Source organism: Methylophaga sp. (assembly GCF_048266885.1).
In the GTDB taxonomy this organism is placed as follows: Bacteria; Pseudomonadota; Gammaproteobacteria; order Nitrosococcales; family Methylophagaceae; genus Methylophaga.
The window spans coordinates 57,672-115,342 of record NZ_JBLWYR010000006.1 but is presented as its reverse complement, the minus strand read 5'-3'; the positions used below and the strand labels follow the sequence as shown (position 1 = coordinate 115,342).

Annotated in this window: 53 protein-coding genes (2 of these 53 cut by a window edge); 36 read left to right on the top strand and 17 right to left on the bottom strand. The window is 43.9% G+C overall.

The window, feature by feature from the left end; translation table 11 throughout:
* The 8 genes from ACN0V2_RS04545 to ACN0V2_RS04510 all read left to right on the top strand — a co-directional run.
* A protein-coding gene (locus ACN0V2_RS04545) for a carbon-nitrogen hydrolase family protein (protein ID WP_417549607.1) crosses the window boundary here: on the top strand, positions 1-259 show its end. 626 nt of this gene lie to the left of the window's left edge; only the last 259 of its 885 coding nucleotides appear in the window; its start codon lies beyond the left edge, outside the window; it ends in the stop codon at positions 257-259.
* A 138-nt stretch (positions 260-397) separates the two neighbouring features.
* Complete coding sequence (apbC, locus tag ACN0V2_RS04540) at positions 398-1,480, top strand: iron-sulfur cluster carrier protein ApbC (RefSeq protein WP_417549606.1); 1,083 nt, start codon at positions 398-400, stop codon at positions 1,478-1,480.
* A gap of 41 nt (positions 1,481-1,521) precedes the next feature.
* The gene (gene dcd, locus ACN0V2_RS04535) at positions 1,522-2,088 is read left to right on the top strand and encodes a dCTP deaminase (protein WP_417549605.1); all 567 of its coding nucleotides are present in this window, start codon (positions 1,522-1,524) and stop codon (positions 2,086-2,088) included.
* A gap of 14 nt (positions 2,089-2,102) precedes the next feature.
* The gene (locus ACN0V2_RS04530; protein ID WP_417549604.1) at positions 2,103-3,134 is read left to right on the top strand and encodes a WD40 repeat domain-containing protein; all 1,032 of its coding nucleotides are present in this window, start codon (positions 2,103-2,105) and stop codon (positions 3,132-3,134) included.
* 6 nt (positions 3,135-3,140) lie between these two features.
* On the top strand, positions 3,141-3,458 hold the full coding sequence (locus ACN0V2_RS04525; RefSeq protein ID WP_417549603.1) for an NGG1p interacting factor NIF3: 318 nt from the start codon (positions 3,141-3,143) through the stop codon (positions 3,456-3,458).
* Positions 3,459-3,462: 4 nt separating this feature from the next.
* Positions 3,463-6,114: an aminopeptidase N gene (pepN, locus tag ACN0V2_RS04520; RefSeq protein WP_417549602.1), complete on the top strand. Its 2,652-nt coding sequence runs from the start codon at positions 3,463-3,465 to the stop codon at positions 6,112-6,114.
* Complete coding sequence (locus tag ACN0V2_RS04515; RefSeq protein ID WP_417549601.1) at positions 6,114-6,536, top strand: HIT domain-containing protein; 423 nt, start codon at positions 6,114-6,116, stop codon at positions 6,534-6,536. Before pepN ends, ACN0V2_RS04515 begins: the two co-directional genes overlap by 1 nt.
* Before the next feature lie 237 nt (positions 6,537-6,773).
* Complete coding sequence (locus ACN0V2_RS04510) at positions 6,774-7,022, top strand: DUF2835 domain-containing protein (RefSeq protein ID WP_417549600.1); 249 nt, start codon at positions 6,774-6,776, stop codon at positions 7,020-7,022.
* Here the strand turns inward: ACN0V2_RS04510 and ACN0V2_RS04505 are convergent.
* The 4 genes from ACN0V2_RS04505 to ACN0V2_RS04490 all read right to left on the bottom strand — a co-directional run bounded on the left by ACN0V2_RS04505 (position 7,019) and on the right by ACN0V2_RS04490 (position 12,028).
* Entirely contained in the window at positions 7,019-9,781 is a 2,763-nt protein-coding gene (locus tag ACN0V2_RS04505; protein ID WP_417549599.1) for an EAL domain-containing protein, read from the bottom strand. The two genes, ACN0V2_RS04510 and ACN0V2_RS04505, sit on opposite strands and share 4 nt — an antisense overlap.
* Before the next feature lie 54 nt (positions 9,782-9,835).
* Positions 9,836-11,083: a hypothetical protein gene (locus ACN0V2_RS04500; protein WP_417549598.1), complete on the bottom strand. Its 1,248-nt coding sequence runs from the start codon at positions 11,081-11,083 to the stop codon at positions 9,836-9,838.
* Positions 11,080-11,508: a hypothetical protein gene (locus tag ACN0V2_RS04495; RefSeq protein WP_417549597.1), complete on the bottom strand. Its 429-nt coding sequence runs from the start codon at positions 11,506-11,508 to the stop codon at positions 11,080-11,082. The genes ACN0V2_RS04500 and ACN0V2_RS04495 overlap by 4 nt, the downstream gene beginning before the upstream one ends.
* An 82-nt stretch (positions 11,509-11,590) precedes the next feature.
* Entirely contained in the window at positions 11,591-12,028 is a 438-nt protein-coding gene (locus tag ACN0V2_RS04490) for an RDD family protein (protein WP_417549596.1), read from the bottom strand.
* Between the two features lie 81 nt (positions 12,029-12,109).
* Between ACN0V2_RS04490 and purL the strand changes: the two genes are divergently transcribed.
* The 3 genes from purL (at position 12,110) to ACN0V2_RS04475 (ending at position 18,822) form a co-directional block, all read left to right on the top strand.
* Positions 12,110-15,994 carry a phosphoribosylformylglycinamidine synthase gene (gene purL, locus ACN0V2_RS04485; protein ID WP_417549595.1) on the top strand — a complete coding sequence of 1,295 codons (3,885 nt, stop codon included), beginning with the start codon at positions 12,110-12,112 and terminating at the stop codon, positions 15,992-15,994.
* 77 nt (positions 15,995-16,071) lie between these two features.
* Positions 16,072-18,240 (top strand): GGDEF domain-containing protein, encoded by a 2,169-nt coding sequence (locus ACN0V2_RS04480; protein ID WP_417549594.1) that lies wholly within the window; start codon positions 16,072-16,074, stop codon positions 18,238-18,240.
* A gap of 132 nt (positions 18,241-18,372) precedes the next feature.
* The gene (locus ACN0V2_RS04475; RefSeq protein WP_417549593.1) at positions 18,373-18,822 is read left to right on the top strand and encodes an RT0821/Lpp0805 family surface protein; all 450 of its coding nucleotides are present in this window, start codon (positions 18,373-18,375) and stop codon (positions 18,820-18,822) included.
* A gap of 78 nt (positions 18,823-18,900) precedes the next feature.
* Here ACN0V2_RS04475 and ACN0V2_RS04470 read toward each other — a convergent pair whose 3' ends face one another.
* A complete protein-coding gene (locus ACN0V2_RS04470; RefSeq protein WP_417549592.1) occupies positions 18,901-19,572 on the bottom strand; it encodes a hypothetical protein in 672 nt (223 codons plus the stop codon).
* 140 nt (positions 19,573-19,712) lie between these two features.
* Between ACN0V2_RS04470 and ACN0V2_RS04465 the strand changes: the two genes are divergently transcribed.
* Together ACN0V2_RS04465 and ACN0V2_RS04460 are read left to right on the top strand one after the other, a co-directional pair.
* Complete coding sequence (locus ACN0V2_RS04465; RefSeq protein ID WP_417549591.1) at positions 19,713-20,351, top strand: LysE family translocator; 639 nt, start codon at positions 19,713-19,715, stop codon at positions 20,349-20,351.
* A gap of 257 nt (positions 20,352-20,608) precedes the next feature.
* A complete protein-coding gene (locus tag ACN0V2_RS04460; RefSeq protein WP_417549590.1) occupies positions 20,609-22,180 on the top strand; it encodes a diguanylate cyclase in 1,572 nt (523 codons plus the stop codon).
* A gap of 1 nt (position 22,181) precedes the next feature.
* Here the strand turns inward: ACN0V2_RS04460 and ACN0V2_RS04455 are convergent, their stop codons facing one another.
* The 3 genes from ACN0V2_RS04455 to ACN0V2_RS04445 form a co-directional block, all read right to left on the bottom strand.
* Positions 22,182-24,182, bottom strand: coding sequence for a hypothetical protein (locus ACN0V2_RS04455; RefSeq protein WP_417549589.1), 2,001 nt, complete (start codon positions 24,180-24,182; stop codon positions 22,182-22,184).
* Between the two features lie 310 nt (positions 24,183-24,492).
* Complete coding sequence (locus tag ACN0V2_RS04450; RefSeq protein WP_417549588.1) at positions 24,493-25,734, bottom strand: ATP-grasp domain-containing protein; 1,242 nt, start codon at positions 25,732-25,734, stop codon at positions 24,493-24,495.
* A 235-nt stretch (positions 25,735-25,969) separates the two neighbouring features.
* Complete coding sequence (locus tag ACN0V2_RS04445; protein ID WP_417549587.1) at positions 25,970-27,181, bottom strand: cyanate transporter; 1,212 nt, start codon at positions 27,179-27,181, stop codon at positions 25,970-25,972.
* 116 nt (positions 27,182-27,297) lie between these two features.
* Between ACN0V2_RS04445 and ACN0V2_RS04440 the strand changes: the two genes are divergently transcribed.
* Positions 27,298-27,816 carry a MarR family winged helix-turn-helix transcriptional regulator gene (locus ACN0V2_RS04440; protein ID WP_417549586.1) on the top strand — a complete coding sequence of 173 codons (519 nt, stop codon included), beginning with the start codon at positions 27,298-27,300 and terminating at the stop codon, positions 27,814-27,816.
* 27 nt (positions 27,817-27,843) lie between these two features.
* Here the strand turns inward: ACN0V2_RS04440 and ACN0V2_RS04435 are convergent, their stop codons facing one another.
* Positions 27,844-30,168, bottom strand: a complete 2,325-nt coding sequence (locus ACN0V2_RS04435; protein WP_417549585.1) for a DUF1989 domain-containing protein — start codon at positions 30,166-30,168, stop codon at positions 27,844-27,846.
* 306 nt (positions 30,169-30,474) lie between these two features.
* Here ACN0V2_RS04435 and ACN0V2_RS04430 point away from each other — a divergent pair, with 306 nt between their 5' ends.
* From ACN0V2_RS04430 to ACN0V2_RS04405, 6 genes are all read left to right on the top strand, one after another.
* Positions 30,475-31,656, top strand: a complete 1,182-nt coding sequence (locus ACN0V2_RS04430; RefSeq protein WP_417549584.1) for a sensor histidine kinase — start codon at positions 30,475-30,477, stop codon at positions 31,654-31,656.
* A complete protein-coding gene (locus ACN0V2_RS04425) occupies positions 31,653-32,336 on the top strand; it encodes a response regulator (protein ID WP_417549583.1) in 684 nt (227 codons plus the stop codon). The genes ACN0V2_RS04430 and ACN0V2_RS04425 overlap by 4 nt, the downstream gene beginning before the upstream one ends.
* A 10-nt stretch (positions 32,337-32,346) precedes the next feature.
* Positions 32,347-33,120, top strand: coding sequence for a PAS domain-containing protein (locus tag ACN0V2_RS04420; protein WP_417549582.1), 774 nt, complete (start codon positions 32,347-32,349; stop codon positions 33,118-33,120).
* A gap of 152 nt (positions 33,121-33,272) precedes the next feature.
* Entirely contained in the window at positions 33,273-34,643 is a 1,371-nt protein-coding gene (locus ACN0V2_RS04415) for an NAD(P)-binding domain-containing protein (RefSeq protein ID WP_417549581.1), read from the top strand.
* Positions 34,644-34,683: 40 nt separating this feature from the next.
* The gene (locus ACN0V2_RS04410; protein ID WP_417549580.1) at positions 34,684-35,034 is read left to right on the top strand and encodes a cupin domain-containing protein; all 351 of its coding nucleotides are present in this window, start codon (positions 34,684-34,686) and stop codon (positions 35,032-35,034) included.
* 84 nt (positions 35,035-35,118) lie between these two features.
* Entirely contained in the window at positions 35,119-35,589 is a 471-nt protein-coding gene (locus ACN0V2_RS04405; RefSeq protein ID WP_417549579.1) for an MOSC domain-containing protein, read from the top strand.
* A 24-nt stretch (positions 35,590-35,613) separates the two neighbouring features.
* Here ACN0V2_RS04405 and ACN0V2_RS04400 read toward each other — a convergent pair whose 3' ends face one another.
* On the bottom strand, positions 35,614-36,306 hold the full coding sequence (locus ACN0V2_RS04400; RefSeq protein WP_417549578.1) for a type 1 glutamine amidotransferase: 693 nt from the start codon (positions 36,304-36,306) through the stop codon (positions 35,614-35,616).
* 151 nt (positions 36,307-36,457) lie between these two features.
* Positions 36,458-37,906 carry a PLP-dependent aminotransferase family protein gene (locus tag ACN0V2_RS04395; protein ID WP_417549577.1) on the bottom strand — a complete coding sequence of 483 codons (1,449 nt, stop codon included), beginning with the start codon at positions 37,904-37,906 and terminating at the stop codon, positions 36,458-36,460.
* Positions 37,907-38,248: 342 nt separating this feature from the next.
* Here ACN0V2_RS04395 and ACN0V2_RS04390 point away from each other — a divergent pair, with 342 nt between their 5' ends.
* From ACN0V2_RS04390 to ACN0V2_RS04345, 10 genes are all read left to right on the top strand, one after another.
* A complete protein-coding gene (locus ACN0V2_RS04390) occupies positions 38,249-38,620 on the top strand; it encodes a nuclear transport factor 2 family protein (protein WP_417549576.1) in 372 nt (123 codons plus the stop codon).
* Complete coding sequence (locus ACN0V2_RS04385) at positions 38,617-39,126, top strand: DinB family protein (protein ID WP_417549575.1); 510 nt, start codon at positions 38,617-38,619, stop codon at positions 39,124-39,126. Before ACN0V2_RS04390 ends, ACN0V2_RS04385 begins: the two co-directional genes overlap by 4 nt.
* 194 nt (positions 39,127-39,320) lie before the next feature.
* Positions 39,321-39,830: a DUF1097 domain-containing protein gene (locus tag ACN0V2_RS04380; RefSeq protein WP_417549574.1), complete on the top strand. Its 510-nt coding sequence runs from the start codon at positions 39,321-39,323 to the stop codon at positions 39,828-39,830.
* A gap of 180 nt (positions 39,831-40,010) precedes the next feature.
* Positions 40,011-40,244: a hypothetical protein gene (locus tag ACN0V2_RS04375; RefSeq protein WP_417549573.1), complete on the top strand. Its 234-nt coding sequence runs from the start codon at positions 40,011-40,013 to the stop codon at positions 40,242-40,244.
* A complete protein-coding gene (locus ACN0V2_RS04370; protein WP_417549572.1) occupies positions 40,241-41,731 on the top strand; it encodes a sodium:solute symporter family protein in 1,491 nt (496 codons plus the stop codon). Before ACN0V2_RS04375 ends, ACN0V2_RS04370 begins: the two co-directional genes overlap by 4 nt.
* A 44-nt stretch (positions 41,732-41,775) precedes the next feature.
* Positions 41,776-42,477 carry an esterase/lipase family protein gene (locus ACN0V2_RS04365; RefSeq protein ID WP_417549571.1) on the top strand — a complete coding sequence of 234 codons (702 nt, stop codon included), beginning with the start codon at positions 41,776-41,778 and terminating at the stop codon, positions 42,475-42,477.
* A gap of 111 nt (positions 42,478-42,588) precedes the next feature.
* Positions 42,589-43,119, top strand: a complete 531-nt coding sequence (locus tag ACN0V2_RS04360) for a DUF3280 domain-containing protein (protein ID WP_417549570.1) — start codon at positions 42,589-42,591, stop codon at positions 43,117-43,119.
* 144 nt (positions 43,120-43,263) lie between these two features.
* Positions 43,264-43,728 (top strand): carboxymuconolactone decarboxylase family protein, encoded by a 465-nt coding sequence (locus ACN0V2_RS04355; RefSeq protein ID WP_417549569.1) that lies wholly within the window; start codon positions 43,264-43,266, stop codon positions 43,726-43,728.
* A 9-nt stretch (positions 43,729-43,737) separates the two neighbouring features.
* On the top strand, positions 43,738-44,145 hold the full coding sequence (locus tag ACN0V2_RS04350) for a cupin domain-containing protein (protein ID WP_417549568.1): 408 nt from the start codon (positions 43,738-43,740) through the stop codon (positions 44,143-44,145).
* Positions 44,146-44,199: 54 nt separating this feature from the next.
* Positions 44,200-45,015, top strand: a complete 816-nt coding sequence (locus tag ACN0V2_RS04345; RefSeq protein WP_417549567.1) for an AraC family transcriptional regulator — start codon at positions 44,200-44,202, stop codon at positions 45,013-45,015.
* Positions 45,016-45,162: 147 nt separating this feature from the next.
* Here ACN0V2_RS04345 and ACN0V2_RS04340 read toward each other — a convergent pair whose 3' ends face one another.
* The 4 genes from ACN0V2_RS04340 to ACN0V2_RS04325 are packed head-to-tail and all read right to left on the bottom strand — an operon-like array spanning position 45,163 to position 49,027.
* A complete protein-coding gene (locus ACN0V2_RS04340; protein WP_417549566.1) occupies positions 45,163-45,327 on the bottom strand; it encodes a hypothetical protein in 165 nt (54 codons plus the stop codon).
* Between the two features lie 11 nt (positions 45,328-45,338).
* A complete protein-coding gene (locus tag ACN0V2_RS04335; protein WP_417549565.1) occupies positions 45,339-46,697 on the bottom strand; it encodes an ammonium transporter in 1,359 nt (452 codons plus the stop codon).
* A 25-nt stretch (positions 46,698-46,722) separates the two neighbouring features.
* Entirely contained in the window at positions 46,723-47,622 is a 900-nt protein-coding gene (eutC, locus tag ACN0V2_RS04330) for an ethanolamine ammonia-lyase subunit EutC (RefSeq protein WP_417549564.1), read from the bottom strand.
* A complete protein-coding gene (locus ACN0V2_RS04325) occupies positions 47,615-49,027 on the bottom strand; it encodes an ethanolamine ammonia-lyase subunit EutB (RefSeq protein ID WP_417549563.1) in 1,413 nt (470 codons plus the stop codon). Before ACN0V2_RS04325 ends, eutC begins: the two co-directional genes overlap by 8 nt.
* A gap of 178 nt (positions 49,028-49,205) precedes the next feature.
* Here ACN0V2_RS04325 and ACN0V2_RS04320 point away from each other — a divergent pair, with 178 nt between their 5' ends.
* Complete coding sequence (locus ACN0V2_RS04320; RefSeq protein ID WP_417549562.1) at positions 49,206-50,213, top strand: helix-turn-helix domain-containing protein; 1,008 nt, start codon at positions 49,206-49,208, stop codon at positions 50,211-50,213.
* Here ACN0V2_RS04320 and ACN0V2_RS04315 read toward each other — a convergent pair.
* The gene (locus ACN0V2_RS04315) at positions 50,206-50,544 is read right to left on the bottom strand and encodes a 5-carboxymethyl-2-hydroxymuconate Delta-isomerase (protein WP_417549561.1); all 339 of its coding nucleotides are present in this window, start codon (positions 50,542-50,544) and stop codon (positions 50,206-50,208) included. The genes ACN0V2_RS04320 and ACN0V2_RS04315 overlap by 8 nt on opposite strands.
* A 24-nt stretch (positions 50,545-50,568) precedes the next feature.
* Entirely contained in the window at positions 50,569-50,901 is a 333-nt protein-coding gene (locus ACN0V2_RS04310; protein ID WP_417549560.1) for a hypothetical protein, read from the bottom strand.
* Between the two features lie 122 nt (positions 50,902-51,023).
* On the opposite strand from ACN0V2_RS04310, the gene ACN0V2_RS04305 reads away from it, so the two are divergent.
* The 5 genes from ACN0V2_RS04305 to ACN0V2_RS04285 all read left to right on the top strand — a co-directional run.
* The gene (locus ACN0V2_RS04305) at positions 51,024-51,377 is read left to right on the top strand and encodes a FlxA-like family protein (RefSeq protein ID WP_417549559.1); all 354 of its coding nucleotides are present in this window, start codon (positions 51,024-51,026) and stop codon (positions 51,375-51,377) included.
* Positions 51,378-51,872: 495 nt separating this feature from the next.
* Complete coding sequence (locus ACN0V2_RS04300) at positions 51,873-52,439, top strand: glycine cleavage system protein R (RefSeq protein WP_417549558.1); 567 nt, start codon at positions 51,873-51,875, stop codon at positions 52,437-52,439.
* A 10-nt stretch (positions 52,440-52,449) separates the two neighbouring features.
* Positions 52,450-53,823, top strand: a complete 1,374-nt coding sequence (locus tag ACN0V2_RS04295; protein ID WP_417549557.1) for a PFL family protein — start codon at positions 52,450-52,452, stop codon at positions 53,821-53,823.
* Positions 53,824-53,941: 118 nt separating this feature from the next.
* Positions 53,942-54,430 carry a hypothetical protein gene (locus ACN0V2_RS04290; protein ID WP_417549556.1) on the top strand — a complete coding sequence of 163 codons (489 nt, stop codon included), beginning with the start codon at positions 53,942-53,944 and terminating at the stop codon, positions 54,428-54,430.
* A gap of 468 nt (positions 54,431-54,898) precedes the next feature.
* Positions 54,899-57,671 carry the 5' portion of an EAL domain-containing protein gene (locus ACN0V2_RS04285; RefSeq protein ID WP_417549555.1) on the top strand. Its footprint extends 554 nt past the window's final position, so only the first 2,773 of its 3,327 coding nucleotides appear in the window; it begins with the start codon at positions 54,899-54,901; its stop codon lies off the right edge, out of view.

The following is a 57,671-nucleotide window of genomic DNA, read 5'->3' as shown; positions in this document are numbered from 1 at the left end:
GCAATCGCCAACATTTGGTGAAGCGCGCTGGTCGGAAGCCGTTGATGTGAATACTGGACGAGCCAGCATTTATACCCCGGTCGATTATGGTTTTCCCGATAACGGCATTCTGATCGAAGGGGTGGCAGATAAGCCGGGGTGGGTGTGTGCTGATCTGGATTTAACGGAAATCGCCCGCGTTCGTCAGGAAGGACAGGTATTTAATTACCGGGACTGGCCGCTGCAACACAAATTATCTGGACCTGACCAAACTCGCTAAGCACTTAACACACCGCTGTTATGGCGGTGTTTTTATTTGTAGCAGTCAATAGCCCTGCAAGCTGTGTGGATGCAAGGGTTTCCGGCAGAGTATAAAATGCTCGGTCTATCTTGCTTTAAAAAATTACAGGAGTCATGCATGACTAGCCCCGCGCAAATTGAGGAAATCGTCAAAAATTATCAGGATCCCTCAACGCTGATCACGTTCGGCGATACTCGCGCCACGGTCAAGGTTTTGCAGGATGATAAGCAGACGCAGGTTGATGTTGTGCTGGGGTATCCAGTCAAAGGTTATGCTGCTGAACTGGCCCAGAACTTAAAGCAATTAATTGAAGCTGATGGCGCAACCAATGTCAGCGTCAATATCACTACTAAAATAGTAAAACATAAAGTGCAGCAAGGCGTTCCAGCACTGGAAAATGTTAAAAACATTATCGCAGTTGCTTCCGGTAAGGGCGGCGTTGGTAAATCCACTACCTCGGTCAACCTGGCTCTGGCTTTGGCAGCTGAAGGCGCAACGGTAGGTATTCTCGATGCTGATATCTATGGTCCTAGTCAGCCGCGTATGCTTGGCACCACGCAACGTCCTGAATCGATTGATGGCAAATCAATCGAGCCAATAGAAAGCTATGGCATTCAAAGCATGTCGATTGGTTTTTTAATCGACGAAGAAGAGCCGATGATTTGGCGTGGCCCAATGGTCACCCAGGCTTTGCAGCAAATGCTAGGTGATACCAATTGGAAAGAGTTAGATTATCTGGTGATCGATTTACCACCTGGTACCGGTGATATTCAGTTGACCTTGTCACAAAAAGTACCGGTTAGTGGGGCGGTCATTGTTACTACACCACAAGATATTTCATTGCTTGATGCCCGTAAGGCATTAAAAATGTTTGAAAAAGTGAAGGTTCCGGTATTAGGTGTCATTGAAAACATGAGCACGCATATCTGCAGCCAGTGTGGTCACGAAGAGCATATCTTTGGTGCCGGTGGCGGACAATCAATGGCCGATCAATACGGCGTGAATATGCTGGGCAGTTTGCCTTTGGATATTCATATCCGCGAAGATGCCGACAATGGTCAGCCGACGGTAGTAAAAGATCCGGATGGCGACATCGCGATGGCGTATCGTGGAATTGCCCGTCGTATTGCTGCTAATCTGGCGATGCAGGGTAAAAATTATGCCGCCGCCTTCCCGAATATAGTTATCAAGAACGACTAATCAGGCTATCATCAATATCTTTTGAGCTTAACTGACGGACTATGAGCATAAAATCAGATAAATGGATCCGCCGCATGGCAGAACAGCACGGCATGATTTCGCCGTTCGAGCCAGGTCAGGTACGTGAACGCGAAGGGCAGCGCATTATTTCCTATGGTACCTCCAGCTATGGTTACGATGTACGTTGTTCCACCGAGTTTAAAATCTTTACCAATATTAATTCAGCGATTGTTGACCCGAAAAATTTTGATGCCAGCAGTTTTGTGGATATCAATTCAGATGTGTGCATTATTCCGCCGAATTCATTTGCTTTGGCTCGCACCATTGAATCGTTCAAAATTCCACGTAATGTGTTGACTATCTGTCTGGGCAAATCCACTTACGCCCGCTGCGGCATTATTGTGAATGTGACGCCGCTGGAACCTGAGTGGGAAGGCCAGGTCACATTAGAGTTTTCTAACACCACACCTTTACCTGCAAAAATCTATGCTCACGAAGGTGTGGCGCAAATGTTGTTTTTTGAGTCTGATGAAGTCTGTGAGACCTCCTATGCTGACCGGGCTGGTAAATACCAGGGGCAGCAGGGTGTAACTTTACCGAAATCCTAAGCGGAATGATGTCGATGAGTAATATCAGCAGATTCATATTTCCAGGGCTGCTCTTATTACTCAGCGGTTGTGAAGAGCGCCCACAACAAACCTATGAATGGCAACATAGCGAGGGCAGTTATGCTGCTGCTTTTTCAGCAGATGGAAAGTATTTATTATCGGCAGACGTAGACGCTGCCGCCAGACTTTGGGATCTGCAAACTAATCAAGTTAAATACAGTTGGCAAAGCGAACAGAAAGAAACGGTTCGCAGTACCTCAGTGGCTTTAGCCAAATCCAGCCCTGTTGCTGCAACCGTAGAATTAGACACGGTCATGCTATGGAACACTCAAAACGGCATGCCGGAAAACCGACTAACATTTCCATTACGAATAAAATCGCTGGATATTTCACCCGATGGTCAGTTTTTACTAATCGCGTTGGCTGATAGTACGGCGGTGTATTTTGATATCGAAGCCAACCGTGTTCGTCATGTGTTTGAACATGATGGTGCGGCTGTAGATTCACCGGTAAAGCATCCTATTAACTCTGTGGCTATCTCACCCGATGGCAGAACGGCATTAACCGGCGGTGATGATCGAACGGCTCGTTTATGGGATCTGCAAACGGGAGAGCAGTTACAGAACTGGGTGCATGGCAATACCGTGAATCTGGTGAAATTTGATCCGCAAAGTCGATATGTTTTCACTGCTGCCGATAATGATCATGCTTATATCTGGTCTTTGACAGATGGTAGTCTGCAATCACAGTTACGTAGTTCAGCTTGGCCAAAATCCATGCCTGTACCGGATTTTCCGGTATTTACCACTACCACAACCGCGGTCAATTTTTCTGAAGATGGCATGTTACTGGTTACGGGCCATGCAGCAGAGCGCATTTGTGTCTGGCAACTCCCCCAAGGTGATAAATTGCGTTGCTGGAAAGTGACACGCAAAAACCCACTTAACCCTGGAATGGTTATTCAAGCCGTGGCGTTTGATGCCAATGCTAGCAGTGTATTAAGTATTTCAGGTACAGGCGTCGCGCAGCAATGGCAGTGGAGGTAAAAACGCATGTACAAACTGGTTTTTTTTGTTCCTGAAACCCACAAAGAATTAGTCAAAGAAGCCATTTTTAATGTTGGAGCAGGGCATTTTGACGGTTATGAATTTTGTAGCTGGGAAACATTGGGCGTGGGCCAATTCCGTCCCTTATCGGACAGCCAACCCTATATCGGTGAAAGCGGAAAACTTGAACAAGTAAACGAATACCGGGTTGAGACAATCTGCTCGAACGACACTATCAAAGCGGTTGTCTCAGCTTTGAAACTGGCACATCCATACGAAGAGCCTGCTTATCAATACTGGCCTGTTAATCAAGAGGAATTTTAATTTAATGAACGCACCTGCGTCCCCCCAAACGATTCGTCTCGCGGATTACACCGTTCCATCTTATCTGGTCGACAGCGTTGATTTGCATTTTGATTTGGATGCTTCCACAACGCGTGTCACCAGTATGCTGACTATGCGACGTAATCCTAAAGGCCCAGGTGAAGATTGTGTGTTAAATGGCGAGCATCTGGAATTGGTTAGTATCAAACTCGATGGTAAAGCATTAACCGCTACAGAATTTCAACGGTCAAATACCCAACTGATCATCCCGCAACTCCCAGAAAAATTTCAGTTGGAAATTGTGACCGAAATCCATCCAGACCAAAATACCGCTTTGGAAGGTTTGTATCACTCAGGTGCTTTGGTCTGCACCCAATGTGAGGCAGAAGGCTTTAGACGCATTACCTATTATCCGGATCGTCCTGATGTGATGGCGGTATTTACCGTAACCATTACTGCCGACAAACAGAAATGGCCAATTCTGTTATCAAACGGTAACTTGCAAGAGCAGGGCGACTTAGCAGATGGACGCCATTGGGTTCGCTGGCATGATCCACATCCTAAACCCTGTTATTTGTTTGCTTTGGTTGCAGGTGATCTCTATATGCAACAGGACAGCTTTACGACCTTAAGCGGCCGTGAAGTGACCTTGCAGATCTATGTCGATAAAGAAAATCACGACAAATGCGATCATGCATTGGTGTCTTTAAAGCAATCCATGCTTTGGGACGAAGAGACCTATGGTCGTGAATACGACTTAGATATCTTCATGATTGTTGCGGTCAATGACTTCAATATGGGCGCTATGGAAAACAAGGGGCTGAATATCTTTAATGCGGCCTGTGTTTTGGCCAGTCCTAAAACGGCTACCGATAACGACTTTTATACGATTCAGAGCATTGTTGGCCACGAGTACTTCCATAACTGGTCCGGCAATCGTGTGACCTGCCGTGACTGGTTCCAGTTAAGCCTTAAAGAAGGCTTCACCGTGATGCGCGATCAGTCTTTCAGTGCGGACTTGAATTCTGCGGCGGTGCAACGAATTGATGATGTTGATCAGTTACGCAGCCTGCAGTTTGCTGAAGATGCCGGCCCGATGGCGCATCCTGTCAGACCCGATAGCTATATCGAAATCAGTAACTTTTATACCGTGACCATTTACGAGAAAGGCGCGGAAGTCGTGCGCATGATCAAAACTCTGGTGGGCGATGAAGGTTTCCGTAAAGGCACTGATTTATATTTTGACCGCCATGATGGTCAGGCAGTGACTACAGATGATTTTGTCAAAGCCATTGAAGATGCCAACCGTATTGATTTAACTCAGTTCAAACGTTGGTATACCCAGGCTGGAACGCCGGTTATTAAAGCCACTCATGAATATGATTCAACAAAGAAAATATTGACCTTAACCTTGCAGCAATCTTGCCCAGCTACGCCTGGCCAGACTGAAAAGCAACCGTTCTTAATTCCAGTTGCGATGGGATTACTAGACGCTGCAGGTAATAGTTTGCCATTGCAATTGATTGATGAAGCTAAACCTTATGACAATGACACCCGCGTATTAGAACTGAGCGAAGCAGAGCAGACTTTCCGCTTTATTGGGGTAGAGCAAAAGCCGATTGTATCTTTACTGCGTGGCTTTTCCGCGCCGGTTAAATTACTCATTGAACGCGATAATGAAGAACTCGCGTTTTTAATGGCCAATGAAAAAGATAGTTTTAACCGTTGGGATGCCGGACAAAGTCTTTTCATCCAAGTCATGCTGTCTTTAATCGACGATTATCAGCAAGATAAAACGCTGCAATTACCAGAAATTCTGTCCAAACAATGTGCTGCAGTATTAGAGGATAAAACGGCTGATCCGGCTTTGGTCGCGCGCATGCTGACATTGCCCTCAGAGAATTATCTGGCAGCACAAATGAAGGTGGCTGACGTCGATGCCATCCATCATGTGCGTAAATTTGTAAAAGATACTTTGGCAATGCAATTGAAAGCCCAGTTTGATGCTTTGTATCAGCAACACAATTTGCCAAATGTGCCGTATCAGTTCAACTCAGAGCATATGGGACGACGCAGCCTGAAAAATGTCTGTCTGGGCTATCTGATGGCAACTGGCGATCCGATGCAAACTCAGCGCTGCCTGAAACAGATGAAACAGGCCGATAATATGACGGACACTTTGTCAGGGCTGCGTCTGATGGTTGATCAGCCAGGGACCGAACGTGAACATGCCTTACGGGCATTTTATGAGCAATGGCAGCATGACCGACAGGTGGTTGATAAATGGCTTACAGTACAGGCTCTATCCAGCCTCCCGGATACAATGATTCGGATTAAAGGTTTGATGAAACATCCTGCGTTTAGCATTAAAAATCCAAATAATGTTCGGGCGTTGATAGGTCAGTTTTGCCGCAATAATCCAGCGTTATTTCACTCAAAAGATGGCAGTGGCTATCGTTTCCTGGCTGAGCAGATTTTGGTTTTGGATAAAATTAATCCTCAGGTGGCTTCAAGGCAATTGGGGGCCTTTAATTCATGGCGCCGATATGATGCAAAACGTCAGGAAATGATGCGCGATGCATTGCAAAATATTGCTCAGCAGCAGGATCTATCATCTGATGTCTATGAGATCGTTAATAAATATCTGGCGGATTAATGAAATTTGAATTACATCCTCAGTTAGCTGCGGACACATTTGTGATCGGTGATTTACCGCTCTGTCGAGTGTTATTGATGAATGACGCTCGTTTCCCGTGGGTAATTCTGGTGCCACGTCGCAATGATATCAGTGAAATTTATGATCTTTCGATGCAGGATCAGCAATTACTTTGGCAGGAGTCAGCATTAGTCGCTGAAAAACTGATGAAACTCACCGAGGCCGATAAAATGAATATTGCGGCATTGGGTAATGTGGTTCCGCAGTTACATGTGCATCATGTGGCTCGCTTTAAAACCGATCCAGTCTGGCCAAAACCGATTTGGGGGCAGAGTACAGCTGAGCCTTATAGTGAGTCAGATAAACAACAAATGCTGCGTAATTTAAGTGAAATGTTTAGGGGCTTTTTGGTAAGGGTCTGATGATTTTTCATAGCCATCACTGCTGGAAGCTATTTTTTCGGCCAGCAAGGCGGAAATAATGAGGTGTAGTTATTCTACATAAGTTATTTCCAACGCAGTTGGGCGGAAAAATAGCTCCAGCCCTTCGGGTTGAGGCTGAAAATGCACCACTCTTCGTTGCTCGTCGTTTATTTAGAATAACTAAACTGCTCTCCTCGCGCCTTGATTGGTGCATTTTCAGTCACAACAGAGGTGGCTATGAAAGATCAACAGACCCTAAAGGCCAAAGCCTTAACGTTTAGACTTAATGTCGATAGGGAAGAGGCGATGCGCTACTATCGCGGCGAAGCCTCTGCTGTTGTTGCCAGAACAGATACCGGCAAATCGTTACAGTTTCCAGCGTTACATGTGCGGCGGTTTATTACCCAAACCGGCATTCATGGTCGTTTCAGAATCCACTTTGATGATAATCATAAATTGCTCAATCTAGAAAGAATCGGCGATTAATCTGAGTGAGCATTATCGTCCAGTAATTCAGGCTTTGGTCGTCCTATGTGATAGCCCTGAGCATAATCCACCCCGATAGTTTTTAACATCGTCACAATGGCAGCATTTTCTACAAATTCAGCGATAGTCTTTTTGCCCATGCCTTTAGCTACATCAACTAAAGCATTGACGAATAAACGGTCATCGGGGTTGTCACAAATATGTTGAATGAATGCTCCATCGATCTTCACAATGGCGACTGGTAATTCACGCATATAGCGAAATGAAGCAAAGCCAGTACCAAAATCATCTAACGAAAACTGGCAGCCAAGCTCATTTATCTGCAGCATCATGGCTTTGGCTTGGCCATAATCCGCCACTGCAGCGGTTTCGGTTAATTCAAAAATTAAGTTTTCCGGTTTGGCTCCGGTTTCACGGAGTAAGCGTTTTAGACGAGGTAGCAAATCCGGATCTGAGGTGGCATGAGCCGACAGGTTTAATGACAATGAAATAGGAGTAGGCAGTTGATCAAACTCAGCTTGTTTAGTGATTCCCATTTGCAAAACATGATGATCAATCTGATGAATCAAGCCCGTTTGTTCAGCCACCTCAATGAAACTGCCTGGCATATGCAGGGTGCCATCGGCATCCTCTAATCGTAATAATGCTTCGTAGTGGCTGACTTTGTTGGTAGTCAAATTAAGAATAGGTTGGTAGTGAAAGATAAAACGTTGATTTTTACCAGCGAGAGCATCAATGATCTTTTGTTTCCAAAGAATTCGATTTTGTAGATGGCTACGGGTTTTGTCGTCGATATTAAAGGTGTGCCAGGTATTTTTACCTTTCGCTTTTGCTTGATACATTGCGAGATCTGCATTGCTTAATAGCGCATCAACACCCTGATCGGCTAGAGGAAATTCAACCAACCCAATACTTGATGAGATATGGTAGCTAACATGCTGATAAATGAAGTTTAACTCAGCCATTTGAACCGCAATCTTTTTGCAAAATTGCTCAGCACCTTTCAAATCTGTCTGTGGCAGAATAATGGCAAATTCATCTCCTCCAAGTCTTGCTACCAAATCGGTTGAGCGACTTACTTTACTGAGCACTTGGGCGACACGCTTAAGCAATTGATCACCAATATTGTGCCCACAGCTATCATTCAAGTCTTTAAACTGATCTAAATCTAGAAATAGCAGTACACCTTTACCTCCTACAGTTTCGGCATGCAAGAGAATGCGTTCAAATTCAGCATTAAATTTAAATCGATTAAATAACCCCGTTAATGCGTCATGTTCGGCCATCCACAGAATTTGATCTTCATTATGTTTTTTCTCGGTGATATCGACACCTACTGACAAGATGACAGATTCATTATTTTGTACATTAAGGCTTGAGTGCACCCAAGAAACAACCCGAACGTTATCTTGATGATGGATGAAATCGGCCTCTATTTGCTCAACATTTGAACGTTTTTCTTTAATGTCGCTCAGCGCCTTATAAATATGTGGCCATTCTTCAGGAGAGAAAAAACGTTGTAATGGCGTGTTGATAATTTCGCTGGCTTTTATGCCGGTAATACGTTCAGCATATTGATTAAAGGAGGTAATACGACATTGCTGGTCAAGCGTAATAATGATCAGTTGTGCAGTATTGATAAGATTTTTAACAAAATCACGTTCCTGCTGTAGTGCTAATGTTTGTTGTTCAACTGAACCATGAAGCTGTTCAAGCTGTGAAGTAAGGGAGACCGTTGCAGATTCCAACAAATCGAGTTCATCTGTTGCACGATTAGGTTTTGAACTTGTGATGGATTGCCGGACCGATTGATATTGCTGTTTTGCTAATAACGGCAAAGCTTTAGAAACTCTAGCGAGACGTCGCAAAGGTGACGAAATAAATAAAAATAAACAGATCCCTAACAACACCACACTCAGAACAGCGAACAGAATGTTGTGAACTAATGACCGGTGGATTTCTTGTTGCTGTTCGCTAATATTCTCCATAATCACAAACATCACATCTTCACTGCCTTGTGGACGAATCATATGGAATTCAATCGGTAAGTCATTGGGACGCATAATATGATTTTGCATAGTATGAAACACATGCTGATGAATGCCGCTAAATTGTTGTAAATAAATAATATTCTCTTCAAAATGACTGAGTGCATGAACATACTTATGCCATGAAGCAAGGTAACGATTTTTTGACATCTCGCCATCGGTGTAGGAAGAAAGAATCGCTAGATCGGCACCAGTTTTAGTGGCAAATCCTAGTATGATTTGACTGATGTCATAGCCTAGAAGCAGTACATATTCAATTTGGCTTTCATTGAGCACAGGGATTAACAAGTATTGACGACAGCGTTGCTGACAGTCGACTTTACTGTAGCTTGTTTCCGAGTTCGCAGTTTGTATGACAAATGGACTAATCGATTCTGGGACATTGAGTCCCCATCCCCCTATGAATTGTCCATCACGTTTATATAATTGAGCCACACTTACATTCCAGCCCAGTTCCAATTCGCTTTGCTGACTATTGATAAGATTAAGTAGCTGAGTTGGGTTCGGCCCCTTACTGGCTGGAATCAATACAAACTCAGCCAAGCGCTGTAATTCATTTTTACTCGATTCCAGCTGACCATCCAAGTATTGGTGATATTGCTGCTGGATTTGCTCACGGACAAAGCCGAATTTATGTTGCATATCCCAATAAATCATTAGCGGGAAACTGATATTGAGAATGAGCAGTAAACCGCCAAACAGTAGAGCCAATTTCCATTTCAGGCTGAAAAATCGGGATGGGTTATCAGTTGAGTTCATATGAGTTTAGAAATGGTAGGAAACAGAAAGAGCAAACAAATTCCAGTACTTATCACTCTGGCTCATATCGTTTTCCCGTGGAGATAAGGTGGCTGTTCCTTCAATAAACTGATATTCGGCCCGTAATTGCCATTGAGATGTAACATCCCAGCGAGCCCCCAAGGCCCAGGTTTGACTATAAAATGCATGCGCCGGCATTGGCGACTGCTCAATGCCAAAGTTTGCGAGAAATGCACTTTCTTCGCGTGTTTGTTGGGCTCTTTTACTGCCATTCCAATCATCGTGATTCAGCTGAAACTCCTCATAACGCAAAAAACCTTGCCATCTAGGATTGAAGTTATAACTAAGTTGCGAGTAGTAACCGATTGCATTGAAATCCTGCGCCGCAAATGCTGAACTGATATTGCGATATCTCGCAGCCTGAAAGGCCACTTCGGTAGTGAACTGCCATTTTTCGCCATTAAATTGCATCGAAAAAACACTGTAATCAATATCAATGCTTCCAGAGCTCAATCCCGCTCCTGCAGGGAAAGCAATTCTATCTGCGCTACCGGCACGAAAATCGGTGCGCACACTTGCGCCGGTAACAGCATATATCCAGCGCCCACCATTATGCTCATAAAGCAGTCTGCCAAAGGCTGCTAAATCGTCAGCCCGAGTTTTGCCATCCCAATCCTGGCCCATATAGGCATATTCAAAGTTTTTATCGACAATTGGATAACCAACGCCTCCCTGTAATGACCATGTGCCGCTATCGCGGTAGACACGACCATAAAGATGTAATCCATCTGACGATACCGTGAGGTTTCGTACTTTATCGAAATAAATGGCTTGAGGAAGAAAAATCCCTTCGCGTGTATGCGCTACATCCCGCGTTTCGTTATATAAACCAATTGGATTTTTGATCCGACCTAAATACATACCTAAAGTACTTTCTGATGAAGAAAATAGCGTGGCATCCAGCAATGCATAATCGATTTGTGGTGAACCAGAATATAAATCTCCTGCTCGACGAGACAGTATCTGCGCAGCTAATCGTAGTCGTGGAGTAACAAGATAACTGCCATTCAAACCAATTTCGGTGAAATCAAAACTGCCATTGTCACTATCACCAAAAAAGCGATTATCGGAAGTATGAACAAAGGCCTGGGAGGCAAAGCCATTCCAGTGAAATCGTGAAGATGAGGTACTAGCTGTATCAGCAAAGACGGGTAATGATAAGCCAGTGGCTATTAACCATAAAACCAGCTTCATGATGGTGCTCCCAATGACGTGACGGTAGCATCTATCTCCGACTCACTGATATAGCCGATAGCTCCGGGCGTATTTGCCACACGCTGTCGCATTTCTGCTTCACTATTGACGCGGCTAGGTTTTATTCCAGTCCCCGAAAAAGCTTGTTGATCCCAAATACGTCTGAGTTGATAAGGCAACATCCCCAACAACGATTTGCAAAAATGTATATGTAAAGGATGTTCATCATCTAATACAAAAACATTAACGGGAGTGCCATCAGGCCATTGGGATATGCGCATGGCAAAAATCGCGCGGAGGGTGGTTTTGGATAATTGCAGATCAACTAGCGTGGGATTGACAATCACGGTTTCGGCTTTGGAAATGGGGGTAAATGCCAGTAGCACTAGGACAAGCCATAAATTTACAATACTGAACCTAGCCATGGCTTCGACCTATCCTTTATCCAAGCATGGCTGATACTAACGCGTGATTAGTCAAAAGAAAATAGCAATTCCACTAATTTGGTTATTTTTGTTTAGGGCTGTAAATAAGATAACTGCCTGAAGCGATATCATGCCAGCTGAGTTTATCGGGGCTTAGCCATAGCCACCAGTATCCCAAACCCAGTGGTAACCATGAAAATATGCTGAGTACAAAACGCAAGAAAGCTTGTTGCCAGTTAATTCCGGTGCTATTGCCACTAATGAGATAAACCCGCCAGGCGCGCATCCCCAGTGTTTGTCCGCCATGGGTCCAGAACCAACCATAAAAGATAAAAGCGACCCCAAGTAGATAAACAAAAAAGAAGGGGTTATTGGCACCGATAGCTTCACCACTATTAAAGGCTACCGCCACCGCGGCGGCAATCAATAGTACTGATACTAGCAACATGGCGTCATAAAGCATCACTGCAAGTAGCCTTAATGGGCCAGGTTTGTGCGTTGTGGGTATATTTTCGATCATTATAAAAGCTCAATTTTATTGGGCGAATTCGGGCGTATAACGTATCATATTCGCTTTCATTTTCTCTGAATTGGGTTTCAAATGCTGCAATTGGTTGGCCGTCCGGCTTTCTCTGCTTTCCGAATTGAAAAATTGCTGCGCGCCATACGCGCTGAAGTAGCCTCAGTGAACGCGTTACGAAGTGAATACCACTATTTCGCTGAATTGGAAGGTGATGGTCAACTTGACCAAACGGCTCTCGCTACTTTGGGGGAAATGCTTGAAGCCGCTCCGGGCAGCAGCAAATTGCAGGATCAGGAAAACCTGTTTTTGATTACACCACGTCCCGGCACTATCTCGCCGTGGTCCAGTAAAGCGACTGACATTGTGCATAACAGTGGTTTGACCGATATCGTTCGGGTTGAGCGCGGTATTGCATTTTATGTCACCAGTAAATCTACGTTAACCAGCGAACAGCGTTCTGTTATTGCAGCGAAACTGCATGATCGCATGATCGAAAGTGTGTTTGATAATGAAGAAGATGCTGAACAATTGTTCATGCATACAGCTCCAAGACCATTATTATCTGTAGATATCCTTAACGGCGGACGTCAGGCATTGGTTGCAGCCAATCAAAACCTGGGTCTAGCCCTGGCTGATGATGAAATTGATTACCTGTTTGAAAATTTCACAACACTTAACCGCAACCCGAATGACATAGAACTGATGATGTTCGCTCAGGCCAACTCTGAGCATTGCCGTCATAAAATATTCAAGGCTGACTGGATCATTGATGGCAAAACGCAGGACCGCAGCCTGTTCGATATGATTCGTTATACCCACGAGCAACACCCTGAAGGCGTGGTAAAAGCCTATAACGATAACTCTTCGGTTATCGAAGGCCCGCGCAGTCATCGTTTTCAGGTCGATATGCAAGACAATCACTACTGCTACGAAGGCGAGCAGCAGCATATTCTGATGAAAGTGGAAACCCATAATCATCCAACTGCTATTTCACCTTTTCCCGGTGCAGCAACCGGTGCCGGCGGAGAGATTCGTGATGAGGGCGCTACAGGTCGTGGCTCCAAACCAAAAGCAGGGTTAACAGGCTTTTCGGTTTCCAATTTACAAATCCCGGGTTTTGAACAGCCTTGGGAGGCGGATTACGGCAAACCAGCCCGTATCGCATCTGCACTGCAAATCATGATTGACGGGCCATTAGGTGGCGCGGCATTTAATAACGAATTTGGTCGCCCAAATCTTTGTGGATATTTCCGTACCTATGAAGCCAAAGTCCCGTCGGATAATGGCTTTGAAGTACGTGGTTATCACAAACCCATTATGGTGGCAGGTGGCCTTGGCAGCATACGCCCGCAACATGTTGAAAAACACATTATGCAACCCGGCACCCAGCTAATTGTGCTTGGCGGCCCGGCAATGTTGATTGGTCTGGGCGGCGGCGCGGCTTCTTCAGTAGCTTCGGGAACCAGTGAAGAGGGACTGGATTTTGCTTCAGTACAGCGCGGTAATCCTGAAATGGAACGTCGTTGCCAGGAAGTTATTGATCGCTGTGTGGCGTTAAACGACAAAAACCCGATTGTCTCGATTCATGATGTTGGCGCGGGTGGTTTATCTAATGCGTTCCCTGAACTGGTTGCCGACAGTGGCCGTGGTGGCCGTTTTGAGCTGCGGGTCATTCCAAACGATGAACCGGGCATGTCACCGATGGAAATCTGGTGTAACGAGTCTCAGGAGCGTTATGTTCTTGGTGTGAATCCGGAAGATGTCGAGTTGTTTCAGGCGATTTGCGAACGTGAGCGCTGCCCATGGGCGATAGTTGGTGAAACCACTGAAGATCAGCACTTATTGCTGGGTGATGCGCAATTCGAAAATAACCCAATCGATATGCCGTTATCGCTGCTGTTGGGCAAACCACCCAAAATGCTGCGCGATGTTAAACATCACAGCAAACCAAAACCCGAGTTGGATCTGAGCGGTATTAACGTTAGCGATGCGTTGGAACGGGTATTAAAACTGCCAACAGTGGCCAGCAAAAACTTCCTGATCACCATCGGTGATCGCAGCATTACCGGTTTGGTTGCCCGCGATCAAATGGTTGGTCCATGGCAGGTGCCTGTTGCTGATTGTGCGGTCACACTGGCCGATCATCATGGTTTGCTGGGTGAAGCCATGTCGATGGGCGAGCGTACACCCTTAGCTGTTATCGATGCACCGGCATCAGGCCGTATGGCGATTGGTGAAGCCTTAACCAATATCGCAGCGGCTGATATCGATAAAATCAGTGATATTAAATTGTCAGCTAATTGGATGGCGGCTTGTGGTCATAGCGGCGAAGATGCGTTGTTGTATGACACTGTGAAAGCCGTTGGTATGGAGTTATGCCCGCAACTGGGCATTGCCATTCCGGTGGGTAAAGATTCGCTTTCGATGAAAACCGTCTGGGATGACAACGGTGAAACAAAAGCAGTGACTTCGCCTTTATCACTAATTATCAGTGCCTTTGCGCCAGTGACCGATGCCAGCAAAACATTAACGCCACAACTGCGTACTGATCTGGGTGAAACCCGTTTAATTTATCTGGATCTCGGTCATGGTCATAACCGTCTGGCAGCCTCGGCTCTGGCCCAGGTTTATAACCAGGTCGGACATCGTGGTCCAGATGTAGATGATGCACGTAACCTGAAAAACTTCTTTGCGGCCATGCAGCAATTGAAACAGGACGAACTGGTTCTGGCCTATCACGATCGCAGTGACGGTGGTCTTATCACTACTTTATGTGAAATGGCTTTTGCCGGACATTGCGGACTGAATATTAAGTTGAGTGGACTGGGCGAAGCCTTGCCAGTGCTGTTTAGCGAAGAGCTGGGTGCCGTCATCCAGATTAAGGCTGAACATCAGGATGCTGTACTTGAAGTTCTGCAGCAGTTTGATTTAAGCAAACACAGTCATCTAATTGGCGAAGTCTCAGCAGATCAAACGATTCAAATCAGCGTTAATGACGAACAAGTATTAAATCAGCGCCGTCAGGTATTACAAAAATTCTGGGCTGAAACCAGCTACCGTATGCAGGCTTTGCGGGATAACCCCGATTGCGCTGAGCAGGAGTTTGCTGCATTGGACGATGAGCAGGATCCTGGTTTACATGCGAACTTGAGTTTTGATTTGAAAGAGCAAGTTGCAGCACCATTTATTATCAGTGGACAGCGTCCAAAAATGGCGATTCTGCGTGAGCAGGGTGTTAATGGCCAGCTGGAAATGGCCGCCGCATTTGATCATGCCGGATTTACTTCCGTTGATGTACATATGAGTGACATTGTTGAAGGCCGGGTTTCGCTGGCCGATTTCAAAGGTCTGGTTGCCTGTGGCGGTTTCTCATATGGTGACGTATTGGGAGCAGGCCGTGGCTGGGCCAGTACCGTACTTCATAATGCGCGTGCACGAGATGAGTTTGCGGCATTTTTTGCTCGTGAAGACACCTTTTCGCTTGGCGTATGTAATGGCTGTCAAATGCTTTCACAGTTGAAATCACTGATTCCGGGTAGTGATCATTGGCCAAGCTTTAGCCGTAATCTTTCAGAACAGTTTGAGGCACGTTTCTCTCTGGTTGAGATCACCGAATCACCATCGATTCTGTTACAGGATATGGCCGGTTCAATCATGCCAATCGCTGTTGCTCATGGTGAAGGACGCATTGATTTCTCAGAGGGTGGCAGTATGAGTGATGCGCTGGTGGCAATGCGTTTTGTTGACCATTATGGACAGCCAACCGAGCGTTATCCATTTAATCCAAATGGTTCTGAAAATGGACACACCGGATTCACCACAACAGATGGCCGTGTAACGATTCTGATGCCACATCCTGAACGGGTGATTCGCAGTGTGCAACATTCATGGCATCCGGATGAATGGGGCAAAGATGCTCCTTGGCTACGAGTCTTCCATAATGCCCGACGTTGGGTGGGCTAATAAGAATGAATACCCCTTTGAATCTGCAAAGGGGTATTTTTTTATCTAGGAATGTAAAACATTTCGAAAAACTCGCCATGAGTGACTCAAGTATCCAAACGTTTTCTCATATTCGACGTGTAACTCGTCTGATGCTGATCATGCTTGTATGGTTTCAAACAGGCATTTTGTTTGCAGCAACATCTGAGCAAATAGATCTTAAAAATTGGGAATATCGTTGGGGTGACTCGACGATGGTGAATGGGCAACCGGAATGGACGTTACCCGACCAGAAAAACCATGCTGACTGGCAGACCATAGCTCAGCCGACCTATCCACCTGATCGTCAAGGTAGAGAAAATATCTGGTATCGCATCACGCTGCCGGATATGAGATTAATTGATCCAGTGGTGTTTATATCCAGCATTGATTTAATTGCCGAGGTGTATCTTGAGCAGCAGTTAATTTATCGTTTTGGTGAGTTTGATGCTGATGGAAAAGGCGATTATGCCGGTTGGCCTTGGCATATTATTGGATTGCCAGATGACTTCGCTGGGCAGACATTATATTTTCGGGTTTATTCTGATTACACTGATATTGGTTTATGGGGTGAAAAGAAACTGCTGGAACGTTCGAGTGCCATATTAAACATATTAAATAATTCACATGGCGATTTAGTTATTGCGGCGTTCTTTTTCTTTATAGCCTTGCTGGCATTTGCGTTTTCAGCGATGCGTGGTGATAACCGAGAATTCATTTATCTTGGATTATTTTCGCTAGTCAGTGCTGGAAATTTATTGGGCGAGAGTCAGGCCCTACAGTTATTAATTTATATGCCATTGGCTAAGACCTATCTGGCGGCCATCTCTTATTTTTCAATCCCGATCTTTATCGCCTTAATTTTGAATTATTGGTTAGTCAATCAAGGCGGCAAAGTCATGCTACGGCTAGCACAAATGCACATAATGTATGTATTGCTATGCCTAGTATTATCGTTGTCTGGTGTCTGGCATTTAGCCTATTTTTACCCGATTTTCGATATGTTATTTGTTATAACACTTCTCGTGATGCTGTGGTTTTGCATCCATCATTTTAAGCTGATGAATACTGAACAACACTTGGTGATGGGGGCGTTTGGTGTTTATGCCATATTTTTCCTAATCGATATGGTGGTTGCACACGGTTTGGTGCCTTGGATTAATTTCCCACTGGCTTATGGAGGATTAGTTTTTGCTCTAGTGTTGGTGGTTATTTCATTGAGACATTATCGGCAGACCCAACAGGCCTTAACCGAATTAAATGTGTTGCTGGAAAAGAGGGTGACGGAACGAACAGCTTCTTTACAAAATTATGTGCAATTGGAACAGCAGCGGGCGAATCAATTGGCATTGGTTAATGAATTTAGTTTACGGCTGGAATCCTTAATCAGCCGATTACAACGCAGCCAAAGTTTGCAGGACGCGGGCAATCTGATTTGTCAGGAATTAAATAAGGTCTTCGCCCCTATACCGCTGCGTACCTTCATGTTCAATGAATTTGCTGATTTATCACCCAATATGGTTTTGCAAGATAAATATCGAATTGAGGTTGATGATTTGCAGCTTGGTAGACAAACTTTTATTACCTTTGAGTTGTTAGATGTTTTATCGGAAACGCCAGAAACTCAGCAGGCGATTGAACAATTTATATTCCGAGCAATGGACAGGTTAAGTGTGACGTTGAGCGGCATCAAGCTGCGCGAAGATCTTCATATCATGTCATTTGAAGATGCATTAACCGGCTTAAAAAATCGTCGCTTTTTTGATGATGCCCTGCAACGTGAATTGCAGCTTGCTCAACGTCATCAGCAAACCATTTCGTTGTTAATTTGTGATATCGATCATTTCAAGCAATTTAACGATCGTTTTGGTCATGAGGCCGGCGATATGGCGTTGCGTATAGTGGCGTCATTGATGTTGGAGCATTTTCGTGAAACAGATATACCTTGTCGATATGGTGGCGAAGAGTTTGTGGTATTGATGCCTGCAGCCAACATTCAGGATGCTTTGGAGCGAGCAAAAACCTTATTGGAAAAAATTTCAGCTAAAACCATCATTTATCAAGATAAGGCGTTAGGCAGTTTAACCATCTCCATCGGTATTAGTAGTTGGGATGGTCGAGGTGAAATACCGGATTTGTTGTTATTAGATGCTGATAGAGCGTTGTATCGGGCAAAACAAAAAGGGCGTAACCGTGTTGAAATCTCTGCAAATATTGGCTCTGAATGATTTAGCGAGCCTGTCTTTATAAAGTGAAAGTTTATGTAAAGGTTTGCTTTGTATCCAAAAATCACGAATTTAATCAGTTAAAATAAAGTCATAAAGATTGTCATTGATAATAAATAATTATAAGGAGATCGGATGAAAAGCCTTTTAACAGTCTTGGTTGCAGCGATATTAACCACCAGTCTAGCTGGTTGTCAGATGAATAAACAAAATGTGGGGGCTGGTCTTGGCGGTGTCGCCGGTGGTGTGCTTGGTTCAAATGTGGGTGGTGGCACGGGCAGGACTGCCGCGATAATTGGCGGTACTATTTTAGGTGCAATGGTAGGCGGTCATATCGGTAGTGAAATGGATGAGTTAGATAGACGCCGCACTTATGAGACATTGGAAAGTACACCTACCGGCCGTTCGAACTCGTGGAATAACCCTGATACTGGTGCACAATATAGTGTTACGCCGACTCGTACCTATGAAACTAATAATCAACCATGTCGTGAGTATGAAATGGATGCTTATATTGATGGCCAACGTGAAGTAGTCAAAGGTACAGCTTGCCGTAATTCAAATGGTGAGTGGGTTAACCAATAAGTAAGGCTCTATTTCTCATATGAATAAAAAAACCGACGTCAGTCGGTTTTTTTATAGGTTGAACTCACATACAAAAGACTATTTCTGACAGAACGGTCCAAGTTGATAAAACCGATGGCACTTAAATTCAGCTTCACATTGAGACAGTTGGCTGGAAAACAGTTTGGCTCGTTCTCCAACTTGCCGTGCGATATGCATAACGTTTGGCTTATTTTGATAACTTCCCCGGCGGTAGCCAGTTTGCCCCTCATGGTAAGCCAGATAAAGGTGTGTGGGATTATCTAGGGCGATATTGACCATGTGTTGGGTACGTTGGTTATACCAACCGATGAAATCGGTTGCGTATCTCATATGTGTGCGTCTTGCCAGTGGACTAGCCTCATCAGCTAAATATTCCCGCCAAACTGGATTTTGGGCTTGAGCATATCCATAAGCAGATGAAGGGCGGTTCCATGGCAGTAAGCCCAATATGTTTTCTCCCACTGGCCGGATATGACTCTGAAAGCTAGATTCAAATTGAATAAAAGCCATTTGAGTGGCAATAGGTGTGCCCCATTTTTGTTCCGCAGCTTTTGCATAATCGTACCAACTCGGTTGCTGCTGAAAAATGTGGCAAATATTTTTTTGATTGGTGGGGGGAGGAGGTGTTAACGGCGAACAGCTAGTCATCAGTAACAACATCACTAGCGAGGCTATATTAAGGCAACGCCTGCGGGATAAAGCAGAAATGGTGTCAAGAAACTTGGTCATGATGTTATTTAATGAAGCCGTGATCCTAAAATGAATAGTCTTTATGGCAGATTAACAGAGCACTTATGGTTGATATTGAATGAATCAATGATAATTGAGACTATTTCTGAATATTTAATCTTTTATCAAAGTTTTTATAAATGGAATTAACGTTAACTCTGCCAACCCTTGTGGGATTATTTGTCAGTTTAGCGGTTCTCGCCGCCATCCCAAGTATCAGTGTGTTGGTAGTGTCATCCAGAGCCGCTACCTATGGTTTCATGCATGGTGCTGCGACAACATTTGGCATTGTGTTGGTTGATATTATATTTATCAGTATTGCTTTGTTAGGCATGGCACTGGTATTGCCATGGCTAGGAAAATGGGCGGTACTTATTCGTCTACTGGCAGCCGGATATTTATTTTGGTTAGCTTGGCGATTATGGTGTTTTTCTGACCAGAAAAAGTCTTCTTCCGAGGTCGAAGATTCAGCATCACTAACATCCAGTTTTTTATTAGGAGTCATGGTGACGTTGGCCGACCACAAAGCAATATTATTTTATATGGGTTTTTTTCCAGCTTGGATGGATTTAAGTCTGTTAACCCTGAGCGACACAGTGGTTATTTTTTTGCTGACGTTTTTGGCCATTGGTGGCGTAAAAATGAGTTATGCGTATTTGTCAGCCAAGTCGGCGAAGCGTTATTTTATTAGTAGAGCATCATATTTTAATAAATTTGTCGCAATGCTGAGCTCACTGGTGGCGTTAATGATGCTGCTGTCTTTATGGTGGAATCTATAAAAAACACTTTGTAGAGTTTAGATTTAAAAGTGTTTAGTGGGAATATTGTCTATCTTTTGTTATAAACGGTTAATGGGGCATTTCTATTTAACGATGTTGTCCCGAGTTTTTAACCGGGGGGAGCATGATAGATAGAGCATTTATAGCAAATTATCATGCGATAACGGTTTATCGCTGATGTTCTCTAATTTATAAACGTTATCATTCTCATGATGACCGGTTCAAAACCAGATTTACCGCTCCGTCGATATATTGATATGGCTATTATTAAATCGATGTTGTTGGTTGGCATTGCTTATTATTTAGCGGCCTTAATCGCAATTCACCAAACCATAACACCTGAAGGTATTGCCATTTTATGGCCACCAAATGCGATTTTACTGGCCGCTTTTTTAATTTATTCGTATCGCTATCTTCCATATATTGCTGTGGCAGGCTTTATTGCTGAATTAGTTGCCTCTGCACCTTCCTTTCCACTCTGGTCAGCAATTTGTTTTGCGCTAATTAATCTCTTTTCAGTGTCATTAGCAGCGTTTTTGATTCGACGCAAAAGTGGGCAGAATTTTAATTTTGATAGGTTAAAAAATGGTGCCTATTTTTTAGTGTTTGGCCCATTTTTATCGGCTTCTATGGCTGGCATGTTGGGTGGTGGAGTATATGTACTACTGGGTAGAACTGACACAAGTTATCTGAACTTATGGCAAATATGGTGGTTTGGTGATGCGCTGGCTATGCTGGTACTAACCCCGTTAATTGTAGTGTTAGCACGTTGGATGCAAGCGGGATTTCCTCACTTTAAATTATATTTTTTGCTAGAAGCTGTATTACTCTGGCTGGCAGTCATTATCATTGGTTATCAAAGCTTTAACGTTGAAAGCTATGAAAAAGCCTTTTTATTTTTCACCCCAATTTGGTTAGTGTTCCTTGGCATTATTGCCGCTATTCGTCTAGGCGTTGCCGGGGCCTCATCTACGGTTGCTTTAATAACCGTTTTTGCCTTAGAGCATTTACTCCTTGGTACCCATCCACTCATTGTAAATATGCCGCAAAATGCTGTACTGCTTACCCAGGAATACCTTGCCATTATTGCGATTGTTTCAATTGGTTTAGCATTATTAATTCAGGAAATTGCAGAACAGCGTGATGAGCTAAAACGTCATGAAAATGCACTAAAAGCACAGAATCAATTTCTTGAGGAGCGTGTCAATGAACGCACTTTGGCCCTAAAAGAAGTGAATCAAGCATTACAAAAAGCGAATGATCGGCTGGCCAAGAGTGCTGCTACTGATGAACTCACCGGTATTGCCAACCGCCGTCATTTTCTCAGTGAAGTTCAACGTGAATTACAGCGTCTACGATTAGACAATCAGACAGCTAGTGCCATTATGATTGATATAGATCACTTCAAGATGGTCAACGATAATTTGGGGCATGATGCGGGTGATAAAGTGCTACGTGAGATTGTTGAGCCTATCAACAATGCTATCCGACCCAGGGATTTATTTGGAAGGATGGGAGGCGAAGAATTTCTAATATTTCTATCTGGTGCCGATCACGATATAAGCAATGCCGTTGCTGAACGTATTCGTTCAGCCATTGAGTCGCTGAATGTTAGCTATCGTGAGCATGAGATCAACATAACAGTAAGTCTTGGTATTGCCCTGTGGGACGGCAACAGTGATTTAGATGAACTGTTTTATCAGGCTGATAAAGCACTATACCAAGCTAAAAACATGGGCCGTAACCGGGTTTTTAACTTCGCGAACCTTAATAATGAAAACAAATTATCCTCAAGCTCCAATCATGAAGATCATTTTGAACTGCCTTAATTTACCCATTAAGCTCAGGTAAGCGGCTGGCTCCCCAGCTACGGTGAATTCGATCAATAACCCGTTGCAATTCTTCTGAACTCACTAAAGCAAATTGACCGGGTTCAAGTGGATCGTAATGGAAAATATATAAACGTGAAGCAAACTCTTCAAAAGGTAATGAAGCCTCTCCAAAGCGTTCAGAATATCCCGATGTACTGACTTGAATATCATCGCCCCAATTCTGACCGCTATCATTATTTGGGTTATAAAAATAAACCCGCATCACATTATCTGGGTCCAGTGACACCCTCAAAATAGTAATGGCATGCCAGCCAACAAATCGCAGTGCGCTATCGGTTACCGCAATACCTGCCGGTTGAGGGTGAATCAAAGGCTGATTGTCATTGTAATAGGGGTGATAACTGGCGTAGAAATGCCTGAGAAATACTTCCAGCTGCATTAGTTTGCCTGATGCAACATCGACATTAATACTGAATCCGCGGCCACACCACCAGCCATGAAACTCCGGATTAACCCAGCGATGGGGATCGCCTTCACGATCTATACAGCAACGGCCCATTTCTGCATAAATCCGATCCAGATGCGGTACAAGGATTAGTGAAACTGGATCCAGATCCATTGGTAAATGACTGGCAAGACCCGAAAGGCTGTCTTGAGATGAAATGGCCTTGCCTTCAAAATGCATAATGATTTCATCATCACGCGCCGCCCACACCACCATCTGTAAAAGATAATCCGGATCGTTATAGGCCCACATTGACATTGCTCTGGCCGACTGACAGGTCGGGTTATTACCTTGGCCTATGCCTAACGGCTGTCCAAGCACACATAACACGCCTTCCAGTAATCGACTACTCGCACTTGGATTATCGCCAAATAACAAGTTCAAACGTTCTTCTGCTGCTGGAGATAAAGGCAGCGATAATTGTCGCCACAAAGAGGGCGCCATAGCAGGTTGATAAAGAATGCCACGCTCTAGCATTAATGAAAGACCGTAAACACCTTGTGCTGTTTCAGGATGAATGGCTTTGGCAATCAATGCCCGTACCAACTCGCTGAAACTTAGCAAACAATCTCGACCCGTGGAAGATAAGCCCAATGCCTCACTTAACAGATAATCGGTTTCTTCCGATAAATGTCTGAGTAAGACTGAATGATAGGGCGACACCAGACCTGTGTCATGCATGGCACGGGCAAAACCACTGGCCTCATATTGAAGGGCAGCATTGTCCATAGCCTGCAGTCTTTGCTGATAAATCTCGACTCCAGGATCCTCTCGACAGGCCTGTGTTGGACCATACAAACTACTGATCAGTCGATCAGCGCCCTGACCACTGTTGCCCATATCAATATCAGGATTCTGTCTGCAGATAGCGATTTGCGTCACCATCTGTTTAACACTATCGACTTGAATAGGTCGTTGCTGCAGGATTCGCCAGATTTCATCAATTAACTGGTCTATGACCTGCTCATAACCGATGCTTTCTGCCAGATGATGCAACAAGCCACGACTAATCTCAGCTAAACGACCCTGCAATTCCCGCTCTGCCTCATCGGCTGCTGAAAATAAACGTTTTAAATTAACGGCCAGTACCTGAGTTAGAAAACGATGTGCCTGTTCTACGGTAACTTCTGGATGAACATACTCTTGATTGACCACCGCCAAAAACCGTAACTCACTTAAGGTTTCAATTATCACGGTGTATACATCATTGCTGAGCAATGCCGGCGCACTTAGCGCCGGTATCAAGATCTGCGGTTTGGCATAATCTGAATTATCAAACGCACCCGCTTTTTCGATACGCTCAATGTGCTGTGAAATAATCTTGAAGCCACCATCGGCATGTAAAACCCGCTTGACGGTATCAAACAAGCGTCCAGCCTTGGTGGGCTTGCTAAAACTTGGTGCCTGTTCCAGCTGCTTAATGGCTCCATCCAGACGTTCAATCAACAAGGACTGATTCGGATCTGGATATTCAATGACATTGGATTCAATCAAACTTTTTACCTGCTTTTACTGTTTGTATGCTTAGGGCTTGTTTATCTTTCATATCCAACACTGCTGGAGGCTATTTTTTCGACCTACAAGGCGGAAATGATGCGATGTAGTTGTTCTACATAAGTCATTTCCAACGCCGTAGGGCGGAAAAATAGCCCCAGCCCTTCGGGTTGTGACTGAAAAAGCGCCACTCTACGTTGCTCGTCGCTTATTTAGAATAACTAAAAGGCGCTCCTCGTGCCTTGATTGACGCTTTTTCAGCTCACAACAGAGATGGAGATGAAAGATCAACAAGCCCTAGAGTAATTGACTAAATATAGAAATCCAAAGATTCCTGTTCTTTTAGTAAATCACGCATGACGACCGGATCATCGCCAAAGAAATATAACAATCCCCAATGAGTACCAAATGCGGTACGTTTGGTGACGGTTTCTTCCAATGGTGCAGTCAATTCATGAAAATCGAAATAGGGATGATCTTCGGTTTCCTGTGGAATTTCCAAACGACTGACCACCCGGCGACGAGGGTAAACCCCAAAACAACCTGCAACACCTTTAGCATCCACCACTTCTTTGGGGAAGAAACTGCTGATTTCTTCTTCCGTGGTTTTTGGATCGAAAGACAGTATCAAGGCGTGGTAAGCATTAAAACCATATGCCCGCTCTAGTAGTTCAAATACTTTAAAGCCGGGTGGGCGATAGGCCACTTCACCAAAGTACATTTCACCATCACTGGTGACAAAGTATTCCGGATGCACAAAGCCAAATTCAATATCAAACGTTTTAATCAGCTTTTCAATCTGTCTGGTTATTTCCGGACGATAGTGTTCGAGCTTGGGCGTGGCCGGTACAAACACTGAATAACCTAAGGTGACATATTCCGAAATATTCAGAAAACGAATTTTGCCATTATGGATCCAGGCTTCAACAGCAAATTCCCAGCCATCCAGATGCGATTCCATCAATACCGGAAACTCTTCATCGGGGATCATATCCACTTCATCAGGAGTCCGAATAACACGGTGACCAAGACAACCGGCTTTATCAAAGGCTTTCAGATGAATTGGATCATTGGGATCGCCATCCAGTTTGAGCAAGGTCTGATTGACACGTTTAAGGAAACGCACCACATCCGCCTTATCATGGGCTTCTTCGAAAATACCGACCCGAATGCCGCCCAGCTGAGCACGACGTTTCATCAATGCTTTATCGCGTAATAACAGCGATTGACCGAATAATCTGGGGTTATGCATTAATACCGAGTTAATTGCACCAGCCCATTCAACCGTTTCTTCAAATAATGGAATTGCCACATCCACACCGGCTTCCTGCAGTGTTTGGGCTATTTCCAGTGAACGATCATTGAGTCGTTCAAAATTCCATTTGATATAGGGAATGTTGTGCTCGGTGCAGTATTCTTCTGCCCAATCAGGCGCGACAACAACGTATTGCCGGTCAAATGATTCGGCAGCTTCAACAGCGTTCAGACTCCAGCCTAATAATGCAATGTAACCTTTATCGGGATTGAAGCTGCGTTTCGCTGATTCTGCCATAAATTATCACCTCTAAAATTTAATAAATAAAACAATACCTTACAACGTTGAAGGTAATATTGATAATTACCCCAACTGTATTTATGGATATTGAAAGACGTCATCGTCATGCAGGGTGCCATTGCCCATGCAAGATAAAATATGACTCCAGAGGTGACTGCTTAAGGTGTAATTGGTTTCATTTGCGCGGATATAACTAAGAATTGAACATGAATGCTTATTGGTATCTGACAAATCAGGAGCTGTTGTGTGAATAAATGGCGTTATAACGTTGCGGATTAAAAGCCGTTGCCATGATTAAGCCTACAATGCCTAACCCAGCCAGTAAAATCCAGGCAATACTGAAGCTTTCTGATGAATCACGGATCCAGCCTGCAATCCACGGGGCAATAGCGGCGATCATAGCTCCAACGCCTTGTACGAAGCCTGCGAGTTTACCAGCGATCATGGAGTCAGAATGATGGTCCATGGACACAATGATTGCCATTGGATAGATTCCTCCAATGCCTAATCCAGCTATTGCTGACCAAAGCCACAGGTTAATATCCGGCATGATAGCCATACCACCAAAACCGATGATTTGTAGCACACATAACACATAGAGAATCCATCTTCGGTCTATATTTTTCGCTGAAAGAGCAGGGAATACTAAACCGGCCACGACTTCCATCGCCGTTAACAAACCAAGCATCAGGCCAGCTTGTGTGGCAGTAAAACCTTGTTCAATGGCGTAGGGGGACAACCAGGCCAAAACACAGACATAACCACTAGAACCCAGCGAAAAAAAGATCGCCAGATACCAACTTCGTCTATTTCGCCACAATCCAGGAGTTGCAATAGTGTTTGATGTATCTGATTCAAGAAAACGTCTAGCATCAGGTTTAAAAATCATCCAGGCTATAAAGGCGAGGATAGCAAGCAGGCTCCAGCTACCCAACCCCATTTTCCAGCCGTATTTGGCTTCAATAAAGGGTGAAAGTGAGGCCGATATCGCTGCGCCAGCCATAATACCGGTGATATAAAGTCCCATTATTTTGGGGTGTTGTGCCCCATAGATACTCTTGATCACCATCGGCATCAATGCCTGGATCAACGCAATACCCAAACCGGCTAACAAAGCAGTGACAATCAAACTACTGGCGTCAAAGGCCCAAAGTCTTAAGCCAGCTGCTAAAACTAACATTAGAATCGAAAAAATTATGATTTGATTGAAGCCAAAGCGATGAGCCAATTTGTAACCAGCAAGACAAAACAGACCCATTGCAAAAACTGGCAATGTTGTGAGTAATGACGCAAGTTTAAAGCTTAATGCAATGTCCTGTTGTATGGCGGGAAGTAACGGTCCAACTGAAGCCAGAATGGGCCGTAAATTCATTGCAACCAATACTATGACAGCGGTTAGGATGATTTTCTGCAACGCAGAATATGTGTCAGTATTGGTAAACATATAGCCCCTTTTCTTTATAATCTGACAGGTGAAAGGTATTTATCTTGATGTAAAGATAGTTGCATATTAAAGTCAATTTTGTATGATGTAAAGAATCTTTATGTCGAGATAAATTTATGGCTAAGAAAATAGAAACTATGCAGTCAGATAGTGTCGATACAATAATCACGCAGTGGCGTAATGAAAATAGTGAAGCAGACTTATTACCAATGGCTATTTTGGGGCGATTGGCCAAACTCGACAAATATATCGATAACGATATTCTACATTGCCATGATCAACATGATTTACGCCAAGGGGAGTTTGATGTATTGGCTACCTTAAGACGCTCTGGTAAACCTTATAGCCTGACACCCTCTGAGTTATATCAAAGCATGATGCTGACATCCGGAGCGATGACCAGTCGGTTGGATCGGCTGGAAACTAAAGGGTTTATTCGACGCGAACATAGTAAATCTGATCGGCGGTCTGTTCAGGTCATTTTATCCGCAGAGGGAAAGGACAAAGTTGATGCGGTATTGCCAGCGCATATCAACACGCAGCATGATTTATTAAAGGGAGTGAACCGGCAAGATCGTGAAAAATTAGCTGAACTGCTTAAACGCTGGTTAATGCAGTTGGAGACAGCAAAATAATTCGCTGTCCCCGTGATTCATCCTGATTCAGGAAAGCAGCTTTTCGCGTTTGGGATCATAAAACGGTAATTTCACTACCTCACCAGCAATCCGTTTCTGCTGGCCATCCAGTTTTCCGACTTCGAGTCGCGTGCCAATATGAGCAAAGTCTGGAGCTATTCTCACCATAGCAATCTGTTTACCCATTAACGGTGAGTAAGTTGCACTGGTGACAATTCCTACCGGGAATCGGCCGTTATAGACGTGATCGCCATGAGCCGCTGGATCACCGCCTTCTAAAACCATACCAACCAATTTGTGACGGCTTTCCGGTGTCTGGCGAGCCAAAGCGGCACGGCCAATAAAGTCTTCCTGTTTGCTATTGAGCGGTACGCTGAATCCGGTACCTGCTTCAAAAGGGGTGGTGTCGTGGGTAAATTCATGATCAGCCATACTCAAACCGGCTTCAATACGCAAAATGTCAAGAGCATCAAAACCCATTGGCGCAATGTTATAAGATTGACCAGCCTGCCAGACTGCATCCCATACAGCTGGCGAATCATCCGGATGACACCAGACTTCATAACCCAGCTCACCGGTATAACCGGTTCGCGAGATGATCAACGGAATTCCGGTCGGACCGCCAAGGCGACCAATGGTGAAGTGAAACCATTTGAGTTTTTCAACACTAGGTTGACTATCCGAAGTCCAGACTATTTTGCTTAGTAATTGGCGGCTTTTTGGTCCTTGCACTGCCAGATTATCCAGTTGTTCAGTCGCATTGCGAATACTGACTTTAAAGCCTTTTTGCTGAGCTTTTTCCCGCATCCAAACGCCTGTATATTCCGCCCCACAAATCCAGCGATACGCCTGCTCACCCATCCGAAAGATGGTGCCATCATCAATCATGCCGCCGGTTTCCAGACAAATTGCCGAGTGGGCAATTTCGCCAATCGCCATACGGCTGACATTCTGGGTTAACACATATTGTAAAAAGGCCACAGCATCAGGACCGACAACTTCAAATTTACGTAATGCTGATAAATCCAGCACGGCGACTCGTTCACGACAGGCCAGATATTCAGCATTGGCACCCCAGCCATTATATTCAGTGGCAACCCAATAGCCGGCATAGTCGATAAACTTTTTAGTGAGCTCAGAGGTTCGGCTATGAAAGCCGGAAGCTTTGGTCATGCGAGGTAACTCCTCAGAAGTGGTTCGGTGGGCAATGGCGCGAGGAAAATGTTGTTCGGCACCATAAATTCGTACATGAATGTCGGTGGGATGCCAGCCATTGGCTGGATCAATATCATCCGGACAGGCTGAGGAGGCGCACACGAGATCCCGATCAGCACGGAATAACACATAATCTCCGGCACGTGACCAGGGTTCGTCCATAAATACGGCACCTGATTCATCAATCGCCGTGTTAAAAAATAAGTTGATCGCTGGCCAGCCAGCACGCGGAGCGATACCAAAAGGGGCCAGTACCCGGTTAAAGTTTTCGGTACAGCTGATATGACCAAAATAACCGCTGTCGTCATAATATTTTGGTGTGCAGGCCAACAGGAAACTGTCATGTCGACCGACGGTATCTTGAACGACTTCAACCATCGACATCAGATCAGTGGCAAGAAAACGTGAATGCAGACCTGGCACCGGGTTGCTAAGACCTATTACTGTTCTGGTCGAAGTCGCATCCAAAGGGATTTCAGTACCCTGATCTAATGCCTGTTTATCGAAAGCGACAAAGTCAGAACACTGTTTACCGGCGACATCGATAATCTGAATCCATTCACCTTTTTTGACTTCATAGGTTCGGGCTGAGGCGCGTGGAATTCGCAATTCAGTTTTTATTGGGCCCAACGGTTCAGGCAATGGGCATTCCGTCTGATCTGCATAGGTAATCGTAATATCAACCTCGGTCACCGGATTTTGTTCATCAACAGTCATTTTTGCACCAGCTGCAGCGACCACCACAGTTAGATCACGGATAGCTTTAAGAGCCGCAGCTTCACTGCCTGATATCGATAAAACCTGTTCAAGGTGCGTTGCATCCAGTTGCCAGCTTGCCAGTTGACTACGCAATTTATCTGCTGCTGAACCATCCTGTAGGAGCTGCTGTTGGATTGCTAACGCTGCGACGGGCATACGAGAATCCAGTAATTCCGGGGCAGACTTACCCTGTGAATCCAAAACAATCAATTCACAGCCTTGAGCTTTATCCTGACTGGAAATTTCCAGTCTATCTCCCGCTTTAAGCTTAAATTTTATCGCTTGCTGCCCCAGTAATCGAAAGCGACGAATCGGCGAGCTGGGAAAGGATTCGAAAAAATAATCTTCTCCCCATGACTGATTTTTCATTTCTAACATAGGTTGTTCCTGTATGCGAAAAGACTAGTGGTCATAACGAACTTATCTGGTGCATTTTTACAGTTTTCGCGTCATTAAAGTGCATAAACTGAAGTTGCTTTCTCATAAAAAATGGCCACTCGTTGCTTACACACTATTTATCTTCAGCAAGATTGCAGCAATTCTCCTGATGGCATACCTCATTGGTATTACCTCAGAGTTAAATCGACGTAGATGGCATAAAATCTGCTGTTTGGTAATTGAAATCAACGAATCGATTAAGTTTTATATGCTTTAGAAGGCATTCAGCCCAAGGACAATGTAGTCATGCTCAATATCAAACGGAAAAACTGGCCAACGATATCGGAGTGGTTGGGTCAGCAATTACAGTTTGTAAAGCATAAAAACAAAACAAAGCCGGCTCTGGATTTGAATGATCTGGCATTTAAACTAGCTACAGCAAATGATATTAGTGAAACACTTCCTAAGGTGCTTGGCTCCTTACAGGCATTGATCGATGAGCAGTTTACACAGCTAGAACATGGTGATCTGTTTGTATTGTTCAGCAATCCATTAACCTCCGAATCGTTTCTGCATCATTGTATGGAGGAGGCTCCTTCACAAAAATTAATTCAGAGCATCCATCAGCATTTCACAATTAGAAAACCCGTTGAAAATGGCTATATCACTTTGCAGATTAACGGGGTGCCACTGACATTGGTACCAACCCGTTTATTTGAACACGATAATCAGACGATTTGGTTATTAACTGTTTTCAAACAAGGTTTACCGAATGAAAAAAAGCTGAAATGGGAATTGGTGCTAATTGAACAAATCCTTGGCAAAGGTTTGTTGGCGTGGTTTCAACGAGAAGCCAAAGTGAAACAGGCACTTGCTGCCGAACGAGCTATTTATGCTGCCGAGTTGCATGATTCAATAGCACAAGTACTAGGTTATCTAAAATTGAAAAGTGCCAAACTCGATAAATTATGTTTGAAAGTCGAATATGCAGAGCTAAAACCGATTACCGAAGATTTAGCAGCCTACACCCAATGTGCTTATCACCAAACTCGTGAATTGATCACCGCTTCTCGATTGACTATGCAAAGTGAGAGTTTGTCGCTTGGGGTGACTAACTCGGTCCGTGAATTCGAACAGCAGTCAGCTATTGTGTTTGAACTAGATAATCGCTTGCCGGTCAACTTGCTGCCACCCAAACAGTCCATTCAGATCCTCTATATCATTCGCGAAAGTTTGAGCAATATTGTTCGCCATTCACACGCAACACATGCCCGGGTTGCAATGCTGTTAAAGACACCAACTCAACTGCATATCCAAATTGAAGATAACGGCACTGGTATTGATTTCACAGCGGCACGTAGTGATAGTTTTGGTCTGCAAATCATGCATGAGCGGGCTGAGCGGGTAGGCGCCCAATTGCAAATTTCGCAGCGTGTAGCGGGTGGCACGTTAGTGAAGCTGGAGATGGATATCGGAGGAAAAGTATGAGCTCATCGACAATATCTGTGGTTGTGGTCGATGACCATCCCTTATTTCGTCGTGGCGTGGTCGAATTACTCAATGACAGTGACGAAATGACGGTGATTGCTGAATATGATTCCGCAGCCTCGTTGTTGAATAATATTGACGATACCTACCCCGATATTCTATTACTAGATTTACAGATGCCCGACCAATCCGGTTTAGAAGTATTGAAGCAACTGCGAAGCCATGATCAAAATCTTAAAATTATTATTATCACCGCCTGTAATGATCAGGAAATGTTGCTTGAAGCATTGCGGTTCGGTGCTAATGGTTTTCTGCAAAAAGATACGCCGCCGGATGAGATACTTTCTCAACTGCTATCCGCGGTAAAAGGTAATGTAGTGATCAATGCTGGCGCTGTAACATCTCTAGCCAGTCACCTACGTGAACATCAAATGGAACCCACCAACCACTCTTCTAGTTCTGCTTTTACTCAGATGACGGAACGGGAACGTGAAACGCTGTTTTATATTTCCAAGGGGCTAAACAATAAATTGATCGCAAGAGAGCTTGGCATTAGCGATGGTACTGTGAAGGTGTATGTCAAAAACCTGTTACGCAAGCTGAATCTGCATTCCAGGTTAGAATTAGCTGCCTGGGCACACAATCAGCAGTCAGCGGAATTACCGAGTAGGGAAGGCTGATGAAATGAACATGCTCAAATGGCCCTCTAAAAATGTGACAACTGAACCTTCGGCCATACAGTTGAACCAACTGTTAAACAGTCTGAGTGATGTCGTTATGATGCTTGATGACCAGCATCAAATAACTATGATTAATCAATGCTGGCAGGATATTACTGGTATCAACATTGAGCAAACCCAAGGCAAGGCGTTTACAGATTTTCTGCATCCAGAGGATATCCCCAGTTGGACACAACTGATGCAGAAAATGCGTTCGGACTCAAGAGAAGTGATCTGGTTTCGATTGATAAGCGCCAGTGGTGAACTGCGTTGGTGTGAAATGCGCTTACAGTCAATGGAGAAAAATAAACTTTACCCATTGTCCGCCACGCTTTGCGATATCACCCCACAGGTACGTAATGAACAGGTGCGTCATGCCAGTTATCGCAGTTTGCAGAGCCTGGTGGATCGTTTGCCAGCCATGTTGTATCGCTCACGAAACAATATTAGTTGGTCGATGGAATATGTCAGTGAAGGGTGTGAACACGTCACCGGTTATAGTGCCGAAAAAATGTTGAATCAACCGCAAGTGTCACTTGGCGCAATGATTCATGCAGCGGATGCTAGCTATGTATGGGAGCAGGTGCAGATCGCACTGGAAAGTCACACTACATTTAATATTCAATATCGTTTGACTCAGGCCAACGGGCAGGAAATTGTGGTTCTGGATAAGGGCATAGGATTGTATTCCGAGAGTGGAATGGTACTTGGTGTTGAGGGAATTATTTTTCAGATAGCTGAATAAAAATAGCTATTTTTCTAGTTTATTAACCACTTACCCTGTTTGGGATACCCATAGAAGAGGATTTTTCATCAAGGCCTAGCAGGTTACTTTTACGCTGACAGCTGCATTAAACGCAGCATCATGCATATAAATAACCTTGATGGAGTGAACCTATGTCAACTCGAGTAGCGGTACTTGGTGCTGGACCCAGTGGCCTTGCACAACTTAGAGCGTTTCAATCTGCACAGGCCAAAGGCGCTGAAATTCCAGAGATAGTCTGCTTTGAAAAGCAAAGCGATTGGGGCGGTCTGTGGAATTACACCTGGCGCACCGGTCTGGATGAAAATGGTGAACCGGTGCATGGCAGTATGTATCGGTATCTGTGGTCAAATGGTCCCAAAGAGTGTCTGGAGTTTGCCGACTACACTTTTGAAGAACATTTCGGCAAACCGATTGCCTCGTATCCGCCACGCGAAGTGTTGTTTGATTACATCAAAGGCCGGGTAGAAAAGGCCGGTGTACGTAAATACATTCGCTTTAACACTGCCGTTCGCAATGTGACCTACGATGATTCCAGTCAAAAATTTACTGTGACGGTTCAAGACCACAGTACGGATACGGTTTACGCTGAAGAATTTGATTATGTGGTTTGTGCCACGGGCCATTTCTCCACACCAAAAGTACCAACGTTTGAAGGCTTTGATAAGTTTGGTGGCCGTATTCTGCACGCCCATGATTTTCGTGATGCGTTGGAATTCAAAGACAAAGATATTCTGCTGGTGGGCAGCAGCTATTCTGCTGAGGATATCGGTTCGCAATGTTATAAATACGGTGCACGCAGCCTGATTAGTTGTTATCGAAGTGCACCTATGGGTTACAAATGGCCAGAAAATTGGGATGAAAAACCTAACTTGGTCAAAGTTGATACCGATACCGCCTATTTTATGGATGGTAGCTCGAAAAAAATCGATGCCATTATTCTATGTACCGGCTATTTGCATTATTTTCCGTTCCTCTCCGATGAGCTACGCTTAAAAACCAACAATCGTCTATGGCCTTTGAATCTATATAAAGGCGTGGCATGGGAAGATAATCCGAAGTTTTTCTATCTGGGTATGCAAGATCAATGGTACTCATTCAATATGTTTGATGCTCAGGCGTGGTATGCGCGAGACATCATTATGGGACGCATTGCGTTACCTTCAAAAGATGACATGACGGCGCACAGCATGATGTGGCGTGAGAAAGAACTGACGCTGGAAACCGCTGAAGAAATGTACACCTATCAGGGCGATTACATTCAGGAATTAATTGATGCCACGGACTATCCGTCATTTGATATTCCAGCCGTTAATCAGACTTTTCTGGAATGGAAATATCACAAGAAGAAAAACATTATGACTTTCCGGGATTATTCCTATCGGTCGTTAATGACCGGCACTATGTCACCACCACACCATACGCCTTGGTTGGAGGCTTTGGATGACTCGTTAGAAGCCTATTTGTCTGACAAAAGTGAGATGCCAGTAGCTAAAGAAGCCTAAGGCTACTGGACCTATTTTTATTTAAAATCAGGTGGATACCATGACATTGTTAACCAAGATAATCGATAAAACTGTCGCGCCTATTGAGACCGATCTGGATGGCTGGACCAAGCTTGAAGGCAATCCAACCATGAAAACTTGGATTGAATATACCAGTCCAGACGGCGCAATGATCACCGGTTGCTGGGAAGCAACGCCAGGACTCTATCATGCTGTCTATTCAGGATGGGAGTTTGTACATCTGATTGAAGGTGATGTAGTTATTACACCAGATGATGGTGAGCCACAAAGCTTCGGACCAGGGGATGCGTTTATGCTAGAGAAAGGTTTTAGTGGCACCTGGCTAATTAAAAAAAAGGTTTATAAACACTTTGCTATCAAGTTGAAGTAATGTTCCATAAACTAAAAAAGGAGTGTGCTTGAACGCATACTCTTTTTTTGGATAAGCTAATAATAGATTTGAGATCGGTCAGCAATGATAAAAGCAATTTTTATAGCAAGCGAAAACCTGGGAGCTCAACAACAGGTAACTGCAATTGATCTGGTTGAAGGTAAAGGTATCAAAGGCGACCGAAACTTTGATAAAGCAAAATGGCCTGGCCAGAACATTACTTTTATCGAGCTGGAAGAAATCATTGCATTTAATAATCATTTTTCACAGCAAATTAGTCTGTCTGATACCCGTCGGAATGTGATTACCGAAGGCGTACGCCTCAACGATTTAGTCGGCCAGGTTTTTCGTATTGGTAATGTAAGTTTCAAAGGGGTAGAGCTGTGTGAACCATGCAATACTTTAGGATCGTTATTAGCAAACGAAAGCTTAAGTAAAAAAGCTATCGTTAAAGCGTTTACCCATAAAGCCGGATTGCGTGCCGATGTGTTATCGGATGGTCAAATCGCTATGGGTATGTCGATTGAAACAGCAGTGATGCAGCCTGAGCAATAAGGCTACATCAGCTGTTTAAGAGTATTATTTACAAACCGATTCCCGATGCAGCACATCCAACAACGCAAACATAGCCTGTTGGCTTTGTTTTAGTTGTTCGCTGTTATCCATTAGCATTGATTCATTTTGCACATAGCTGGTTTCTGGCAAGGGATGAGATTCCAATGCAAGAAAGGCCTCTACGGTGCCAGGTTCTACTTCCAGATGAAATTGTAATGCCCAAATCCGCGGACCAAAATAAAAGCCCTGACATTCGGTAATGGCACTATCGGCAAACGAACAGGCATTTTCGGGTAATTCAACACAATCGCCATGCCAGCTTAATGGTCTTAAATCTTCCGGCATCCAGGATGCTTCAGGATCAATTTTGCTGACAGGAAACCAACCAATTTCCTGCTGACTATTCGGATATACTCTGGCTCCCAAAGCGGATGCAATCAACTGACTGCCAAGGCAAATTCCAAGCACAGTCTTGTTTGCGTCAATCGCCTCGCGGATAAGTTGTTTTTCGCCAATAAGCCAAGGGTAGTTGTTTTCATCATAGGTGCTCATTGGCCCACCCATAATTAATAACCAGTCAAATTCAGCGACAGAAGGCAGAGGATCATCGTGATCCAACCGATAAGTTGTTAATTGAAACGGTTTGTTTGCAAACCAATGCCGCATGGATCCAATCCACTCGCCATCAGCATGCTGAAAGATAGCGACTTTCTGCATTCAAAACTCCAAAACTCTGATGAAAATCAGCTAACAAGAATTGCTATCTGATAAAAAAAACAAGCTGCGAATCGCCGCGTTACGAGCAGTAAGTAAAAGATAGCGAATAGTGTTGTAAAAGAACATACTCAGTAATGATTATGTTTGCTTTTCAGCGCGCTGATTGAAGACTGATGGAGGTTTTTTCAGCTGACATCCGGGCAATCATTTCTGCCATTTTGACCAGCGCTAATTCCACTTCATCATTCCATTTACAGGCTGCAGAAAGCCGAATGCAGTTGCTAAACTTCTGACCATTGGTAAACATGCTGCCGGGGGCAATACTGATATTGTGGTCCAGCAGATTATTTGCCAGCACCACGGTATCAATTTTTTCTGGTAATTCCAGCCAGAGCACAAATCCACCTTTAGGTTGGGTAATGCGGGTACCGGTTGGAAACAGCTGGAATAGCTTATTTATTAAACGTTGAGTCGCGTTGGCATATTGCTGGCGAACTTGTCGAAGATAACGATCATATTGACCGCTTTCTAAAATCTGGGCGATGGCCAGCTGGCCAGGATTGGCACTAGAAAAATTCAAAACATATTTTAAATATTCCAGACGTTGTGCTTTGGCATGCGAAGCCACCCAGCCAACACGTACTCCAGGCGATAATGTTTTCGAAAAGGACGAGCAATAAATTACATTGTCATCAAGATCAAAAGATTTCAAAGGGATAGGGCGTGATGCCTGATGACATAACTCACCATAGACATCATCTTCTATTAGCATCAGATTTTTGTCTCTTGCGAGGTTTGCCAACTGTTGTTTCTTGTCTTCAGCTAAACAGGCACCTAAGGGATTACCAAAACTGGCAACTATTACGCAGGCTTTTATCGGCCATTGCTCCAAAGCAAGCTCCAATGCTTCAACGGAAATACCGTTTAACGGATCAGTTGGTATTTCCAATGATTTGAGACTCAATGATTCCAAAATCTGCAATAGGCCATAATATGTCGGCGATTCCACCGCCACGATATCACCAGGTTGTGTGCAACTGCGTAAGGCTAGATAAACGGCTTCCTGACAGCCATTAGTAATGACAATATCCTCCGGATTGAGCTGGCAACCTTGAGCCACCATACGCTTGGCGATCTGCTGACGTAATGGCATTAATCCAGCGGGTTTGTCATAACTGATAACCGAATCAAGATGATGTTTATGGACATGGGTTAAATAACGACTCATCAGTTTCACAGGCAAAAACGATTTATCTGGAACGGCAGCGCCTAAACCGACCATCCCTGGCTGGCTTGCGTTATTTACAAGTTGAAGTGTCATTTGCTGGCTACCAACAGCTTTGGGCTGAGACACTTTTGAAGAAACCTGAGGCAGCTCAATTACATTATTTGATTGAGGCCGAACATAAAATCCCGACTTGCTGACAGACTCTATAACCCCTTGATCTTCTAATACATGATAGGCGGCAATTGCTGTCGAAACACTGATGTGGCGTTGTTTGGCATAACTGCGGATGCCCGGAAGTTTATCGCCAACTTGATAAATCTCATCTCGAATAGCAGTGCGAATTTCATCAGCTACTTTTTGATAAAGCAACATTCGCTTATTCCTTTGTTGTTGCAGTACAGTCGCAGTGGATTTCAAGCGGTACAGATAGTCCAACCGAAAACTGTACCGGTATTTAATAAGTATTTTTGAATCTGTACTGTTTTTAATACAAATCTTATGCTGTGTCTAGATGCTGTGGTGAGATTTAGTGATGAAAACAATGATGTTAGTTTTGGGATTAGTAGCGATTCTATGGTTGGTCTATGCCGCGAAATTACATTCTGTGACATCAGAGTTTCCAGTTTGTAAGCAGGTAAATCAGACTCAACAAGATAAAACCCGCTGCTATCAAACGCAGTGGTGGTGGCATTCGACTATTTAATGGAGAAAATGATGATTAACGATATAAACCTGTTTGTTGAGAGTTGGCTGAAAGCGTGGAATCAACATGATTTGCCCGAGATAATGTCTCACTACACAGATGATTTCGAAATACACTCACCAATGTTGATAAAACTTGGTATTGCCCCAACCGGTAAATTACAAGGTAAGCCACTGATAGCTGATTATTGGCAGCAGGCATTAATTAAATTTCCAGATTTGCATTTCACATTGCAGCGCGTCACCTTGGGCGTCGATTGCTTGGCGATAGGCTATCAATCCGTTTTAAATATGCCTGCTACCGAGATTATGTTTTGGGATACCAGCGGAAAGATAACAAAAGTATTAGCTTGTTATGGTAAGGACTGGGCAGAAACACGATGAATGGTACCCAGCATTATCAGTTAATGGCCCGCTATAACAAGTGGATGAACCAGCGTCTTTATTTGGTTTGTCAAAGCCTTCCGGATGAGCTGCTTAAAGCAGATCTTGGGGCTTTTTTCGGTTCGATTTATGCAACGCTAAATCATCTTTTATTTGCCGATCATGCATGGATGGCTCGATTCCAAAATCAAACTGTCCCATATCGGTTAGGGCAGGAGATTTATCCGGATTTTGCAAATTTAATGACAGCCCGTGAGCAGTTTGATCAAACCATTATTGATTTCACCGAACAGTTGAATTCTACGTGGTTAGCAGCAGACGTTCATTACCACAGCGGCATTGATAATCGAACGAGGAGTCTACCTGCTTGGGCTTTGCTAACCCACATGTTTAATCACCAAACCCATCACCGTGGACAGATAACTACTTTATTAACCCAACAAGGAGTTGATGTCGGTGTAACCGATATTCCTTGGATGCCGGAGTGGATGCCTGCATCACTTTAAGTGACTGATTAAAGGATTAAAATGGCTAACGCCCCATTTTTGCTCACTTTGCGCACAATTGTGGTGCAAACTGGTTTACAGTTGATGAAATATAGGATTACTATCACTCCGGCAACCCTATAGTTGAAAAAGTTATAAATAGAATTTGTCGAGGATGGGTTGTTAATTTTAATAAAAATCAACGGAGAGAACGTATGTCAAAGTTAACTGCATTATCTATAAGTATTGCTGTATTAGGAGCTATTTGGGCGTACCTGGCTTTAGGTCCATTAGCTGGTTTTGTTTTGGTCTGGGCAGGTTTTATTGCTTGGGCATGTTTCTTCCATACCGGTGCTGATATGCCGGCCTTACAGAAAACCATTGTGGGCATGAGCTATGGTGCGGTGATTGCTGGTATTGCTTTATTGTTAGCTACTACCAACCCCCTAGGTTTACCTGGTGTGATTGGAACAGCTATTTATGTTGGCGTAACCGTGTTTTTCTTAGTCATCGTGGCCAGATTTGAGTTGTTATCTGTGGTGCCTGCCAATGTATATGGTTATGCAGCAACGGCAGCTTTTGGTTTGCAAACAGCGAATGCCGGAAGTGCTATTACGATGAATATGACAAATCCTGTTCTCATCGTCATTCTTTCGACTATTTTGGGTGCAGTGTTTGGTTTGTTATCTGCCAAGCTTGCTGCAGCAATCGAAAAGAAAGCCTAATTTAAACCGCTAACAGCGGTTTTTTTACGGCTCTTTCAGGGCCAGCCTTAATGGAGATTTATCTCGGTTAGGGTTGGCCCTGAATTTTAAACCGCCGGTGTTAACCCAAGATATCGAATTGCATTTTGGTTTCTGACATGTTTGCCACTCACGTTTAACAAAAACAGATTTGGATGTTTTATGCGTACTGCTATTTTTTTAGTGTTGATTTTATCGACCATTGTATTAGCTACCTTTCCGGTTTTTTTCACCTGGGCCAATCGAATTGACCCCAGTTTTATGGGCTTACCGTTTGCTTTTCTCTGGCAGATTGCGTTGGCTCTGCTTGGTGCATTTATTTTGGCCTGCTGGTATCTCGTTGAAAGTCGAAGTGGTGAGCTGGATATTGAAGTTAAAGCGGAGGAGTCCAAATGATTCCAATGCTGATGTTGATCAGCTTTTTTGGGCTGATTTTATGGATAAATCGTCGTCAGATGGGTGTGGATACGCTGAATGATTATGCTACTGCAAGCCATAGTATTGGTGTATTGGGGATCACGCTAGGCTTTCTCGCTACTTGGTATGTCGGTGCTGGTTATACGGTTTTTTCAGGCTTCGCCGTTAGTTTTGGCATGATCGGTATGTATGTCATTCCGTATGGCATCATCACTATGCTGGTGATGTATCTGGTGGCTGAAAAATCCTTTATCTGGGGCAAGAAATACAACATCCGCACCCAGTCAGAACTGCTGGGACTTCGTTATCGAAGCGATACAATCCGAGTATTAACAGGTTTCGCTGGTGTAGCGTTATCAGTACCGTGGTTATTAATGGAGTGGTACACCATTGGTTATGTATTCAATTATGCAACTGATGGATTTATCAGTCCTTTGCTGGGCATGATCATCGGCATATTTGTGGTGGTGTTTTATGTCGCGCTGGGTGGTATGCGTTCAGTTATCACTGCCAATATTATCCAAGGTCTGTATATGTTGATTGCCGGTTCAGCCATTTTACTGTGGGTTATTTATACCCAGCTTGGTGGTATTGAAGGTGCTATGCAACGTATCCTCGAACAAAGCCCGGAAGCGTTAACTTTTCCTGGCCCTGGTTGGGATATGTCACCAAATTACTGGATGGCAATTGTTATTACCAGTGGTCTGGGAGGCTTTATGTGGCCATGGGTCTATAACAAGTTATTTGCTGCAGACAGTATTCGCACCATCAAACAATCGGTGTTATTTGCCCCGACGCTGGGCATTCTGTCATTCGGTTTACTGTTTCTGCTGGCAATGGCATTACATCCACTTCCATTTGCTCAACAAAATCCTCAAGAAGCCATGTTCTGGATCCATAGTCAGGCAGGTGCATGGCCGTTGGGATTCTTTGCGGTGCTGGTAATGGCAGCAAGTCTTGGTACGGTGAGCAGTATTTTGAATGCTATGTCTACCGCGATATCAGGCGATCTAGCACAAGTCATTAAACGCGATATCAGTGAGAAAACCGCCCTGCAGATTGCCCGTTGGTCAGTAGTCATTATGAGTATCGGTGCATTGATTGGGGCCTATATAAGAGAAGGGCAATTAGTGTTTCTGGCGTTGATGACTTATCAGGGCATGATTGTTTTATCTCCGGTGGTTTTACTTGGACTGTATTGGAAACGTGCCAATAAAATCGGTGCAATCAGCGGCTTTTTGGCGGGGATGTCCGTATCATTTGGCTTAACCATATTTGAGCCAGTATTTATCATCACTTATGGCTGGACGCCTGGTGTGTATGGCTTTTTAACCACATTGAGTATTATGCTGATTGCCGGATATTGCAGACCGGTAGAGTCACATGTCGAAAAACTCTGGCAGGATATTGCCATAGCAAAAAGTACAAAACCCACAGGAAAATTGGCTACTGCCAAATCAATTTAGCAGCAATGAAAAATTTTAACCGTTTACCAAATTATGGAGGGTTAATGGCTTTTGGCTGGCTAATGATGAGCATAAACTCACCGTTAGCCATCAGCCAGGAGTTCGCCGGTAATGTTGTACTGTTACATGGTCTGGCTCGCACGGCCGGCTCAATGGATTCGATGGAAAAACATCTGAGCAAAGCAGGGTTTAGGGTATGCAATATTGATTACCCTTCCCGAAAACACCGTATTGAGAAGCTGACCAGCGAGTTTGTTGTGCCTGATATCCAAAAATGTTTCGGGGATGCTTTAACACCTGTGCATTTTGTTACCCATTCATTGGGAGGCATTATTGTCAGGCAACTCTCGGCAGAGCATCAGCAAATCAAAATTGGCAGGGTAGTAATGTTATCGCCACCTAATCAAGGCAGCGAAGTGGTCGACAAACTGGGCACCTGGGGCTTATTTGAATGGATAAACGGGCCAGCCGGCAAACAGCTTGGCACGACAGAAGAGGCAGTTCCCAATCAGCTTGGGCCGGCTATGTTTGAACTGGGTATTATTACTGGAAATCGTTCGATCAATCTGATCTTATCGACGCTTATTCCAGGACCTGATGATGGCAAGGTTTCCATCAAAAATGCCCGGTTGGATGGTATGCAGGATTTTTTGGTGGTTGGGCAAACGCATCCATTTATTATGGCGAATGATACGGTGCAATCGCAGACCCTGCATTTTCTGCAAAACGGGCATTTTCAGCATTAATTCATCATCAATTTATTGAACGGGCAAATCTCCCGCTGTTTGCAGTCAAAAAACTGTTTGGGTTTTCTGCAGTCATTGTTAGGGTAAGTAACCGTATTTTAGGAGAACCATATGCCGTTAATGACCCGTGCAACCAGATATATCCTGACGCTGTTATTGTTTATCAGCGCAGCCTCTGTCATGGCCGATGATCATCAGAAACATGACTATAAGACTCTGGTGCTCGATATTCTGATTACTGGCGATAGTTCAGTAACCGGCGATAAAGCGGAGAACGCAGAAAAGATTGCCAAGTTCAGTGAACATCTACGAAATGAGTTAAACGATAAAACAAAATTCAATATCATCAACGATGCCGATTCACTGGCGAAAGTTAAAGCATTTGATGAAAAGCAGGATCTGCATTATTGCAATGGTTGTGAGATTACCCTGGCGAAAGAGCTGGGTGCAGAATTAGTCATTGTGCCAAATGTTTTTCGCATGAGTCATTTGATTTCCACATTACATGTTGAGTTTAAAGAAGTAGAGTCCGGAAAACTGATCAAACGTAAATCCTATGACTTTCGTGGCAACACAGACCAAGCTTGGGAACGTGCCATTAAATATGCCATGCGTGATTTAAAAGATTGGGATAGAAATTAATCCGAAACAAGCCTTTTAATCTGCAGTATATTTTCGACAATTGCTCCAACTTGATATGCAAAATTTCGATTTGACGCAAATTTACAATCCATAATTTTTCGTTACAAACATAATTCTCTCCGTCAATTACCTACGGAGTGAATTATGTCGACGAGAATTAATCAGTCTAAAGTTTACCGGCTGTTTCCTGCCTTACCTCAAGGGCTCACCTTGATTGCTGATGCTGTTGAAGAAACAGCTATTGATAAACGTCTAATTTGTCTTCTGGAAATCCGATCCTCTCAGATAAATGGTTGTGGCTTTTGTCTGGATATGCATTTCAGACATGCTCGTGAACTGGGTGAGGATCAGCAAAGGTTGGATGTCATCGCTGCTTGGCGAGAAGTGCCGTGGTTTTCTGAACAGGAAAGTGCTGCACTGCATCTTTGCGAACTGCTTACGCAATTACCTTCCAATCGGGTGTCTGATGAAGATTTTTCCCGGCTAAGCCAGCATTTCTCCGAAGCTGAAATTATTGCATTAGTGTCGACCATTGTGAAAATCAATAGTTGGAACCGAGTAGTTGCTGCGTTTCATTTTATCCCTCAGCAAGAAGCATCAAAAAAATAGGAGAGAGTAATGACGAATAAAGCGATTATTTTTCCAACGCAACTTATGACATTCCTGGTTTTTTTGCTGAGTATTTCAACGGTAAATGCCACTGAAATAAATGCGCTTATGTCAAAACAACTTCAGGCGCCCTTTAATGAGGAAGTGGAGATGATAACGGTACGTTATGCTCCTGGTGAGCATTCTGCTCCACACCTTCATAATGCACATACGCTGGTTTATGTGCTCAGCGGTACAATTGAAATGCAGGTGGATGGAGGAGATTTGATCAAGGTTAGTGTAGGTGAGACTTTTTATGAATCTCCTGATGATATTCACGTCATTTCCCGCAATACCAGCCAAACTGAGGAAGCTGTCTTTTTAGTCGTTTTTATCAAAGCACAGGGAGCTAAAACAGTCATTCCATTACAACAATAATTGGTATTATCTAAACTCGGTGTTTTGCCCGTTAGCAGAGATAAAAACGAATTCATGCATCCATTTAATGAAATTCAGGAGCTTGTCTATCTGGGGTATCAGCGCGTGCTGCCCAGTGACACATTATTGCCTTGGGTAGAATGCTTCTGGATGGCTAAATCCCACCTGCATCAGCTTTATCAGGAAAAGCTTTACCCCGATGGTGGTTGCAGTCTGCTATTTCATTTTAAAGGCGATGCTCAAGGTTGTTGGTTTAATGCATTGCAAAGATATAGCACCATTAGTTTTGAAGCTGATATAGATAGTTTTGGTATTCGTTTTAAACCGGGCGGCGCGCACGCTTTATTTGGTCTTGCGATGAATGAGATGGTGTCAGATGTGTTGCCGGCCAACGATCTGCAACTTAATGGGTTGGAACCATTATTTGAACAGCTGTTGAATGCTAGTTTTCGACAACGCGTCAATTTGACAGAAATATGGTTGCTGGAGCAATTTACTAAACAGCAACCGATTTATGGGCCGGTCCAGCATCTGAGTCAGCAATTGGAAGTGGCTGATACAGAACTTATCCACACCTTGGATCAGATGGGACTTGCTCGTCGTCGAGCTGAGCGTTATTTCCACCATCAGGTGGGTATTGCCCCCAACCAGCTAAAACTTCTATTAAGAATTAAAAAAGCGCGTCTTCAACTGAAACTGAATACCCAACAATTGCTGGTGGATACCGCACTGGCATGCGGGTACTTTGACCAAGCGCATTTTACTCATCATTTCAAAAAAATTACTGGTTATGGCCCGAGTGAATATCGGTTAAAACAACAACAGCGAATTATTAATCAAGAGATGATTATTCAAACTGAACAGCAATAGATTTGAGTTCAAATAAAATTAATTTAAATCAAATTGATCGCTAAATTTGCATTAGCACAGTATTGGTTGCAAACAAAAACCCCGGCATAAAGCCGGGGTTTTTTCTAAAGAAATGTTATTCACCCCTCCAAATACAGAGTGAGAACATTACTTAATTTTTTCAAAAGCCGCATTTTCATGACGGATGATTGAGATTATCAAACCCGCAATGATGCCAGCCGTACCGATTGCAAATAACACCAAAGCAAATGGGTTATCTGCAAAGGTAAAATAGGCACCGACATTTTCCCAGGTTGTAATTGAACTACCCATGATATTGCTCCTTATGCTTCAGTATTGGCTAATTTATTCGGTACATCACCAGTATAGACGGCTGGGACGCTGCCTTCTGGATATGGTTTGACCAGTATTTCTACTTCATCGATACCGATATCTTCACACGCTTCAGGAACCCGTAAAGTATTAGCTTTCTTAAGTAACAGTGACAAACCGTAACCTGGAACAAAGCCCATCAGTGCCATAACACCAGCACCAATAACCTGGCCAAGAATACTTATGACAGGTAAGCCCTCTGCATTTGGCGTTCCACCAGCAAATACACCCACTAGAACAACGGCAACAACACCGGCGAAACCATGAACACTTACTGCACCAACAGCATCATCAAGACCGCGTTTTTCCAGGAATTTAGCAAATTGAACAGCGACGATACCTGTACATACAGCAATGATAAATGCCAGCGAAGGTGAATAGAGATCTAGACCAGCCGCAACCGAAATAATACCGACCAGACCACCAGACATCGTCCAGAATGGGTCACGTGTTGCGATGTAGCAACCAATGATGCCACCAGCAAAGCCCATTAATGTATTAAAGGCAAAAGCAGAAAGGTTTGTTGGGGTGCCATAGATGGTAGTCCAACCTGTTTCACCACCATTAAAGATGATGCAACCACCAAGGAATCCAAAGAAACCAAAGATAATCATCATCAAACCAATCAAGGTCATTGGTAGGCTGTGTGGGGAAATGGTTTGCGCAATTCCATCAATGAACTTGCCTTTACGAGCACCAAGATTCATTAATACACCCAGGGTAAAGAAGCCAGCTACAGCATGCACAACGCCAGAAGCGCCAACATCGTGATAACCAAATTCAGTTAACAACCAACCATCTGGATGCCAACCCCAAGCGCCGGCCATAATCCAGACAACACCGCCCAGGAAAATAGTCAGAATCAAAAATGCACTGACTCGTATCCTTTCAATAACCGCCCCAGACAATATCGACCCAGTTGTAGCACCGAATAGAGCAAAAGCAGCCCAGAAAATACCAGTCCCCATATCTTGTACATCAGGTCCCATACTGGCAGACCACGGTAAAGCAGCCGCCGCTTCAATCGGTACAAAGCCATTAGGAAAAGCGTTATAGATCCACCAGCCAAACAAATAAAATGCTGGAATAATCAGCGCGATAGCAAGAATATTCTTGATACCAGCTGCCAAGGCATTTTTACTTCGTGAAGCACCCATTTCATAGGCCAAAAAGCCTGCATGTATCATTAACATAATGGCGGTACACCACCAGTAAAACACTTCGACATTCATTGCCTGATGCATTTCGAATACAGCTTGCTGGGCATCTAACGCTGCCTGCAAGGATTCTAGTGTTGGCGAGTTTTCCATCTTACTATCCTCATTTTAGTTAAAGTCATTTCCCGTCCACCCCTTTTCGGTCAACTTTGCTGTCCAGCAAAAAGCTGGTTTGAACGGCGCTGTTATCAATGATCTTCTCAGTTGAACGATCCTTGATAGCAACACCAGAACACTGGAGTCTGCGAGCTTCGCTCAGCAGATAAAGACATTTGTGTGCGGCGGCAGCGTAAGAAAGTCCGGCCAGTCGCACATTAGAAATACAGTTACGTTTATCGTCGGTCAGGCCACGCTTGGGCGACCAAGTCAGATATAAACCCAGACTGTCCGGTGAGCTGAGACCAGGACGCTCCCCAATCAGGATCAACACAGCACGGGCATTAAGTGTTTCGCCAATATCATCACCAATGGCCACGCGGCCTTGTTTGACCAGCGTAATCGGCGCCAGTGAAAAGTTCTCAATTCCATCGATTAGAATCGGCAACAAAGCTGAAATAAAGGGCACGGCATTGTGATGAATGGCAGTGGCTGATAAGCCATCGGCAATAACCAAAGCCAAGTCATAAGGCGTTGTGGTGTGACAGGTTTTTAATAAGGCAAAAGATTCATCATCCAGTTGTCTACCAAGATCTGGACGTTGCAGATAACTCGTACGGTCAATTGCCTGACTTTGTAATTGCAGCGGTGGATGATTGTTTAATGTGGGAAAGGTGTTTTGTAACTGAAGTAAATCCTGCTGCAAACCATCAATATCTAGTTCGGTATGAACCGCATCACGAGCCTGAGCATGGGCAAGTTGAAATTCCAAAGATTCTCGAGTCGGGGTACTGACACCAGCACGACCAATACCGATACGTGCAGCAGTAAACTGTCTGAGCTGACGCCATGGATTATGCGTCACCATGTTATCGTCAGCTTGGTATTCATCCGCTATGAGCACGTCTTTATCTTCAACCATGATAGTGCCTCACTGCCGAACTATTCAGCGAGCCCGCAAAGGCGGGTGGCAAATGATTAGTAAGTTGTGCCAGACCCGCATTGCTCATGATCTGCATCTTTTCCAACCAGGTTTCAAATTCTGGTGCCGCGCCCAAACCCAACACCCTGCGGGCATATAACGCATCATGAAATGAGGTAGTCTGATAATTAAGCATGATGTCATCTGAGCCAGGAATGCCCATCACAAACGAACAGCCAGCCGTACCGAGTAAAGTCAGCAAATTATCCATATCATTCTGATCGGCTTCGGCATGATTGGTGTAACAAACATCACAGCCCATTGGCAGGCCCAGTAACTTGCCGCAAAAGTGATCTTCCAGACCGGCACGAATAATCTCTTTGCCATCAAACAGATATTCAGGTCCAATAAATCCAACCACCGTGTTGACCAGTAATGGACTAAATTTTCGTGCCACTGCATAAGCCCGAGCTTCGCAGGTCTGTTGATCCAAACCGTGATGAGCATTGGCGGAGAGGGAGCTACCTTGCCCGGTTTCAAAATACATGACGTTCTGGCCAACTGTACCTCGCTTGAGCGATAAAGCAGCTTGTTGAGCCTCAGCCAATATTCCCAAATTAAATCCAAAGCTACTGTTAGTTTTCTCGGTTCCGCCAATCGATTGAAACACTAAATCGACAGGGGCACCGTTTTCAATACACTCCAAAGTATTAGTGACATGTGTCAAAACGCAGGATTGAGTTGGGATTTCATATAACGAAATCACCTCATCCATTAAACACATTAGCTTGGTAGCCTGAGCGACATTGTCGGTAGCCGGATTAATGCCGATAACAGCATCACCTGAGCCATACAAAAGACCATCGAGCATACTGGCTGCGATGCCGTTGACATCATCAGTCGGATGATTGGGTTGTAGTCTGGTGGACAGGCGTTTTGGTAAACCAATGGTGTTGCGAAATGATGTAACCACTCGACATTTTTGGGCAACCAGAATCAAATCCTGATTCCGCATAATTTTGCTGACGGCAGCGGCCATTTCTGGGGTAATGCCAGCACTGACTTGTTTCAGAACTTCAGTGCTTGCTGTATCGGTAAGCAACCAATTCCGAAAATCGCCTACTGTTAGATGAGAGATAACTGAAAATGCCTCTGAATCATGTTCGTCAATAATCAAACGGGTGATTTCATCATCTTCATAAGGGATTAACGTTTCATTCAAAAAAGTTTTTAACGGTACATCAGCTAACAGCAATTGAGCGACAGCACGTTGTTCTGCTGATTCAGCAATAACGCCAGCCAATCGGTCTCCCGAGCGTGCAGGGGTCGCCTTCGCCATCAAATCTGCCAAATCGGCAAATTGATAGGTTTTGCTACCCAACTGATAACGATATGTTTGGCCCATAAACTGCTTTATATCCAATTAGATGGAATAAGAATTGCACCTGAATAAACAAAGTTTACAAAGTATGAATGCGATATCCATACCTGCCGAATATCGAAAATCGGCAAAAAAATATTGGGTTTATATTCAGTTACTTACTTAGGCAACACTGGCATTATTACTAAAACAGGTAAAGCAGATGACAGATAACCTCGAAAAATGTGCACCTAAACAAGGCGAGACTGTATCTAAATGGTGCGTAATGGAAGCCAACGATGCGGATGAACAAGCACATAACCTGAAAGACTGGCAACAGCAGTATGATCAGATTAGTAGTGGCCGCTTTTATGGAAAAATTGAAGAAGTGATGTTTGAGTCGATACATGCTTTTCGTGAACACACTAGCCAAACGGTAAGACAACAATGCAACGTCTGGCCCAATGCAATCTGGCTGGGTTTTTCCGCTGACGAAAAATCCTGTCGAATCAATGGCCATCATGTCAGCAGTGACCATCTAATGATTCGACCGGGCAATACACAGTTTGAATTGGTCACACCTGAGCAATTTAATATTTTTGGTATCGTAATCAATCAGGACACTCTGAAACAGGTTGCACAAGTTCATGGGATAGAACTGGATTTAAGCCTGTTTCACTCGCCATTAAAAGTATGGCACTCCGCAAGACTGAATTCGCTTCGCTATCTATTAAACGAGGTATTGAAACCACAGCAGAATCAACAGATAAGGCATCATCAAGAAGATATAGTGATGATGGCCGTACTAGAAATACTGCAACAAAATGAGCAGCAGATTCATGAGAAACCTAGTTTTACCAAACGCCGTGCGGTTGTTCAAAAGGTAACTGAGTATCTCGACGCGCATCCAGATAAACCCGTTAACATCACCGATATGTGTGCTTTGGCCTATGTCAGTAGACGTACCTTACAATACTGTTTTGAAGATGTTTTGGGAATCAGCCCACTCAAATGTATGCGGATTTCCAGGCTAAATGCAGTACGTAGAGTGTTGAAAAATGGCTTAAAGGGAGATGAGACTATTTCGATGATCGCTCAACAATGGGGATTCTTTCACGCAGGTCAGTTTACCCATGATTACACCAGTCTGTTTGGTGAGAACCCATCAGTTACAGCACTGCATCATCAGCAGCCTTTACCGCATAAAACTGTGGGTCACAGTGTTAGATAATAACCAGCTTGGCATAGCTATCACTATCAATATCTACGGCTTCCACTGTTATGGTGATTGTTGTTAAGTTGAGATGTTTCAGCGATTGTAAAATCATGGCCGTTAATTGTTGTTTCTGTTGAGTAGTACGGCCGTTATGCAGACGAACCGTTACATGGATAAAGTCCTTGGACTCGTCAGCCAATTGATAATGCTCATAAGCCATAGCACGTGTTTTGATATGCGATGCATCAAACAATTCCGTCTCAAGTACCGCTTGATGTACAGCTTCAACTAACTGAGTTGGTGATATATCAACTGTTTTGGAATATTCAATAATGCAATGTGGCACAGCATTTCCTTATGAAGATGAACTTTATCTTAGCAATAGATAAACACAACTCAGCACCGCTATGGCAGACATACCCAACGATAGAAACAGTAGATTGCGATAAGTTTTAACCTGTTTTTTGGCATCTTCAGCAGCGGTTTCAAAGCCGGTTATTGCCTGTTGCATATTCTCAGCTAACACATGGATGGATTTAGCATTCTGTGTCGCTGCTTTCTGTAACTCTTCAATTTGTTTTACTAGCACTGGATCGGCCTTAACGGCTTCAGGCTTTGCAGTAAATGCTGGAATGGCGTATGCCGCAACCTGAGCAACATAGGGGGCTACAGCCTTAATGATCGGTAGAAATTGAATAGCCATAAATAAACTCGTGTTGAGTGTGAGCAATAAAGTGTAATTTTTGTTATAAATCCAGCAAAAAAATTAAAGTTAATGTTATAACAGCCGTCTTTATAAATAAGTTTGTTTCAGGAAACTTTAGCATGAGTAATCCAATTTCTGTTGATATGCGTTCCTTCACTGCATCCAGTGCTTCCACTGGAGGCAGCAAAAGCAGCGGACAGTCGTTAGATGCCAGAATTGCAGCTTTAGAGAAAAAATTGGTTGATTTGTTTGACGAGCTGAAACGGGCGGGACAAGCAGCAACACCTGAATCAGTGGAAAAAGCAAAAATGATTCAAATGGAAATCCAGGTGACTCAAGCGCAAATCATGCAACTGGAAGCAATGAAACAGCAAAAAATTCAAGATGAACAGCAACAAACTGATGAGGCTAATAAACAAGCCACTGTTCAAACAGAGTCGACCATCGGTCAAAATATAAACGCCTTTATCTAAACATAATTTCTTAGGGCGCTTTTATCTTTCATATCCGCCTCTGTTGTGAGCTGAAAAAGCGTCAATCAAGGCACGAGGAGCGCCTTTTAGTTACTCTAAATAAGTGACGACCAACGCAGAGTGGCGCTTTTTCAGTCACAACCCGAAGGGCTGGGACTATTTTTGCGGCCGCCTGCGTTGTCAACCACTTATGTAGGAAGGCTACACGGCGTGCTTTCCGCCTTGTCGGACACAAGAATAGTCGCCAGCAGTGGGGATATGAAAGATAAACACGCCCTAGCAAGCCGTCATTGAATTACGCTTAATTGACCTCATTTGTTAAGCTAATCGACTTACCCATTATCTGTACAAAATTTCTACCTTTATTGGACGAAAATTCAGCGTCAACGCGATATTGTCTGATTACGTTTGTCTATTGATCTTCGGGGCAGGGTGTTGTGTAACATTAACGCTCAAACCAGCTTTTAACAACTTGATCTCATACAAGGAGATATCGTGAATAAGGCACTCATTTCGGTTCTTGGCAATGACCAACCCGGCATTATGGCTGCGGTTGCCACAGTCATCACCGAACACGGCGGCAACATTGAAAACCTCAGCCAAACATTACTTCAATCTGTATTCGGCGCGTTATTGATGGTGTCGATGCCCGAAGATAAACAATGCGAAGAACTTCATCAGGCGCTTCAGCAAGTCGGTCAAAAAATGCGCCTGTCGATTCATGTCGATCCCTGGGATGAGCAATTAACCCCATGGCAGGAAAATACACCTGAAGTTCAGCCATATATCCTGACCGTAATCGGCCCGGATCGGCGAGGTTTGGTGGCCGAAGTATCAACCCAACTGGCACGCCATGGGGTGAATATCACCAATATTCAAGCGATTTTCAAAGGTGGTAAGAATCCGATGGATAACCTGATGGTGTTTGAAGTCGATGTACCGCGTTCAACTGTGATGCAGGATTTGCGTGATGCATTAGATGAAGTTGGCCAGAGATTGGACATCGAAATTGATACTCAGCATCGCAAGATTTTCGAATCAGTGAGCAACATCAGTAATTAAGGAAACCCTCATGCTCAACGAAAAAGACATTATTTCAACTCTGATGATGGTTCGGGAACAAAACCTGGATCTTCGTACCGTCACTGTTGGTATCAACCTGACTGATTGTGTCAGTCATGATCTGGAAACATTCAAACGCAAAATCTACGACAAAATCACCCGCTACGCTGGTCAGTTAGTGGCTTCGTGTAATCGTATTGAAAGACGCTACGGTATTGAAGTTGCCAATAAACGTATATCCATCAGCCCAATTGGCGTGGTCGGTGCACCTTTCAGTTCAGAGCAATTAGTTGAAGTTGCGGTTACCCTGGATAAGGCAGCACACGAACTGGGTGTGGATTTTATCGGTGGTTTCACGGCACTGGTAGAGAAGGGTATGAGTAAAGGCGATCAGGCATTGATTGAAGCCATTCCACAGGCTTTGACCGAAACCCAACGCATCTGCTCTTCAGTCAATGTTGCCAGCACCCGTGCCGGTATCAATATGGATGCCATTATCAAGATGGGACAAATCATCAAACAAGCTGCAGAACTAACTGCTGATGATGATGGCCTTGCCGCTGCAAAATTAGTGGTGTTTGCCAATATTCCACAAGATGTGCCATTCATGGCTGGTGCTTATTTAGGCATCGGCGAAGCAGATGCGGTTGTAAGTGTAGGTGTGAGTGGACCGGGAGTAGTGAAAGCGGCTTTGGAAAAAGCTCTTGCTGAAGATGAAAATATGGATCTGAGCCGCGCCGCGGATGTGATCAAACAAACTGCTGCCCGATTGACACGTGCCGGTGAACTGGTTGGCCGTGAAGTAGCCCAGTTACTTAACTTGCCATTTGGTATTGTCGACTTGTCTTTGGCTCCGACACCGAATCGTAACGACAGTGTTGGCGAAATCTTTGAAGCGATTGGCATTCCGGCATTTGGTGCGCCAGGCAGCACTGCATTTTTATCGATGCTTAATGATGCAGTGAAGAAGGGTGGTGCGTTTGCCAGTTCACACGTCGGCGGATTGAGTGGGGCGTTTATTCCGGTGTGTGAAGATTTGACTATTGCCGAATCAGCCGCCAACGGCACCTTGAGTCTGGAAAAACTTGAAGCCATGACTGCCGTCTGTTCTGTTGGACTGGATATGGTGGCTATTCCAGGTGATACCTCAGCCGAAATGATTTCAGCGATCATTGCTGATGAAATGGCAATTGGTGTCATCAACAAAAAAACTACAGCCGCAAGGTTGATTCCAGCACCGGGTAAAAAAGCAGGTGATATTGTGCGGTTTGGCGGACTCTTAGGTGAAGGTCCGGTGATGGCAGTTAATATGGGCAGTCATGAAAACCGTTTCGTGCGTTTAGGCGGACGCATTCCGGCACCGATCCAAAGTCTGGTGAATTAATCAGGTTCGTTTGCTGATAATTAAAAAGCCGTGACAGTGTTCTGTCACGGTTTTTTTTGACTTCATCTAGCACCAATTAGCGTAATAGATAACTTTTCTTCAGACTCGTAACTCACTAATGCAAAAGCTAGTTTTACAAATAATCATCAAACAATGGGATAAATCTCAAGTCTCAGAGCAGCATAAAAAAGCAAGAGAGCATTTACCGAACCGATATCCGATATCCCCCTCAGCAGTTGTAATATCTGATGGACAAATAATATTGGATCAGCATGGTGATGATATTTCGGGAAAACGCATCCGTTATCAGCTTACGGAAAACAATTATTTTTTAATCGATCGTTTTCGTATTGAGTTAAAAACCAAGACAGTTGAATTTAAACCGCACTTGCAGGCCGATGAACCTCCGATAATGCTGACAACGATAAAAGATGGCTGGATACAGTGTCAGTATCAATGGCGCTATCGAGTTGATGAAGGTGGTTTTATTTACTGGCTTTATGAAAATGTGATCATCAACGTTTGTTTTTTAAATGAAATAGATGCAAATGTTTTTATCGATAAACCACCACAACAATCTTTTGAAGAGCTATTAGTAAATAACTAGACGCTAAGCTGATAGCTAGCAGTACTTTTCTTAATCGATATCAAGTTCTAAAGCTATGGGTCGGGTTGAGTTCCTATAATGTGATGAACACACTTAGTTTTGTTAGAGCGAGGGTATACAATCCTTAACAGCAGTTTATTGCAAAAATATTTTATTATTCAAATAGTTTAAGTTGATAAGTGGCCGGGCAAACATCCTGTTATAAGGTGAAGAATGTCCCTTGTAACATTACGGTAATATGCCTAACATGCCCGACATTTTGGTGTGATAATAGTTAAATTGAAATTACTCTTATCGATGTTAAGCGTAATTTTCAAAGGCTAATGCTTCTTTGTTTTAACCATCAACGCTTATCGATACATCTCTTAAATATTTATTAATATCAATAACCTATTTTTTATAGTCTATTAAGGTAACGAAAAAAAATTCCGATGTACCGTTTTACCCAAACTTGTAAGACATACAACCGTGATTAGTCGTCTAGCCGATACTTCACCGGTTGCCATCGTGAAGTTTTGTCTGCTGCAAAATAATCAGCTAACAATTCTCGATAGTACAGCAGTAATTGTTGATATTTTTGGTTTTAGTGCAGAATCGATAATCGAAAAATCCTCACTTGCTTGGTCGCTGATTCACGCCGATGATCGTTCTAATATTTTGTATCAGATGTCTGAATCGGCCCAAACAATGCAGCCGCTCAATATCGTGTGGCGCGTCTTACATCCACAAAAGGGTGAACTTTTAATAGACTGCAAAGCCATGCCGGAAGAGACTGACGGCAAAGGCATTGTTTGGCATGGTTATTTTCAAAATATCACTGAAATAAAGCGGGCTGAGCAAGAAAACCAGTCACATCTGTATTTTCTGGAATGTTTGGATCAAGTTAACCGCGCGATTCAAGGCACCAATGACCTTGAACAAATGATGAGTGATGTGCTTGAAGCTATACGTAATTGTTTTAAATGCGATCGTGCATGGCTGATCTATCCTTGTGATCCTGATAGCGCTTTATGGAGTGTTCCGATGGAACAAACCCACCCCGATTACCCGGGGGGGCAGACAACAGGATTGCAATATCCTATGTCAAACGGTTTAGCTCAGGTAATGAAAGCTTATATGATGTCGGAACAACCAGTGGCCATGGTTCCGGATTTTGATAGTCCCGATACGCCCGAAATGCTTAGGCAATACCAAGTCCGATCACAAATGGGCACAGCTCTCTACCCAAAAGTTGGCAAACCATGGATGTTTGGGCTGCATCAGTGTGCCTATGCAAGAATCTGGACACATGAAGAAAAGCGTTTGTTCAGCGAAATAGGTCATCGTCTGTCTGATGGATTAACCAGTTTACTGATATATCGCGAGCAACATGAAAGTGATGAGCGCTTTCGACAGGCATTTGAGTTTGCTGCGATTGGAATGGGAGTGTTGTCCTTAAGTGGTCGATGGTTACGGGCCAACCATTCCCTTTATGAAATGGTCGGCTATTCCGAAACTGAACTATTACAAATGACCTTTCAGGAAATGACCCATCCCGATGATTTGCATAACGGTCAAGCAGAGCTTGAAAAATTACTCGCTGATGAAATTCCCTATATGCAGATTGAAAAACGCTATAAGCATCGTAACGGGCAATATTTCTGGGCAAGACTTACCACCAGTATTGTCCGAGGAACAAATAATCAACCGCTGTATTTTGTTTCACAGATAGAAAATATCGAAGAGCAGAAAAAGTCCGAACAAAGTATTGCCTTGTTGAATTTTGCAATTAACCAAGTAAGTGAATGTATCTATCTGATTGATAGTAAGGGACGTATCCAATATGTGAATGACGAAACTAGCCAAACCATGGGGTACAGTTACGACGAGTTATTAACTATGTCTGTTCCTGAGGTTGATCCTGCTACTCCGCAACTTCGATGGGATGAACATTGGCAAGAACTTAAAAAAGAACGTTCATTACGTTTGGAGACGATTCATCGGACTAAAACCGGCAAAATTATTCCAGTTGAAGTGCATGCCAATTATTTTGAATACGGTGGTACAGGTTACAATCTGGCACTCACACATGACATCTCTGAACGAAAAGCCGTCGAAAATGCCATGCGTGAGCAAGAAGAGCGTTTCCGTCAATTAGCCGATAATATTGAAGAAGTGGTTTGGCTGACTGATCTTGCCATGGAGCATATCCTTTATATCAGTCCTGCTTACCAAACGATCTGGGGGCAAAGCTGTGATCCGTTGTATGCAAACCCCTCAATCTGGTTAGAAACTATTCTCCCCGAAGATTTGGAAATAGTTATGAAAGCCATCTCTAAAGGTCGAGTTTCGGGCGAATTTGATATCGAATTTCGTATTGTTCGACCGGATGGCAGTATGCGTCATATTCACCAACAAGCTTTTCCAATTCAGAATGAAGCAGGAGAAATATATCGGATTGCTGGCACCGCTCAGGACATCACAGAGCGTAAAGAACAAGAAGCGCATATCGAATATCTCGCCTATCATGACTCGCTCACAGCATTACCTAATCGATTATTAACCATGAATCGCCTACAGCATGCGATCACGCATGCTATTCGCCATCCGGAATTATTGGCTGTTTTATTTTTAGATCTGGACCGTTTCAAGACTATAAATGACTCACTTGGTCACCAAGCAGGCGATTTATTATTACAGCAAGTAGGGTCACGATTGCTCGGTGTGTTACGAGATGAAGATACGATAGGTCGGGTAGGTGGTGACGAATTTCTGATTTTGTTGCCAAGCCTTACCAATGCAGACGATGCGGCACATGTAGCCAGCAAGCTACTTGAAATATTATCTGCGCCCTACAGCGTTCTCGGTCGTCAACTTCATATTAATGCCAGTATTGGTATCAGCTTATGTCCGCGTGATGCCGAAAATGCCGAAACATTAGTGAAATATGCTGACAGTGCCCTGTATCTTGCTAAAGAACAAGGACGTGGGATGTTTCGCTTTTTTAGTCCTGACTTGGATGATCGAGTACATGCTAGATTACAGTTAGAAAATGATCTGCGCGTTGCTTTGGATAAAGGCCAGCTGTATTTGCATTATCAACCGTTTATGGATCTGGCGAACGGGGAGTGCATTGGAACCGAAGCATTATTACGATGGATGCATCCTGAAATTGGCATCATTTCACCTGTGGACTTTATTCCAATAGCGGAAGAAACCGGATTAATTTTGCCCATTGGCAACTGGGTATTACGTACAGCCT

Bases quoted from the DNA above. Each gene is read 5' to 3' on its own strand.
- ACN0V2_RS04465 (WP_417549591.1), top strand. From the start codon at position 19,713: ATGGAATTAACGTTAACTCTGCCAACCCTTGTGGGATTATTTGTCAGT.
- ACN0V2_RS04510 (WP_417549600.1), top strand. From the start codon at position 6,774: ATGAAAGATCAACAGACCCTAAAGGCCAAAGCCTTAACGTTTAGACTT.
- pepN (WP_417549602.1), top strand. From the start codon at position 3,463: ATGAACGCACCTGCGTCCCCCCAAACGATTCGTCTCGCGGATTACACC.
- ACN0V2_RS04410 (WP_417549580.1), top strand. From the start codon at position 34,684: ATGACATTGTTAACCAAGATAATCGATAAAACTGTCGCGCCTATTGAG.
- ACN0V2_RS04530 (WP_417549604.1), top strand. From the start codon at position 2,103: ATGAGTAATATCAGCAGATTCATATTTCCAGGGCTGCTCTTATTACTC.
- ACN0V2_RS04525 (WP_417549603.1), top strand. From the start codon at position 3,141: ATGTACAAACTGGTTTTTTTTGTTCCTGAAACCCACAAAGAATTAGTC.
- ACN0V2_RS04475 (WP_417549593.1), top strand. From the start codon at position 18,373: ATGAAAAGCCTTTTAACAGTCTTGGTTGCAGCGATATTAACCACCAGT.
- ACN0V2_RS04385 (WP_417549575.1), top strand. From the start codon at position 38,617: ATGAATGGTACCCAGCATTATCAGTTAATGGCCCGCTATAACAAGTGG.
- ACN0V2_RS04405 (WP_417549579.1), top strand. From the start codon at position 35,119: ATGATAAAAGCAATTTTTATAGCAAGCGAAAACCTGGGAGCTCAACAA.
- ACN0V2_RS04480 (WP_417549594.1), top strand. From the start codon at position 16,072: ATGAGTGACTCAAGTATCCAAACGTTTTCTCATATTCGACGTGTAACT.
- ACN0V2_RS04445 (WP_417549587.1), bottom strand. From the start codon at position 27,181: ATGTTTACCAATACTGACACATATTCTGCGTTGCAGAAAATCATCCTA.
- ACN0V2_RS04500 (WP_417549598.1), bottom strand. From the start codon at position 11,083: ATGAAGCTGGTTTTATGGTTAATAGCCACTGGCTTATCATTACCCGTC.
- ACN0V2_RS04400 (WP_417549578.1), bottom strand. From the start codon at position 36,306: ATGCAGAAAGTCGCTATCTTTCAGCATGCTGATGGCGAGTGGATTGGA.
- ACN0V2_RS04290 (WP_417549556.1), top strand. From the start codon at position 53,942: ATGCAAAAGCTAGTTTTACAAATAATCATCAAACAATGGGATAAATCT.
- ACN0V2_RS04295 (WP_417549557.1), top strand. From the start codon at position 52,450: ATGCTCAACGAAAAAGACATTATTTCAACTCTGATGATGGTTCGGGAA.
- ACN0V2_RS04310 (WP_417549560.1), bottom strand. From the start codon at position 50,901: ATGGCTATTCAATTTCTACCGATCATTAAGGCTGTAGCCCCCTATGTT.
- ACN0V2_RS04325 (WP_417549563.1), bottom strand. From the start codon at position 49,027: ATGGGCCAAACATATCGTTATCAGTTGGGTAGCAAAACCTATCAATTT.
- purL (WP_417549595.1), top strand. From the start codon at position 12,110: ATGCTGCAATTGGTTGGCCGTCCGGCTTTCTCTGCTTTCCGAATTGAA.
- ACN0V2_RS04340 (WP_417549566.1), bottom strand. From the start codon at position 45,327: ATGGGTAGTTCAATTACAACCTGGGAAAATGTCGGTGCCTATTTTACC.
- ACN0V2_RS04370 (WP_417549572.1), top strand. From the start codon at position 40,241: ATGATTCCAATGCTGATGTTGATCAGCTTTTTTGGGCTGATTTTATGG.
- ACN0V2_RS04380 (WP_417549574.1), top strand. From the start codon at position 39,321: ATGTCAAAGTTAACTGCATTATCTATAAGTATTGCTGTATTAGGAGCT.
- ACN0V2_RS04305 (WP_417549559.1), top strand. From the start codon at position 51,024: ATGAGTAATCCAATTTCTGTTGATATGCGTTCCTTCACTGCATCCAGT.
- ACN0V2_RS04360 (WP_417549570.1), top strand. From the start codon at position 42,589: ATGCCGTTAATGACCCGTGCAACCAGATATATCCTGACGCTGTTATTG.
- ACN0V2_RS04450 (WP_417549588.1), bottom strand. From the start codon at position 25,734: ATGGCAGAATCAGCGAAACGCAGCTTCAATCCCGATAAAGGTTACATT.
- ACN0V2_RS04460 (WP_417549590.1), top strand. From the start codon at position 20,609: ATGGCTATTATTAAATCGATGTTGTTGGTTGGCATTGCTTATTATTTA.
- ACN0V2_RS04435 (WP_417549585.1), bottom strand. From the start codon at position 30,168: ATGTTAGAAATGAAAAATCAGTCATGGGGAGAAGATTATTTTTTCGAA.
- ACN0V2_RS04320 (WP_417549562.1), top strand. From the start codon at position 49,206: ATGACAGATAACCTCGAAAAATGTGCACCTAAACAAGGCGAGACTGTA.
- ACN0V2_RS04335 (WP_417549565.1), bottom strand. From the start codon at position 46,697: ATGGAAAACTCGCCAACACTAGAATCCTTGCAGGCAGCGTTAGATGCC.
- apbC (WP_417549606.1), top strand. From the start codon at position 398: ATGACTAGCCCCGCGCAAATTGAGGAAATCGTCAAAAATTATCAGGAT.
- ACN0V2_RS04345 (WP_417549567.1), top strand. From the start codon at position 44,200: ATGCATCCATTTAATGAAATTCAGGAGCTTGTCTATCTGGGGTATCAG.
- ACN0V2_RS04375 (WP_417549573.1), top strand. From the start codon at position 40,011: ATGCGTACTGCTATTTTTTTAGTGTTGATTTTATCGACCATTGTATTA.
- ACN0V2_RS04440 (WP_417549586.1), top strand. From the start codon at position 27,298: ATGGCTAAGAAAATAGAAACTATGCAGTCAGATAGTGTCGATACAATA.
- ACN0V2_RS04430 (WP_417549584.1), top strand. From the start codon at position 30,475: ATGCTCAATATCAAACGGAAAAACTGGCCAACGATATCGGAGTGGTTG.
- eutC (WP_417549564.1), bottom strand. From the start codon at position 47,622: ATGGTTGAAGATAAAGACGTGCTCATAGCGGATGAATACCAAGCTGAC.
- ACN0V2_RS04470 (WP_417549592.1), bottom strand. From the start codon at position 19,572: ATGACCAAGTTTCTTGACACCATTTCTGCTTTATCCCGCAGGCGTTGC.
- ACN0V2_RS04420 (WP_417549582.1), top strand. From the start codon at position 32,347: ATGCTCAAATGGCCCTCTAAAAATGTGACAACTGAACCTTCGGCCATA.
- ACN0V2_RS04415 (WP_417549581.1), top strand. From the start codon at position 33,273: ATGTCAACTCGAGTAGCGGTACTTGGTGCTGGACCCAGTGGCCTTGCA.
- ACN0V2_RS04490 (WP_417549596.1), bottom strand. From the start codon at position 12,028: ATGATCGAAAATATACCCACAACGCACAAACCTGGCCCATTAAGGCTA.
- ACN0V2_RS04515 (WP_417549601.1), top strand. From the start codon at position 6,114: ATGAAATTTGAATTACATCCTCAGTTAGCTGCGGACACATTTGTGATC.
- ACN0V2_RS04425 (WP_417549583.1), top strand. From the start codon at position 31,653: ATGAGCTCATCGACAATATCTGTGGTTGTGGTCGATGACCATCCCTTA.
- ACN0V2_RS04350 (WP_417549568.1), top strand. From the start codon at position 43,738: ATGACGAATAAAGCGATTATTTTTCCAACGCAACTTATGACATTCCTG.
- ACN0V2_RS04390 (WP_417549576.1), top strand. From the start codon at position 38,249: ATGATTAACGATATAAACCTGTTTGTTGAGAGTTGGCTGAAAGCGTGG.
- dcd (WP_417549605.1), top strand. From the start codon at position 1,522: ATGAGCATAAAATCAGATAAATGGATCCGCCGCATGGCAGAACAGCAC.
- ACN0V2_RS04365 (WP_417549571.1), top strand. From the start codon at position 41,776: ATGGCTTTTGGCTGGCTAATGATGAGCATAAACTCACCGTTAGCCATC.
- ACN0V2_RS04495 (WP_417549597.1), bottom strand. From the start codon at position 11,508: ATGGCTAGGTTCAGTATTGTAAATTTATGGCTTGTCCTAGTGCTACTG.
- ACN0V2_RS04355 (WP_417549569.1), top strand. From the start codon at position 43,264: ATGTCGACGAGAATTAATCAGTCTAAAGTTTACCGGCTGTTTCCTGCC.
- ACN0V2_RS04395 (WP_417549577.1), bottom strand. From the start codon at position 37,906: ATGTTGCTTTATCAAAAAGTAGCTGATGAAATTCGCACTGCTATTCGA.